51 protein-coding genes, 1 pseudogene and 1 riboswitch (2 of these 53 cut by a window edge) are annotated in these 57,671 nt (G+C 47.9%); of the genes and pseudogenes, 24 read left to right on the forward strand and 28 right to left on the reverse strand.

The window, feature by feature from the left end; genetic code table 11:
* Positions 1 to 1,332, reverse strand: a pseudogene (ascB, locus tag Q1A40_RS10955) (6-phospho-beta-glucosidase) (it extends 86 nt beyond the left edge of the window).
* Here ascB and Q1A40_RS10960 point away from each other — a divergent pair.
* Positions 1,289 to 1,978, forward strand: a complete 690-nt coding sequence (locus Q1A40_RS10960) for a substrate-binding domain-containing protein (protein WP_300000067.1) — start codon at positions 1,289 to 1,291, stop codon at positions 1,976 to 1,978. The pseudogene ascB and the gene Q1A40_RS10960 overlap by 44 nt on opposite strands.
* A gap of 65 nt (positions 1,979 to 2,043) precedes the next feature.
* Here Q1A40_RS10960 and Q1A40_RS10965 read toward each other — a convergent pair whose 3' ends face one another.
* The 3 genes from Q1A40_RS10965 to Q1A40_RS10975 are packed head-to-tail and all read right to left on the reverse strand — an operon-like array spanning position 2,044 to position 4,639.
* The gene (locus Q1A40_RS10965; RefSeq protein ID WP_300000069.1) at positions 2,044 to 2,733 is read right to left on the reverse strand and encodes an HAD family phosphatase; all 690 of its coding nucleotides are present in this window, start codon (positions 2,731 to 2,733) and stop codon (positions 2,044 to 2,046) included.
* Complete coding sequence (locus tag Q1A40_RS10970) at positions 2,730 to 4,421, reverse strand: carbamoyltransferase C-terminal domain-containing protein (protein ID WP_300000071.1); 1,692 nt, start codon at positions 4,419 to 4,421, stop codon at positions 2,730 to 2,732. Before Q1A40_RS10970 ends, Q1A40_RS10965 begins: the two co-directional genes overlap by 4 nt.
* Complete coding sequence (locus Q1A40_RS10975; RefSeq protein WP_300000073.1) at positions 4,415 to 4,639, reverse strand: hypothetical protein; 225 nt, start codon at positions 4,637 to 4,639, stop codon at positions 4,415 to 4,417. The genes Q1A40_RS10970 and Q1A40_RS10975 overlap by 7 nt, the downstream gene beginning before the upstream one ends.
* A gap of 120 nt (positions 4,640 to 4,759) precedes the next feature.
* Here Q1A40_RS10975 and Q1A40_RS10980 point away from each other — a divergent pair, with 120 nt between their 5' ends.
* Complete coding sequence (locus Q1A40_RS10980) at positions 4,760 to 5,641, forward strand: LysR family transcriptional regulator (RefSeq protein WP_300000075.1); 882 nt, start codon at positions 4,760 to 4,762, stop codon at positions 5,639 to 5,641.
* Positions 5,642 to 5,795: 154 nt separating this feature from the next.
* Here Q1A40_RS10980 and ilvN read toward each other — a convergent pair whose 3' ends face one another.
* On the reverse strand, positions 5,796 to 6,287 hold the full coding sequence (gene ilvN / locus Q1A40_RS10985; protein WP_300000195.1) for an acetolactate synthase small subunit: 492 nt from the start codon (positions 6,285 to 6,287) through the stop codon (positions 5,796 to 5,798).
* Complete coding sequence (gene ilvI / locus Q1A40_RS10990; RefSeq protein WP_300000197.1) at positions 6,287 to 8,014, reverse strand: acetolactate synthase 3 large subunit; 1,728 nt, start codon at positions 8,012 to 8,014, stop codon at positions 6,287 to 6,289. The genes ilvN and ilvI overlap by 1 nt, the downstream gene beginning before the upstream one ends.
* A gap of 703 nt (positions 8,015 to 8,717) precedes the next feature.
* On the opposite strand from ilvI, the gene leuL reads away from it, so the two are divergent.
* The 5 genes from leuL to leuD all read left to right on the forward strand — a co-directional run bounded on the left by leuL (position 8,718) and on the right by leuD (position 13,578).
* Positions 8,718 to 8,801, forward strand: coding sequence for a leu operon leader peptide (leuL, locus tag Q1A40_RS23180; RefSeq protein WP_367275743.1), 84 nt, complete (start codon positions 8,718 to 8,720; stop codon positions 8,799 to 8,801).
* Positions 8,802 to 8,889: 88 nt separating this feature from the next.
* Positions 8,890 to 10,467, forward strand: a complete 1,578-nt coding sequence (gene leuA / locus Q1A40_RS10995) for a 2-isopropylmalate synthase (protein ID WP_300000077.1) — start codon at positions 8,890 to 8,892, stop codon at positions 10,465 to 10,467.
* Entirely contained in the window at positions 10,467 to 11,558 is a 1,092-nt protein-coding gene (gene leuB / locus Q1A40_RS11000; RefSeq protein ID WP_300000079.1) for a 3-isopropylmalate dehydrogenase, read from the forward strand. The genes leuA and leuB overlap by 1 nt, the downstream gene beginning before the upstream one ends.
* 2 nt (positions 11,559 to 11,560) lie before the next feature.
* Positions 11,561 to 12,961: a 3-isopropylmalate dehydratase large subunit gene (gene leuC / locus Q1A40_RS11005; protein ID WP_300000080.1), complete on the forward strand. Its 1,401-nt coding sequence runs from the start codon at positions 11,561 to 11,563 to the stop codon at positions 12,959 to 12,961.
* Between the two features lie 11 nt (positions 12,962 to 12,972).
* Positions 12,973 to 13,578: a 3-isopropylmalate dehydratase small subunit gene (gene leuD / locus Q1A40_RS11010; protein ID WP_300000081.1), complete on the forward strand. Its 606-nt coding sequence runs from the start codon at positions 12,973 to 12,975 to the stop codon at positions 13,576 to 13,578.
* Between the two features lie 54 nt (positions 13,579 to 13,632).
* Here leuD and Q1A40_RS11015 read toward each other — a convergent pair whose 3' ends face one another.
* A complete protein-coding gene (locus tag Q1A40_RS11015) occupies positions 13,633 to 14,811 on the reverse strand; it encodes an MFS transporter (protein WP_300000082.1) in 1,179 nt (392 codons plus the stop codon).
* Between the two features lie 113 nt (positions 14,812 to 14,924).
* Entirely contained in the window at positions 14,925 to 15,104 is a 180-nt protein-coding gene (gene sgrT, locus Q1A40_RS11020; protein WP_300000083.1) for a glucose uptake inhibitor SgrT, read from the reverse strand.
* Between the two features lie 87 nt (positions 15,105 to 15,191).
* Between sgrT and sgrR the strand changes: the two genes are divergently transcribed.
* The 4 genes from sgrR to thiQ all read left to right on the forward strand — a co-directional run bounded on the left by sgrR (position 15,192) and on the right by thiQ (position 20,274).
* Positions 15,192 to 16,850 carry an HTH-type transcriptional regulator SgrR gene (sgrR, locus tag Q1A40_RS11025; RefSeq protein ID WP_300000085.1) on the forward strand — a complete coding sequence of 553 codons (1,659 nt, stop codon included), beginning with the start codon at positions 15,192 to 15,194 and terminating at the stop codon, positions 16,848 to 16,850.
* A 35-nt stretch (positions 16,851 to 16,885) separates the two neighbouring features.
* Positions 16,886 to 16,987, forward strand: a riboswitch (TPP riboswitch).
* Between the two features lie 32 nt (positions 16,988 to 17,019).
* Positions 17,020 to 18,003 (forward strand): thiamine ABC transporter substrate binding subunit, encoded by a 984-nt coding sequence (gene thiB / locus Q1A40_RS11030; RefSeq protein ID WP_300000087.1) that lies wholly within the window; start codon positions 17,020 to 17,022, stop codon positions 18,001 to 18,003.
* Positions 17,979 to 19,589, forward strand: coding sequence for a thiamine/thiamine pyrophosphate ABC transporter permease ThiP (gene thiP / locus Q1A40_RS11035; protein ID WP_300000089.1), 1,611 nt, complete (start codon positions 17,979 to 17,981; stop codon positions 19,587 to 19,589). The genes thiB and thiP overlap by 25 nt, the downstream gene beginning before the upstream one ends.
* The gene (gene thiQ / locus Q1A40_RS11040) at positions 19,573 to 20,274 is read left to right on the forward strand and encodes a thiamine ABC transporter ATP-binding protein ThiQ (RefSeq protein WP_300000091.1); all 702 of its coding nucleotides are present in this window, start codon (positions 19,573 to 19,575) and stop codon (positions 20,272 to 20,274) included. Before thiP ends, thiQ begins: the two co-directional genes overlap by 17 nt.
* Before the next feature lie 105 nt (positions 20,275 to 20,379).
* Here the strand turns inward: thiQ and Q1A40_RS11045 are convergent, their stop codons facing one another.
* Together Q1A40_RS11045 and Q1A40_RS11050 are read right to left on the reverse strand one after the other, a co-directional pair.
* On the reverse strand, positions 20,380 to 20,589 hold the full coding sequence (locus tag Q1A40_RS11045) for a YdgH/BhsA/McbA-like domain containing protein (RefSeq protein WP_300000092.1): 210 nt from the start codon (positions 20,587 to 20,589) through the stop codon (positions 20,380 to 20,382).
* Between the two features lie 213 nt (positions 20,590 to 20,802).
* Positions 20,803 to 21,012: a YdgH/BhsA/McbA-like domain containing protein gene (locus Q1A40_RS11050; RefSeq protein ID WP_300000094.1), complete on the reverse strand. Its 210-nt coding sequence runs from the start codon at positions 21,010 to 21,012 to the stop codon at positions 20,803 to 20,805.
* Positions 21,013 to 21,451: 439 nt separating this feature from the next.
* On the opposite strand from Q1A40_RS11050, the gene Q1A40_RS11055 reads away from it, so the two are divergent.
* Positions 21,452 to 21,940, forward strand: a complete 489-nt coding sequence (locus tag Q1A40_RS11055) for a hypothetical protein (RefSeq protein WP_300000096.1) — start codon at positions 21,452 to 21,454, stop codon at positions 21,938 to 21,940.
* 121 nt (positions 21,941 to 22,061) lie between these two features.
* Here the strand turns inward: Q1A40_RS11055 and Q1A40_RS11060 are convergent, their stop codons facing one another.
* Complete coding sequence (locus Q1A40_RS11060; RefSeq protein ID WP_300000098.1) at positions 22,062 to 22,433, reverse strand: lysozyme inhibitor LprI family protein; 372 nt, start codon at positions 22,431 to 22,433, stop codon at positions 22,062 to 22,064.
* 437 nt (positions 22,434 to 22,870) lie between these two features.
* Between Q1A40_RS11060 and Q1A40_RS11065 the strand changes: the two genes are divergently transcribed.
* Positions 22,871 to 23,380: a TIGR00645 family protein gene (locus Q1A40_RS11065; RefSeq protein ID WP_300000100.1), complete on the forward strand. Its 510-nt coding sequence runs from the start codon at positions 22,871 to 22,873 to the stop codon at positions 23,378 to 23,380.
* A 74-nt stretch (positions 23,381 to 23,454) separates the two neighbouring features.
* On the opposite strand, the gene Q1A40_RS11070 is transcribed toward Q1A40_RS11065, so the two are convergent.
* On the reverse strand, positions 23,455 to 23,679 hold the full coding sequence (locus Q1A40_RS11070; RefSeq protein ID WP_300000102.1) for a hypothetical protein: 225 nt from the start codon (positions 23,677 to 23,679) through the stop codon (positions 23,455 to 23,457).
* A gap of 286 nt (positions 23,680 to 23,965) precedes the next feature.
* On the opposite strand from Q1A40_RS11070, the gene polB reads away from it, so the two are divergent.
* From polB to rluA, 3 genes are all read left to right on the forward strand, one after another.
* Positions 23,966 to 26,335 (forward strand): DNA polymerase II, encoded by a 2,370-nt coding sequence (gene polB, locus Q1A40_RS11075; protein ID WP_300000104.1) that lies wholly within the window; start codon positions 23,966 to 23,968, stop codon positions 26,333 to 26,335.
* Between the two features lie 197 nt (positions 26,336 to 26,532).
* Entirely contained in the window at positions 26,533 to 29,439 is a 2,907-nt protein-coding gene (gene rapA, locus Q1A40_RS11080) for an RNA polymerase-associated protein RapA (RefSeq protein ID WP_300000106.1), read from the forward strand.
* Positions 29,440 to 29,523: 84 nt separating this feature from the next.
* Positions 29,524 to 30,183 carry a bifunctional tRNA pseudouridine(32) synthase/23S rRNA pseudouridine(746) synthase RluA gene (rluA, locus tag Q1A40_RS11085; protein WP_300000108.1) on the forward strand — a complete coding sequence of 220 codons (660 nt, stop codon included), beginning with the start codon at positions 29,524 to 29,526 and terminating at the stop codon, positions 30,181 to 30,183.
* A 68-nt stretch (positions 30,184 to 30,251) separates the two neighbouring features.
* Here rluA and djlA read toward each other — a convergent pair whose 3' ends face one another.
* Complete coding sequence (gene djlA, locus Q1A40_RS11090; RefSeq protein WP_300000110.1) at positions 30,252 to 31,064, reverse strand: co-chaperone DjlA; 813 nt, start codon at positions 31,062 to 31,064, stop codon at positions 30,252 to 30,254.
* A gap of 183 nt (positions 31,065 to 31,247) precedes the next feature.
* Here djlA and lptD point away from each other — a divergent pair, with 183 nt between their 5' ends.
* From lptD to apaH, 6 genes are read left to right on the forward strand one after another with little or no spacing between them, the layout of a single operon-like run.
* Positions 31,248 to 33,662, forward strand: coding sequence for an LPS assembly protein LptD (gene lptD, locus Q1A40_RS11095; protein ID WP_300000111.1), 2,415 nt, complete (start codon positions 31,248 to 31,250; stop codon positions 33,660 to 33,662).
* Positions 33,663 to 33,716: 54 nt separating this feature from the next.
* The gene (gene surA / locus Q1A40_RS11100; protein ID WP_300000112.1) at positions 33,717 to 35,009 is read left to right on the forward strand and encodes a peptidylprolyl isomerase SurA; all 1,293 of its coding nucleotides are present in this window, start codon (positions 33,717 to 33,719) and stop codon (positions 35,007 to 35,009) included.
* A complete protein-coding gene (pdxA, locus tag Q1A40_RS11105) occupies positions 35,002 to 35,994 on the forward strand; it encodes a 4-hydroxythreonine-4-phosphate dehydrogenase PdxA (protein WP_300000113.1) in 993 nt (330 codons plus the stop codon). The genes surA and pdxA overlap by 8 nt, the downstream gene beginning before the upstream one ends.
* On the forward strand, positions 35,991 to 36,815 hold the full coding sequence (rsmA, locus tag Q1A40_RS11110) for a 16S rRNA (adenine(1518)-N(6)/adenine(1519)-N(6))-dimethyltransferase RsmA (RefSeq protein ID WP_300000114.1): 825 nt from the start codon (positions 35,991 to 35,993) through the stop codon (positions 36,813 to 36,815). Before pdxA ends, rsmA begins: the two co-directional genes overlap by 4 nt.
* Before the next feature lie 3 nt (positions 36,816 to 36,818).
* Entirely contained in the window at positions 36,819 to 37,196 is a 378-nt protein-coding gene (gene apaG, locus Q1A40_RS11115; protein ID WP_300000115.1) for a Co2+/Mg2+ efflux protein ApaG, read from the forward strand.
* A 4-nt stretch (positions 37,197 to 37,200) separates the two neighbouring features.
* Positions 37,201 to 38,034 (forward strand): bis(5'-nucleosyl)-tetraphosphatase (symmetrical) ApaH, encoded by an 834-nt coding sequence (gene apaH, locus Q1A40_RS11120; RefSeq protein WP_300000117.1) that lies wholly within the window; start codon positions 37,201 to 37,203, stop codon positions 38,032 to 38,034.
* An 84-nt stretch (positions 38,035 to 38,118) separates the two neighbouring features.
* Here the strand turns inward: apaH and folA are convergent, their stop codons facing one another.
* The 10 genes from folA to ribF form a co-directional block, all read right to left on the reverse strand.
* Entirely contained in the window at positions 38,119 to 38,598 is a 480-nt protein-coding gene (folA, locus tag Q1A40_RS11125; RefSeq protein ID WP_300000119.1) for a type 3 dihydrofolate reductase, read from the reverse strand.
* A gap of 316 nt (positions 38,599 to 38,914) precedes the next feature.
* A complete protein-coding gene (gene carB / locus Q1A40_RS11130; protein ID WP_300000122.1) occupies positions 38,915 to 42,139 on the reverse strand; it encodes a carbamoyl-phosphate synthase large subunit in 3,225 nt (1,074 codons plus the stop codon).
* Between the two features lie 15 nt (positions 42,140 to 42,154).
* Positions 42,155 to 43,303, reverse strand: a complete 1,149-nt coding sequence (carA, locus tag Q1A40_RS11135; protein ID WP_300000123.1) for a glutamine-hydrolyzing carbamoyl-phosphate synthase small subunit — start codon at positions 43,301 to 43,303, stop codon at positions 42,155 to 42,157.
* A 465-nt stretch (positions 43,304 to 43,768) separates the two neighbouring features.
* Positions 43,769 to 44,590 (reverse strand): 4-hydroxy-tetrahydrodipicolinate reductase, encoded by an 822-nt coding sequence (dapB, locus tag Q1A40_RS11140; protein WP_300000125.1) that lies wholly within the window; start codon positions 44,588 to 44,590, stop codon positions 43,769 to 43,771.
* A 148-nt stretch (positions 44,591 to 44,738) separates the two neighbouring features.
* Entirely contained in the window at positions 44,739 to 45,656 is a 918-nt protein-coding gene (gene rihC, locus Q1A40_RS11145) for a ribonucleoside hydrolase RihC (RefSeq protein WP_300000126.1), read from the reverse strand.
* A gap of 71 nt (positions 45,657 to 45,727) precedes the next feature.
* Positions 45,728 to 46,678 carry a 4-hydroxy-3-methylbut-2-enyl diphosphate reductase gene (gene ispH / locus Q1A40_RS11150; protein ID WP_300000127.1) on the reverse strand — a complete coding sequence of 317 codons (951 nt, stop codon included), beginning with the start codon at positions 46,676 to 46,678 and terminating at the stop codon, positions 45,728 to 45,730.
* Complete coding sequence (gene fkpB / locus Q1A40_RS11155; RefSeq protein ID WP_300000128.1) at positions 46,679 to 47,128, reverse strand: FKBP-type peptidyl-prolyl cis-trans isomerase; 450 nt, start codon at positions 47,126 to 47,128, stop codon at positions 46,679 to 46,681.
* Between the two features lie 3 nt (positions 47,129 to 47,131).
* The gene (gene lspA, locus Q1A40_RS11160) at positions 47,132 to 47,638 is read right to left on the reverse strand and encodes a signal peptidase II (protein ID WP_300000198.1); all 507 of its coding nucleotides are present in this window, start codon (positions 47,636 to 47,638) and stop codon (positions 47,132 to 47,134) included.
* The gene (ileS, locus tag Q1A40_RS11165; RefSeq protein ID WP_300000129.1) at positions 47,635 to 50,451 is read right to left on the reverse strand and encodes an isoleucine--tRNA ligase; all 2,817 of its coding nucleotides are present in this window, start codon (positions 50,449 to 50,451) and stop codon (positions 47,635 to 47,637) included. The genes lspA and ileS overlap by 4 nt, the downstream gene beginning before the upstream one ends.
* A gap of 32 nt (positions 50,452 to 50,483) precedes the next feature.
* Positions 50,484 to 51,416, reverse strand: coding sequence for a bifunctional riboflavin kinase/FAD synthetase (ribF, locus tag Q1A40_RS11170; RefSeq protein WP_300000130.1), 933 nt, complete (start codon positions 51,414 to 51,416; stop codon positions 50,484 to 50,486).
* 326 nt (positions 51,417 to 51,742) lie between these two features.
* On the opposite strand from ribF, the gene rpsT reads away from it, so the two are divergent.
* The gene (gene rpsT, locus Q1A40_RS11175) at positions 51,743 to 52,006 is read left to right on the forward strand and encodes a 30S ribosomal protein S20 (RefSeq protein ID WP_300000131.1); all 264 of its coding nucleotides are present in this window, start codon (positions 51,743 to 51,745) and stop codon (positions 52,004 to 52,006) included.
* 229 nt (positions 52,007 to 52,235) lie between these two features.
* Entirely contained in the window at positions 52,236 to 52,628 is a 393-nt protein-coding gene (locus Q1A40_RS11180) for a hypothetical protein (protein ID WP_300000132.1), read from the forward strand.
* A 192-nt stretch (positions 52,629 to 52,820) separates the two neighbouring features.
* On the opposite strand, the gene Q1A40_RS11185 is transcribed toward Q1A40_RS11180, so the two are convergent.
* The 5 genes from Q1A40_RS11185 to dnaK all read right to left on the reverse strand — a co-directional run.
* Positions 52,821 to 53,105, reverse strand: coding sequence for a colicin Z C-terminal domain-related protein (locus Q1A40_RS11185; RefSeq protein WP_300000134.1), 285 nt, complete (start codon positions 53,103 to 53,105; stop codon positions 52,821 to 52,823).
* Positions 53,106 to 53,370: 265 nt separating this feature from the next.
* Entirely contained in the window at positions 53,371 to 54,264 is an 894-nt protein-coding gene (nhaR, locus tag Q1A40_RS11190) for a transcriptional activator NhaR (RefSeq protein ID WP_300000135.1), read from the reverse strand.
* Between the two features lie 62 nt (positions 54,265 to 54,326).
* A complete protein-coding gene (gene nhaA, locus Q1A40_RS11195) occupies positions 54,327 to 55,496 on the reverse strand; it encodes a Na+/H+ antiporter NhaA (protein ID WP_300000136.1) in 1,170 nt (389 codons plus the stop codon).
* A 186-nt stretch (positions 55,497 to 55,682) separates the two neighbouring features.
* Positions 55,683 to 56,810: a molecular chaperone DnaJ gene (dnaJ, locus tag Q1A40_RS11200; RefSeq protein ID WP_300000137.1), complete on the reverse strand. Its 1,128-nt coding sequence runs from the start codon at positions 56,808 to 56,810 to the stop codon at positions 55,683 to 55,685.
* Positions 56,811 to 56,896: 86 nt separating this feature from the next.
* Positions 56,897 to 57,671, reverse strand: partial view of a molecular chaperone DnaK gene (dnaK, locus tag Q1A40_RS11205; protein WP_300000138.1) — the 3' portion only. The gene runs 1,139 nt beyond the window's last position; only the last 775 of its 1,914 coding nucleotides appear in the window; its start codon lies beyond the right edge, outside the window; it ends in the stop codon at positions 56,897 to 56,899.

Below are 57,671 nucleotides of genomic sequence, written 5' to 3' on the forward strand. Positions count from 1 at the left end.
CATGATCGTTTCTGTCGACGTAGATAAAGCCATAGCGCTTGCTCATTTCACCGGTAGAGGCCGAAACCAGGTCAATACAGCCCCAGGTGGTATAACCGATAATAGGAACGCCGTCCTTAATCGCCTCGCCCATTTCGCGAATATGGCTGCGCAAATAAGCAATGCGATAGTCATCTTCTACCTGCCCCTGGCTTGTCAGCTCATCTTTTGCACCCAGCCCATTCTCTACCAGGAATAACGGTTTCTGGTAGCGGTCAAAAATGGTGTTCATGGTAATACGCAATCCTTTAGGATCGATGCCCCATCCCCATTCACTGGTTTTGATATGCGGATTAGGCACGGTATTGATAAGGTTTGCCACCGAGACGTTTTCATCATCCATTTTTGCTTTTGCACATCGGGACGCGTAGTAACTGAATGAAACAAAATCAACGGTATTTTTGAGGATCTCTGCATCTTCCGGCTGCTGCTGGATCTGAATGTCGTTATCACTGAAAAAACGCGCGGCATAAGAAGGGTAATAACCACGCGCTTGAACATCAATAAACAGTAAGTTTTCCCGATTCTTCTCAATCGCAGCCCAGACATCTTCCGGATCACAAGAGTAAGGGTAAAAATCACCGCCCGCCAGCATGCAACCCACCTGATTATTCGGGTTAATATCGTGCGCCTTTTTCGTTGCCAGTGCGCTGGCAATCAATTGGTGATGACCTGCCTGATATTTAACTTGCTCTTTATTTTCCCCGTCCTGGAAAATCAAACCGCCACCCGTAAATGGAATATGCAGCAGGATATTTATCTCATTAAAGGTCAGCCAGTATTTCACCAGGCCATTGAATTCAGTGAAACAAGTCGTGGCATAGCGCATAAAAAAGTCGATGACTTTTCTGTTTCTCCATGAACCGTATTTCTCGACCAAATTCATTGGAATATCAAAATGGCACAGCGTGACTAATGGCTCAATATTGTATTTTCGGCATTCATTAAACAGATCTTTATAGAACTGAATCCCTTCTTGATTAGGCTCGGCCTCATCACCGAGTGGGAAAATACGGCTCCAGGCAATAGAAGTACGAAAGACTTTAAACCCCATCTCCGCCAGCAGTGCGATATCCTCTTTATAACGATGATAAAAATCTATCGCCTCATGGCTGGGGTAGAAAACATCGGCATCAATTGTCGGGGCTGCTGATCGCCTAGTTTCACTTGAAGGCGTTCTTTTCCATAAGGAATCACATCGACTGTTGCAATGCCTTTTCCATTTTCACGGTATGCACCCTCAGCCTGATTGGCAGCGATTTCGCTACTGGCGGGTCTGCGCTGTGATGCCATTATTCTCTACTCGCATTATCTAACGACCGAAGATCTTGATGCGCTAATCGAACGTACCACAACACCGATAATGGTCATTAATCGGGAACTAACGTTACACCCTGCCCATACCGTATGCTGCGATCATCGGCATGACGCTTACCGTGTTACAAATCGCTTAATTGCGGCAGGATACCGAAAGATAGCAGTCATATCAGGAAACTTAACCTCACCAACGGCAAAGCAGCGGCAGGCAGGTATCCAGACAGCATTACAAGAAGCACAGCTTAATGAACATGCCACGTATATGGAAGGAAACTGGAGTATAGAAAGTAGCCATCAGGCGATGCAAAATCTCCTCGACGGAAAACCCGATTTAGACGCCGTTATCGCGGCAAATGATGAAATGGCTATCGGCGCTATGCGCTGCCTGGCAGAGGCCGGAAAAAAAATTCCCGAAGATGTCGCGATTATAGGATTTGATGATATTCCCGCTGCCGCCTACCTGGCTCCGACACTTTCCAGCGTCAAAGCGCCGGTAAACGCCATGCTTGAAGTAGCCATTGAACAGATGTTTGCTCAGCTGGAAGGTAAAAAAATAACGCCTGTCCCTCTCTTTCATTCTGAGCTGGCATCAAGAGAATCGATAAAAAGTATACTGTTGTAGCTACTGGCCAGGGAAAGATGACAAGAGAAAAAAATATCAATCAATCCCGAGTATCAAGTAGCAACTCAATTTCTGTCGGTCACAAATTTTATACCGAATGGGCTATCTAAAAACCGCCACTCCGGTTCTTCACTGGTGACAAAAAGCTGACGAAAATCAGCTATAGCAGGCACACCATACTGCTGTTCTGTGCTACCTATAGCAATGCATCTCGCTCCAGCCCCAAGCGCTGCGGCAATACCGTTGCAGGAATCTTCAAAAACCAGAGTCTGTTCTGCACGGCTACCGAATCGGCCGATCGCCGCCAGATAGGGTTCGGGATCGGGCTTGCCTTTGGTGACATCATCCCGGGATATAATGTGTGCAAACATATCCAGTCGATACCTACGGAGGATATTGTCGATTTTTTTCGGCCAACTGTTGGTTACAAGACCTATATTGACACTATGCCGATTTAACGCCTCCAGGAAAGTTGTTACACCTGGAATCAGGGTATAGTCGGCCTTCTCCTCCCATTGATCGACCAGATGATGAATAATTTTACGCTGCTGAGTATTTTCCCTGGGAAACAACATCGCCAGTGTAAATTCCGGTGATGCACCGATAATAAAACGCTTTGCCATTTCATCACTGATGATATAACCATATTTCTGCGCCGCCATCCTCCATGCTTCAATAATTATTGAATCAGAATCAATAATGACGCCATCGAAATCAAATAATAATGTTGTAAAATTCTCTGTACTGGTATTCATGCTGTATTTTTCCTCGTTATGGCATATTTGTCATTCAGTATCACCACATCCACGATCCCTTGACGTAATACAGAAAGCGCCTGTAGTGGTGAATTAATAATAGGTTCTTCATGTCGATTGAAAGATGTATTAACCAGACAGGGTTGCCCTGTCAGTTCATACCAGCAATTAATTAATCGGAACATAAAAGGATCTTTATCATTTCGGACAACCTGAGGGCGAGCCGTATTATCAATATGAACCACAGCAGGGCATCGCTCTTTCATTATAGGTTTACAAACATATGTTATGGTCATATATTCAGCGGCAATATCTTCGGACGTCCAGTTTTTAAAACATATACCGGCCAGATTTTCTGTTGTTACAGGGCCAAAAGGCATAAATTCGGTGCGCTGAAGTTTATTATTGAGCCAGCGATTAATATCCGCATTATGGGCATGATAAATAATACTACGATTACATAATGCCCGAGAACCAAACTCCATTGGTCCCCGGACAACGCCAATAATAGTATTAGCCCGCAAAAGATGAAGCATATGCTCCGTCATATCTTCCGGAATTTCACAGTGCAGGTCTGATGAAACATCAATAAGACTCTGCACATAAGCATCGCTAAATTGTGGCCCAAGAGACATCCCTGTTAACCGGCAACGCGCTTTCTGTTCTCTCCATGCAGCCGTTACCGCAGCAGCCAAGGGCAACCCCTCATCCCCCATGCAGGGAAGAATAAAAACACCTTCAATACCCGGTAATTCTCGTATTCTTTGATTTAACCGAACATTACCAAACAACCCTCCAGCCAGACAAATATGCCTGATTTTATGATTTTTGATATAAGGTTGGATAAGTTTACAGATGATATTTTCCGTATGGTATTGTGCCGCCGCAGCAATATCTTGTGGTGTGTATTTTCGTATTTCTTCCAATAGTTTTTCAGAATATCCCTGATAGGAGGGCAAATAATAGTCACCACAATTGGCAACCAGTCGATGGCCATGAACATCGATCATTTTACGCATTAATGGCAGCGCTTTCTGCGACGAGCCATGGGCAGCCAAGCCTGCCACTTTACCTTCATGACGGTTAGGGGTAAATCCCAGCAGATGTGTTATTCTGCCGTAGAAATATCCCAGACTGTCAATGGTCGTTTCGCGATGCAAAACAGATTCATTACCATCAACAATATGGCGAACAGTAAAGGAAAGAAAATCACCTCGTCCATCGCTGGTGACAACCAAAGCATTATTCCATGGAGAGCATAGCCAGGCTCCCCAAGCATGAGTATCATGGTGATCGATATACCTGACACGTGTATCCAGATTATTTGAAAATATATACTGATCAAACTCTGCACGTTTTTCACGATCATTATTTAATTCATCAGCTACCCTCTTTCGCAGTATTTCAACATTATCAAAGTTACGCACACATTCAGCGATAACCCTTTCAACATAAAGATTCAGGCTATAGTCTTCGTTAAATCCTGCTTTCCAGCCATAAGCAACAATATCAATATCATTCAGTGTGATATTATTTTCTCTAAGCACAAAATCAATCGACTGTTGCGGCCAGACCTTATGGCATTTTACGCGAGTAAAACGTTCTTCATGTACTGCCGAAAGGATTCTGGTATCTTTAACCAGACACGCGCCCGCGGTATCATTATTCGTCACGCCAAGAATCAACATAAAATAACCCTCGATGATAATTCACCGGTATAGTATTTGGTTAATTTCTGATACTTCTCTAACGCCTCCTGACTGGTGGCGGCAACAATATGAATACGTGAAATATAAAACTGCTGCCTGAGCATCTCGCATATCATCTTTTCGGCACAGGGTTCTTCCAGCGACTGCGGCGTTACCGTCTTTTCTTTCAAAAGAAAAATAAAATATTTTTTCTGCATATATTTTCTGCCTCTGGGAAATCTGGATATCATGTTTTTGTTTCAGGAAGTAAAATGATTAGAAAACAAAGTCCAATGAAAATATAATCAATAAAATTTTGTCATTGATAACGGAGTGGAATGGATATCCGCCAGTTACGCGCTTTCGTCATGCTTGCTGAATGCGGCAGCTACCGCGAGGCTGCACAAAGACTGTTCATCACCCAGCCAGCTCTGACCAAACAAATTCAGGCTCTGGAAAATGAGCTGGGTGTCACGCTGTTCGCCCGGGGACGTAATGGCGCAAAAATCACCCATACAGCCAGACTCTTGCTGGACAGAACTCGCCAGCTTATCTGCCAGACTCACGAGTATCGTGAATATGCCCTCAGTGTTGCCCGAGGATCAAAAGGTCATCTGGCGATTGGGTTTGGAATTTCAGGGATTAAACAAGCACCCGAATGGGTGACCAAATTCCGTCACCATCATCCCGAGATTGAAATTAGTCTGGAAGATATGCCCTCCAGACAGCAGAAGGAGGAACTGTTGAACGGTCGGCTTCAACTGGCATTCATACGTCTGCCGGTAGACCCGCCATTAACTGGGCATTCATTAAAAACAGAGTCTCTGGCCTTGGCAGCAAAGAAAACGATGTTAGTATCCGCCCGGCTCGCTGAAGAAGGAAATAACTTACTGGCGACATTACCACTCTTATTGCTTACACCAAGCAGAGGGACAGGGCTTGATCGTCAGATCTCTCGTTTTCTGCAATTTCACCACGTCATACCGAATATTGTTCAAAGGGCGGGAGATATTCAGACACTGATGGCACTAGTAGCAGCTAACGCTGGTGTCGCGATAGTCCCCCGAAGTGCTGAGTGGTTTGCCGGGAATGATATAGAACTGACGCCATTAAACGGCCCTTATTCCGACTGGGATGTCGGGTTGGCTTGGAATTCGTCTCTGGAAGATCCTGTGCGGGAGTTATTTATTCAGATGGTCAGGAAGCTCCTTGCTTCCTGAGCGGCGGTAGTCGCGTCAAAATGCATGTAGAAGCTCTGTCAGTAGGCTCGCTCAGCAAGTCTGCGTCACGACCCGATATCGACTCAAAATAGTTCGAGTTACCGCAGCTTATTTGATAAAACCGCAGGCAACCCGAATTATTCAAGTCACAGCCTTAACGCATGATTTTGTCGCCACGCGAAACGCCGACGATACCTGAGCGGGCGACTTCAACTATCTTCGCCACATCACGAATAGTATCAAGAAACGCGTTCAGCTTATCGCTGGTGCCTGCCAGTTGTACGGTATAAAGCGTTGGCGTAACGTCCACGATTTGTCCGCGGAATATTTCGGCTGTACGCTTCACCTCTTCGCGTCCGTAGCCACTGGCCTGAACCTTGACCAGCATAATTTCCCGCTCAACAAAAGCACCCTGCCCTAACTCACTGACACGCAATACATCAACCAGTTTATGCAGCTGCTTTTCAATCTGTTCCAGTGCCTTTTCATCACCGACCGTTTGAATGGTCATGCGTGAAAGGGTTGGATCGTCAGTTGGCGCCACCGTCAGACTTTCAATGTTATAACCACGTTGTGAGAACAGGCCGATAACCCGGGATAACGCACCGGATTCGTTTTCCAGTAACACAGATAATACACGGCGCATCATGAGGTTCTCTCCGTTTTGCTTAACCACATTTCATCCATGCTGCCACCGCGGATCTGCATCGGATAAACGTGTTCAGTGCCATCAACTTTCACATCCACAAATACCAGACGACCGCTGCGCACAATTTCCAGCGCTTCAGCCAGTTTGCTTTCCAGCTCTTCTGGTTTGGTGATGTTAATTCCGACATGTCCGTAAGCTTCTGCCACAGCAACAAAGTTCGGTAATGACTCCATATAAGACTGAGAGTGACGGCCAGAATAGATCATATCCTGCCATTGTTTCACCATACCGAGATAGCGGTTATTCAGATTCAATACCAGCACCGCGACACCGTATTGCAATGCGGTCGACAGTTCCTGAATATTCATCTGAATACTACCGTCACCTGTTACACACACCACAGTTTCGTCCGGCAGGGCCATTTTAACACCCAGCGCCGCCGGCAAACCAAAGCCCATCGTCCCCAGACCACCTGAGTTTATCCAGCGACGGGGTTTATCAAACGGATAGTACAGCGCAGCAAACATCTGGTGTTGGCCGACATCAGAAGTGACGTAAGCCTCACCCTTAGTCAGCCGATAAAGCGTTTCTATCGCCGCTTGTGGTTTAATTTCACTGCTGGTGGTATCAAATGCCAGACAGTTACGCGCCCGCCAGTGTTCAATACGCTGCCACCAGTCGTTAAGTTCATCAACAGGCTGTGGTGTCGAGTCTTGCCCCAGCAATTCCAGCATTTGATTCAGAGCTTGTTTCGCATCACCGACGATCGGAATATCTGCCGCCACGGTTTTAGAGATAGACGTCGGATCGATATCGATATGTATCACTGTCGCTTCAGGACAATATTTGGCTAAATTATTGGTGGTACGATCGTCAAAGCGCACACCCACCGCGAAGATGACATCAGAGTTATGCATCACCATATTCGCTTCATAGGTACCGTGCATACCGAGCATACCCAGCGCCTGTTTATGGGTCGCCGGAAATGCCCCCAGCCCCATCAGCGAAGAAACCACTGGAATATTGAGTTTTTCAGCAAGAGCCAGTAATTCACCCTCGCAGGCAGAATTAATGGCTCCGCCTCCCACATACATCACCGGTTTTTTTGCGGATAACAAAGTATGAATGGCGCGCTTGATCTGTCCTTTATGACCCTGAGTCGTCGGGTTATAAGAACGCATACTGACCGACTCAGGCCAGATATACGGGAACTTATTCGCCGGATTCATGATGTCTTTGGGTAAATCAACAACCACAGGCCCCGGGCGGCCGCTACTGGCTAGCCAGAAGGCTTTTTTAATGACCGCAGGAACATCTTCAACCTGCTTAACCAAGAAGCTGTGTTTTACGATAGGGCGAGAAATACCCACCATATCGCATTCCTGGAAGGCATCGTATCCAATCAGAGAGGTTGCGACCTGGCCGGACAATACCACCATCGGAATGGAGTCCATATAGGCGGTAGCAATACCTGTAATAGCGTTAGTTGCACCTGGACCTGAGGTGACCAGTACCACACCGGTTTCCCCGGTAGCACGTGCCAGACCATCAGCCATATGCACAGCGGCTTGTTCATGGCGGACAAGCACATGATCAATTCCGCCCATGGTATGAAGCGCATCATAAATATCGAGTACTGCGCCTCCCGGATAGCCGAATACTTGCTTTACGCCCTGATCGATTAACGATCTGACGACCATTTCGGCTCCTGACAACATCTCCATTGGTTTGCCTCCAGGCTCACGTTGATGACTGTACGTAGAATAATGTTCTACGTTGTCGTTGCCACCCATTGTGTATGACATGTTCATTTTATACCCGCCATACTTCAAATTACCTGTAGGCATTCGAATTATTTTGGCTATATTAATCGTAGTCCGACTAACATAACCGCTCAGGCCAGGTCAGGCAAACACAGCACAGGACAGACAACAGATGGTCATTTGCCCTGCTCGCTATAAAACTGTCTCAATACAGAATTATCTGCCAATTGTTTTCACGCTGTTAAATTAATATCTCAGCAAGTGAATAAATCAAAGCGGATTGACCACTTATTCACTGGAAGTATAAACAATCCTGACAGAAAAAATAAAATGCGACAGCAGAAAATGCCGAATTAGCGTCCTGAAGGAGCAAGTCTGATTCACTACAATAACCTCGCATCTGCCGTTTTTTTCCCCACGATGTTATCCAGGAAGCGTTCTTTCTCAGGGGCTGATTTTATTCCCCATAAATCAAAACGACCACTGGCTCAGAAAAGCATCGAATTAATCACTGGCTTATTATTTCTCTAACTAGCCGTTTTGTAGTGTATTTCACCGTAACGCCCCCTTATATACCCCTGGTCATTATTCAATTGAGAGTTGACATAACCCTGCAAATCAAGTACCAATTAACGTAACTTAAGAATTACTTGGGGCTTGAATGATGATTCGCACTGTCCGCCTACTCGGTCTACTACTAAACGCATCTCATTTGCGCGGTAGACTGGTGGGCAGCAATCAGCATTGATTTAAGCCAACAGACAAAAAAACCCGCGCCAAACGCGGGTTTTTTTATGCCCGCGGATAAGGCAACCAGACAGAAAAAGGACGACACCATGAGCGAGCAAGTCATTATTTTTGATACCACCTTACGTGACGGGGAACAGGCCTTACAGGCGAGTTTGAGCGTAAAGGAAAAATTGCAAATCGCTATGGCGCTGGAACGTATGGGCGTAGATGTGATGGAGGTGGGTTTCCCGGTCTCTTCTCCTGGCGATTTTGAGTCAGTCCAGACCATTGCCAAAAACATCAAAAATAGCCGCGTTTGCGCCCTGGCGCGCTGTGTTGAAAAGGATATCGATGTTGCCGCTGAATCATTGAAAGTCGCAGAAGCTTTCCGTATTCATACCTTTATCGCCTCTTCGCCGATGCATATCGCCACCAAGTTGCGCAGCACGCTGGATGAAGTTATCGAGCGCGCAGTCTATATGGTCAAACGCGCCCGTAACTACACTGACGATGTTGAATTCTCTTGTGAGGATGCGGGCCGTACTCCCATTGCTGACTTAGCACGTATGGTCGAAGCCGCTATTGATGCCGGTGCGACGACCATCAACATTCCCGATACCGTTGGCTACACCATGCCGTTTGAATTTGCCAGCCTGATAACCGGCTTGTATGAGCGTGTGCCTAATATCGATAAAGCCATTATATCGGTTCACACCCATGATGACTTAGGCCTGGCGGTGGGCAATGCGATTGCTGCTGTTCATGCTGGCGCCCGTCAGGTTGAAGGGACATTGAACGGAATTGGTGAGCGCGCAGGTAACTGTTCACTGGAAGAAGTGATTATGGCCATCAAAGTACGCAAGGACATTATGAACTTGCATACGAATATTAATCACCAGGAAATCTGGCGTACCAGCCAGGCGGTCAGCCAGATTTGTAATATGCCAATCCCTGCGAACAAAGCGGTAGTGGGCACAGGGGCATTTGCGCATTCATCCGGTATTCACCAGGATGGCGTGCTGAAAAATCGTGAAAACTACGAAATAATGACCCCTGAGTCTATTGGCCTGAATCAGATACAATTGAACCTGACCTCTCGTTCAGGTCGTGCGGCAGTGAAACACCGTATGGATGAAATGGGTTATAAAGAAAACGACTATAATCTGGATAATCTGTACACCGCCTTCTTGAAACTGGCAGATAAAAAAGGTCAGGTTTTTGACTACGACCTGGAAGCTCTGGCCTTTATCAATAAACAGCAGGAAGAGCCTGAACATTTCCGTCTGGATTACTTCAGCGTACAGTCAGCCTCTAATGATAATGCCATGGCTTCAGTCAGACTGGTTTGTGGAGAAAAAGTGGTCAGTGAAGCAGCAAATGGTAATGGTCCGGTTGATGCCGTGTATCAGGCGATTAATCGGATAACTGATTACAACATTGAGCTGGCGAAATATACCTTAAAAGCCAAAGGCCATGGTGAGAACGCTCTCGGTCAGGTAGATATTGTCGCTACCTATAATGGCCGTAATTTCCATGGTATCGGACTGGCAACCGACATTGTCGAATCATCCGCTCAGGCAATGATCAATGTTCTTAACAATATCTGGCGCGCCAGAAAAGTAGAACAAGAATTACAACGCAAAGCTCAACAACAGAATACAGAACAAAATCAGGAAACAGTGTAATGTCTAAAAACTATCAAATTGCCGTTTTACCGGGTGACGGTATTGGTCCGGAAGTAATGGCCCAAGCCCTGAAAGTACTGGATGCTGTCCGTCAGCGTTTCTCACTGAGTATTACCACCAGTACTTATGATGTGGGCGGTGCGGCAATCGATCTGCACGGTACTCCACTGCCAGCAGCTACCGTAATCGGATGTGAAGAAGCTGATGCCGTCTTATTTGGTTCCGTCGGCGGTCCAAAATGGGAACATTTGCCTCCTGCCGAGCAACCTGAGCGCGGCGCACTGTTGCCATTGCGTAAACATTTTAAACTGTTCAGTAACTTGCGTCCGGCTCGCTTGTACCAGGGTCTGGAAGCATTCTGCCCGCTGCGCGCAGATATCGCCGCAAATGGCTTTGATATTTTATGCGTTCGTGAACTGACCGGCGGTATCTACTTCGGTCAGCCAAAAGGACGTGAGGGTAGCGGCGCGCAAGAAAAAGCGTTTGATACCGAAGTCTATCATCGCTTTGAAATCGAGCGTATTGCCCGTATCGCTTTTGAATCTGCGCGTAAACGCCGCAACAAAGTCACCTCAATTGATAAAGCCAACGTGCTGCAAACTTCGCTGCTGTGGCGTGAAGTGGTTAATGAGATTGCTAAAGAGTACCCGGACGTTGCGCTGTCTCATATGTATATCGACAATGCCACCATGCAGTTGATTAAAGACCCTTCACAGTTCGATGTATTACTGTGCTCTAACCTGTTCGGTGATATTTTGTCTGACGAATGCGCCATGATAACCGGCTCTATGGGCATGCTGCCTTCAGCAAGCCTGAATGAAGAAGGCTTTGGCCTGTATGAGCCTGCTGGCGGTTCAGCGCCTGATATTGCAGGCAAAAATATTGCTAACCCAATCGCACAGATCCTGTCTCTGGCACTGCTGCTGCGCTACAGCCTTGAGGCTGAAGATGCTGCTCTGGCTATCGAAGCCGCAATCAATCGTGCCCTGGAAGAAGGTCACCGTACCGGTGATTTAGCCCGTGAGGGGAATGCAATCAGTACCAGTGAAATGGGCGATATCATTGCGCGTTATATCGCTGAAGGAAAGTAATTATGGCTAAGACCTTATATCAGAAATTATACGATGCTCACGTGGTGTACGAAGCACCAGAAGAGACACCGCTGTTGTATATCGACAGACACCTGGTGCATGAAGTGACCTCCCCGCAGGCATTTGATGGCCTGCGTGCCCATGGCCGCCAAGTACGTCAGCCATCAAAAACCTTCGCTACCATGGATCATAATGTCTCCACACAGACCAAAGACATTAATGCTTCTGGTGAAATGGCACGTATCCAGATGCAGGAGCTTATCAAAAACTGTAAAGCCTTTGGTGTCGAGCTGTATGACCTGAATCACCCTTTCCAAGGGATCGTGCATGTTATGGGGCCAGAGCAAGGTATTACTTTGCCGGGTATGACAATTGTCTGCGGAGACTCCCACACCGCCACCCACGGTGCTTTTGGCGCACTGGCTTTTGGTATCGGTACCTCTGAAGTTGAGCATGTGCTGGCAACCCAGACTCTGAAGCAGGGGCGTGCCAAAACCATGAAAATTGAAGTTAATGGGGTTGCTGCTCCTGGCATTACTGCCAAAGATATCGTACTGGCGATCATCGGTAAAACCGGCAGCGCTGGCGGCACTGGATATGTGGTGGAATTCAGCGGTGACGCGATTCGTGCATTAAGCATGGAAGGCCGCATGACAGTCTGTAATATGGCAATTGAAATGGGTGCCAAGGCAGGTTTAGTGGCGCCGGATGAAACCACCTTTGATTACGTCAAAGGTCGTCTGCACGCACCTAAGGGTGCGGACTGGGATGAAGCCGTTGCCTACTGGAAAACCTTCAGAAGTGACGATGATGCCCAGTTTGATAGCATCGTCACCTTAAATGCCGCAGAAATTGCACCGCAGGTCACTTGGGGAACTAACCCAGGCCAGGTGATTTCGGTTACCGACCTTATCCCTAATCCTGCAGCCTTCAGCGATCCTGTTGAACGTGCCTCTGCAGAAAAAGCGCTGGCCTATATGGGTCTGACGCCTGGCGTCCCGCTGACTGATGTCGCGATTGATAAAGTCTTTATTGGTTCCTGCACCAACTCACGTATTGAAGACTTACGTGCCGCAGCAGAAATTGCCAAAGGCCGCAAAGTCGCTCCTGGCGTACTGGCGATGGTGGTACCTGGCTCCGGTCCGGTCAAAGCTCAGGCTGAAGAAGAAGGTCTGGATAAGATCTTCATTGAGGCCGGTTTTGAATGGCGCTTGCCTGGCTGCTCCATGTGTCTGGCCATGAACAATGATCGCCTGAATCCTGGCGAACGTTGTGCATCTACCAGTAACCGTAATTTTGAAGGACGTCAGGGCCGCGGTGGACGCACCCACCTGGTGAGCCCGGCAATGGCTGCCGCAGCTGCGGTTTCTGGTCATTTCGCTGATATCCGTACATTGAAATAAGAGGCACTACCATGGCAGAGAAATTTATCCAACATACCGGCCTGGTCGTTCCGTTAGACTTAGCGAACGTCGATACTGACGCCATTATACCGAAGCAGTTTTTACAGAAAGTGACCCGTACCGGTTTTGGTGCTCACCTGTTTAATGACTGGCGTTTCCTGGACGATGCCGGCCAGCAGCCGGACCCGAATTTTGTACTGAACTTTCCTCAGTATAAAGGGGCGTCGATTCTGTTAGCGCGCGAAAACTTTGGCTGTGGTTCGTCTCGTGAACACGCACCATGGGCATTAACGGACTACGGTTTTAAAGTGGTGATTGCACCTAGCTTTGCCGATATTTTCTACGGCAATGCCTTTAATAATCAGTTACTGCCTGTGACATTGAATGATGCGGATATCGACAACCTGTTCAAACGGGTTGCACAGAATCAGGGCATGAGTTTTGTCGTGGATCTGGAGGCTGGTACCGTTCAGGCGGGCGACCAGACTTATCATTTCACTATCGACGCATTCCGTCGTCACTGTATGCTTAACGGCCTGGACAGTATTGGCCTGACGCTGCAGCACGAAACTGAAATTTCCCGTTACGAGCAGCAATTACCGGCATTTATGCAGTAATTGCCCACTACAGGTTGCCCGAATCTTTCAGGCAACCTGATTTATTAACAAACCCTAGATATCTTTTACCCGGCCAATCAAATACAGTGCAATAATCGATAACAGCGCTATCCCCCAATAGACGACAGAATGACCGAAGTTTTGCGCCAGAGCCCCCTGTAATATCCCCGCCAGAATCACGCCGGTTGAAATACTATTAGTAAATAACGTGGTCGCTGAGCCCGCCTTCCCCGGCATCAAGTCCTGGAACCACAGCATACCTATTCCGGCAATAATTCCGATAAACACCGCATTAAATAGCTGCAATATCAGTAACGCAGTAACGCTATGGAACAAAATCAGCCCCACATAAAACATGACTCCCGCAGAGACCGCCAGCATCATAATTTTTCGTTTACCAAAACGTTTCACGTAATGACCTGCAAGGATCATTATCGGAATTTCCAGTGCCGCAGCACTGCCCATTAACCAACCGGCCCAGTCATCCGAAAGCCCCAGATCCTGGCTTATCCAGAGCGGCATATCGATGATATACATGGTATTGCAGGTCCACATCAGCATCGAGGCGATAAACAGCATACGGACATGACTGTCTTTCCAGCCACTGACTTCAGTGATGGCCACACTCGCAGGCGCCACGTTTCGCGAAACAGAGGGCAGTGCAAAGATAATCACTAAAAGCGAAATAATAAACATTGCCGCCGCACAAAGAAACATGACGGTAAAGCCATATTTCAGCGCCAGCATAAAGGAAAGCGGAGGTCCAATAACCCAGGCCAGAGAAAGCTGGGCACGCATAACAGAGCTGAACATCACCACTTCCGTGGCCGAGCGGTCAGCGTATTCACGCGCCAGCGCAAACAGTTGTGGCATTGCCGTATTGGCCAGCGCGGCAAACAGTACGCCAAGGGTAATGAGCGTCAGGTAGTGACGGTTAAAGGCAAATAATATGCAGTTAGCGATGGCCATCAGACAGCACAACATAATCAGTTTTCGTCTGTCCCCCCTCGCATCGGAACGCTTAGCCAGAAGCAGGCTGACAATAATACCGACCACCGCATTGACGGTATAAAACAGTCCGACCCAGAGCGGTTGAACTTCAACTTCACGCGTCAGAAAGAGACTCAGTGTTGGAGCCTGCAAAGCGCCAGCAATCCCCATCATAAAAGCCACTACCATAAAAGCGGCATACACGGGATTCATGCGACGGATGAAGGTTAAAAGCCAAAACATAAGGTTCCTTAGAAGCGAGAGAGGCGATAATTCAGGGTGCTTATTGTGTAAATTACTCACGAAAAAAGCCAGCAGTAAACTACTGCTGGCAGATGCAATGCATCAAAACTCAGTCACACTTGAGTCGGCAAGTCGTGGCTTTCATCGGTTCTGGAATTCACATCCCACTGCATCAAGTTTTCGAGCATCTCGAGTTTTTGCTCTGCTGTCAGGCGAGCAAGCCCTTCAGCACAATCCTTTTGGGTTGCTGCAAAATACTGTTGATAAAATTGCGCAGTCAATAACCGTTTCATCGTCCCCTCCTCACTTCATCGGGATCCATTATTGGCGTAATATGAGGAAAGATAAATTGATGAGTTTTCCAGAGGAGTTCCTCTTTTATGGCATCGTCCCGTTTACAGCAGCACTTTATTCGTTTGTGGCAAACCTGTAAGGGTATGACGCAAGAAACGACCCTTGAGGAACTGGCAGAGAAACTTAACTGCTCGCGCCGTCATATGCGAACCTTGCTGAACGGGATGCAAGCTAAAGGCTGGCTTGACTGGAAAACGGAAGTCGGACGCGGCAAGCGTTCACAGCTCAAGTTCCTTTACAGCGCGCAGGCACTGCAACAGGAACGTACACAGGACCTACTGGAGCAGGACAGTATTGAGCAATTAGTACAGATTATCGGAGATAAGGATACGGTACGGCAAATGCTGGTCTCTCACCTTGGACGGAGTTTTCGCCAAGGAAGACATATTTTGCGGGTGCTTTATTATCGCCCTCTGCTGAATCTTCTACCCGGAACGGCACTGCGACGCTCAGAAACCCATATAGTGCGGCAAATATTTAGCGGCCTGACCAGCATAAATGAGGAAAATGGGGAACTCACTGCCGATATTGCCCATCACTGGCAAAAAATTTCAACCTTGCACTGGCGTTTTTATATTCGCCCAGGCATTCATTTTCATCACGGCCGCGAGATGGAGATGTCAGATATCATCAGTTCACTGCAGCGTATTAATACTTTGCCACTGTTCAGCCATATTATTTATATCGATTCCCCGACCGCCTGGACACTGGATATTCATCTGAGCGGTGAGGACCAATGGCTACCCTGGTTACTGGGCAGTGTTAACGCGATGATCCTGCCGCAAGAGTGGCCGACAATAGACAATTTCGCCCGCCAGCCTATCGGCAGTGGCCCCTATGCCGTAGCGCTCAATAACAAGAACCAGTTAAAAATTCATGCTTTTGATGATTATTTTGGTTTTCGGGCATTAATCGACGAGGTTAACTTTTGGGTTCTGCCGGAAATCGGCGAGGACTCAACCTGTGCCTTGCATCTTCAGGGTATGCCTGACAGCGAAAAAGCGATTGAAAGTCGTCTTGAAGAAGGCTGCTACTACCTGTTATTTGATAAACGTTCGCCAAAGGCCGCCGATCCGGCATTACGCCAGTGGGTGAGTTATATTCTCTCGCCGATAAATTTACTCTATCGGGCAGCGCAGGCGAATCAACAGCACTGGTTCCCGGCTTACGGTATGTTACCAAGCTGGCATCATACTCCCCAAAAACCGATCCCACCAAAGCCCGCAGGGCTGACCAGCCTGCTCCTGACCTGGCATGACTCTCACTCAGAACATCAGGCGATCAGCCGTATTATGGCAACCTTACTGGCCGAACAGGGTGTACAACTGATTGAACAGATTATTACTTACGATGAGTGGTTTGAAGGCGATAAGTTGAGCGATCTCTGGTTGAACAGCGTTAACTATACCCTCCCCCTCGACTATTCGCTGTTTGCCAAGATATATGAAGTACCGTTACTACAGAAATGCCTGTCCGTTGACTGGCAGAAAGATGCCGAATGCTGGCGTAACAACACGTTAGCGCTTAATCAGTGGTATCAGAAACGGGCTGATAAAATGGAAATTCTTCCGCTGATCCACCACTGGCTGCGTATTGAGGGTCAGCGTAGTATGCGAGGTATGAGAGTGAATACCTTGGGTTGGTTTGATTTTAAATCCGCCTGGTTTGCGCCGCCCGATCCTTAACACTTCCGTAATACAATAGAAATCAGTAGAATACTGCCAGCTCAACGGGGTGCCAGGACAGATTGTCCGCGCTGAGAAAATACCCGTCGAACCTGATCCGGATAACGCCGGCGAAGGGATTTGAGACTGTTCACTCAATTCCTTTGCCTCATTTAAATTGAGGTGCAAAGTGTTCAAAAAGTTACTCCCACTGCTGGCAATCGTTGCCATTCCTGCTTTCGCTAAACCGACATTAACCGTTTATACCTATGACTCCTTTGCTGCCGACTGGGGGCCTGGACCTGCGATAAAAAAAGCCTTTGAGGCACAGTGCGACTGTGAGCTCAACTTTGTCGCACTGGAAGATGCAGTTTCACTGCTTAATCGTCTGCGAATGGAAGGTAAAAACAGTAAAGCCGATGTTATTCTTGGCCTGGATAACAATCTGGTGGATGCCGCCTCGCAAACTAAACTGTTTGCCCCGTCCAATGTGGATATCAGTGGACTGACGATTCCGGGCGGCTGGGACAACAGCACGTTTATTCCTTACGATTACGGCTATTTTGCTTTTGTCTATGATAAAAACAAACTGAAAAATCCGCCAAAAAGTCTGAAAGAACTGGTAGAAAGTGACGAAAAATGGAAAGTCATTTATCAGGATCCGCGTACCAGCACCCCAGGATTGGGCCTGTTACTGTGGATGCAGAAAGTATATGGCGATAATGCACCACAAGCCTGGCAGAATTTGGCGAAAAAAACCGTCACCGTCACCAAGGGCTGGAGTGAAGCTTATGGCCTGTTCCTGAAAGGTGAAGCAGATTTGGTGATGAGCTACACCACTTCTCCGGCTTACCACATTATTGAAGAGAAGAAAGATAACTACGCCGCCGCAAATTTCAGTGACGGGCACTATCTGCAAGTCGAAGTTGCCGGTCAGCTTGCCAGCAGCAAACAGCCTGAACTGGCACAACAATTTCTGCGTTTTATGATTTCACCTGACTTCCAGGATAAAATTGCCACCGGCAACTGGATGTATCCGGTCACCAATGTGCCCTTACCGGCAGGCTTTGATCAGCTGGTCAAACCTGAATCAACGCTGGAATTTAGCCCACAACGCGTTGCCACAGAACGTGCGAACTGGATTAGCCAATGGCAACGCGCCGTCAGCCACTAATCCCAGGCTGGCTCTGTCCCGGACTCTTGGCTGCCACACTGGTGGTAGCCATTGCTCTGGCAGCGTTTCTGGCACTGTGGTTTAACGCCCCACATACCGACGTTCTGGCGATGGTGCAAGACAGCTACTTATGGCACGTCTTGCGCTTCTCGTTCTGGCAGGCATTTTTGTCTGCGCTATTTTCAGTTATCCCGGCGATTTTCCTCGCCCGTGCCCTGTACCGACGCCGCTTTCCAGGTCGCATGGCTTTACTGCGGCTGTGCGCTATGACGCTGGTATTACCGGTACTGGTCGCGGTGTTTGGTATTTTAACCATCTATGGTCGTGAAGGCTGGCTGGCAAGTTTCTCGAACTGGCTCGGTATTGAGTGGACTTTTTCGCCTTATGGCTTGCAAGGCATTTTGCTGGCACACGTCTTTTTTAATCTGCCGATGGCAACCCGACTACTGCTACAGGTGCTGGAAAATATTCCCTCAGAACAACGTCAACTGGCTGCTCAGCTGAATATTCAGGGCTGGAATTTCTTTCGTTTTATTGAATGGCCTTGGTTACGGCGGCAAATTTTACCGGTCGGCTCGCTGATTTTTATGCTCTGTTTCGCCAGCTTCGCGACAGTATTATCGCTGGGAGGTGGGCCGCAAGCAACCACCATTGAACTGGCTATTTATCAGGCCTTGAGTTATGACTATCAGCCCGGCCAGGCCGCATTGCTGGCTCTGGTACAGATGGTCTGCTGCCTCGGACTAGTATTACTGAGTCAGCGTTTCAGCAAGGCGATTTCGGTCGGTGTCAGCCAGGGAAGCGGCTGGCGAGATCCTCAGGATACAAGGTTTGCAAAATTCAGTGACGCTCTTCTGATAATCCTGGCGCTACTATTACTGCTCCCCCCGCTGCTGGCAGTGATGATTGACGGGATCAACAGCACCCTGAGTTCACTGCTTTACCAACCCATTCTATGGCAGGCTTTATCCACATCACTACGCATTGCCCTTGCCGCGGGATTAATCAGTGTTTGTCTGACATTAATGCTGCTCTGGAGCTCACGCGAGCTTCGCCTGCGCCAGCGTTTTTTTGCCGGACAGGCTCTCGAAATCAGCGGCATGCTGATCCTCGCGATGCCGGGCATTGTCCTCGCAACCGGCTTTTTTTTACTACTGAACAGCACCGTGGGTTTACCTCAGTCTGCTGATGGCGTAGTGATTTTTACCAATGCGCTGATGGCGATTCCCTATGCGATAAAAGTGCTGGATAATCCGATGCGTGATATTGCCGATCGTTATGGCAGGCTCTGCCAGTCGCTGGATATCCAGGGAATCAATCGCCTGAGATTTATTGAGTTGCGTGCGCTAAAGGTCCCCATCGCCCAGGCTCTGGCATTTGCCTGCGTGCTCTCCATTGGTGATTTTGGTGCCGTAGCCTTATTCGGGAATGAAGATTTTCGTACCCTGCCATTTTTGTTGTACCAGCAAATCGGTTCCTATCGTAGCAACGATGGTGCCGCTACCGCACTAATTCTGTTATTACTGTGTTTTTTACTTTTTACGTTGATTGAGAGAATCCCCGGACGCCATGATAACTCTGACTGATGTCACCTGGCTGTATCATCATCTGCCGATGCGTTTCTCTTTTGAAGCTGTGCGTGGAGAGCGGATAGCCATTCTTGGGCCGAGTGGTGCCGGAAAAAGCACTTTATTAAATCTGGTTGCCGGCTTTCTGCCCCCCGCCCAAGGGACTATCACCCTGAACGGACAAGAGCATACCTTTACTCCTCCCTCAGTACGCCCCGTCTCAATGCTGTTTCAGGAAAATAATCTGTTCAGCCATCTGACGGTAAAACAGAATATTGCCCTGGGTATTCATCCGGGAATGAAAATGAATGCCGAACAGCAAAGTCGCCTGTTACAGATTGCCGAAAAAATGGGGATCCAGACGATGCTGGAGAGACTGCCCGTTCAGCTTTCCGGAGGCCAGCGTCAGCGTGTCGCTCTGGCCCGCTGCCTTGTCCGCCAGCAACCAATTCTGCTACTGGATGAACCCTTCTCTGCCCTCGACCCGGCTCTGCGCCAGGAAATGTTATTTCTGCTGGACACCTTATGTCAGGAGCAACAACTGACGCTGCTAATGGTATCTCACAGCACTGAAGATGCCGCTCGCATTGCCGAACGCAGTCTGGTGATCGCCGATGGACGAATTGTCTGGGATGGAAAGACCGAGATGCTACTACGCGGAGAAACAGAAGCGGCAACCCTTCTGGGAATCGCTCTCGATTAACGGAATTGTATTACCACTGTGCCGCCCACAAAGAGCAACGTTATAAGCAGTAAAAGCCTCATTAAGAGGCTTTTACTGTCTGGATCGTTCAATAGAACGACGGTGTTATTTGCTCAAGTTTGCGGTCATATGAACACGGTTATTGACGACAGCGCTGGTGATAGAGTAGTTCGCACCTTGCTCAGCAGCTTTGGCGGCAACTTTCGCTTCTGCACTGTCGATTGTCGATGCAGTCACGCTAATACTTTGTGCAAAAGCACCTGCAGACATCAGAGAAAGAGCAGCAACAGCAACTAAAGTTTTGATGGTTTTCATGGTCGTATTCCTTGGGTGGCATTATTCATTAAACGGCGTTATCGGCCTGATGTGATAAATAATAGCGGGCTGTACCGTTGAATGAAATCAGAACTATTTGCTCATTTCATTCAAAAAAATAGAATGATAAATACTGCAGCGCCATAAACTGAAAAAGCCTCATCATGAGGCTTTTTATTTATCGATATACTGATGTTCTTTCTGAGGCTCTGCTTATTTGCTCAGGTTTGCGGTCATATGCACACGGTTATTGACGATAGCGCTGGTGATAGAGTAGTTCGCGCCTTGCTCAGCGGCTTTGGCAGCGATTTTCGCTTCTGCGCTATCGATTGTGGATGAAGTCACGCTGATACTTTGTGCAAAGGCACCTGCAGACATCAGAGAAAGCGCGGCAACAGCAACTAAAGTTTTGATATTTTTCATGGTCTTATTCCTTCATTTACAGGTGGAAAGCGTGCTCGCTTTCGATGGAATAATGATAACCATAGTTACTATTAGCAAATTAACAATAAGTGCTTTTTATGTGACATACATCACATAAAGACACTATCTGGTTGATTGTACAGATAAGAAAATAATATGAAAACCCAGGAATTTTACAGAGTACGGGCGTTATTGAAATTCGTGCATTCCGGCAGCTTGAAGGACCAATACAGGATAAGAGCTACGTCTGAACCCACTGTCAGTTGACTTTAACCCTCTATTTTTCAGCGTTTTTCATATGCTGAATGGATGATTCATTCCCTATAATCCCGCTTCAACTATGCCAAAAATAATTCGGGTTGAATGCAGTCAGAGCACAGACACCTTGAAACATGGCGGGTAAAAACAGTTAACACATTGCAAAACACAGGAAGTGGTCATGTTCGAACCTTTAAGACTATCAATACCTCACCTTGTACAATTCGACATTTATGCCTTGATATATCCCCCACAGCATCAAATCCATGGCTACCAGGTGACTTGCTCAAGTAAGCAACATATTCATCCGGTAAAACGTGATAAAGCAAAGGCCAGCATGACGGCGAAAGAGCGTTCAGATTTATGGAAACGTTTTAAAAATATCGATATGGAGGAATACCAAAAGCAAGTCAAAGCAATGCAGATACTCGATTCAAACCCGCCTAATGTTCGATTTCCAAGAGTCGACAATGACATTCCGTTGTTGCATTCAATATCTGTCGATCACGATATCCCACGCCCACATTCTAGTTCTGATGATTATGATATTCCACGGCCACATCCCATTCCTGTTGCCAGTAATATCACACAGCGGCATTCACTATTTCCTGATTACGATATTCCACGGCCACACCCCATTCCTGTTGCCAGAAATATCAAATCGGTTTAATCAGCAGGCATAATCCGCGCTAATCCCCCTCTCTGAGTGAATGATACCCACTCATCCAGCCCCCAATACCAGCAAGGGGCTGGGTTTATGGTCTTACCGTCATGACATAAACGATTCAGGTTCAGTCTTTACTCAGCAGGGCATTGGTACAACCGGATGCCTTGCACTCTCTTTCAATCTGGCTAAGAGTAGCAATTCTGCTTTTCATTTTATCATTCACACAGACCACACCGATGGAGCCATCTGATGAGCAATCGTTATCACGCTCACGGATCCATTTGATCTGTGCTTTCTTAACCAAAGCAGACTGCTCCTTGGTTAATGCCTTCATGGTCTTGCTATATTGCTGGTTGAGATTCTGGTCGAGCTGAATCATCTCTGATGCAGCACAATAGGTTCTGTCGTACGCATTAATTGGATTATCACAGCTCATCGCCAGCACCGGCGTGCTAGCAAATAAACATAACGCACCTGCCAATAGAATTTTTTTCATTTTTATCCCTGTTATTTTTTATTGAATACCAGGAAAAATTATACCATCGATTTATCATAACGTGCTGATAACGGCAGAACACCCATCAAAATAACCATTAAAATTCAATTTGTTATACACATAAAATAATTCGGGCAGCTTCTATGCACAAAACTTTGACAAACAAGAAGCATAGACAGACTCTGTGATTCTGCAGCGCTTACAGCGGCAATATCCAGACAGCTTGATATACCATCAGTTTGTCAGAATGCGCTGACAATCGCAGTCTCTACAGGTGAATCAGCCCGCTTCCCTTACCCAAAAATACAATCATTTACAGTAGACACTTTGTTTTTTCGACAGGCTGTTTTATGTACAGTTTTCGTTGATAATTGATTAACACTCGGCGATTTTTTTGGTTATTATCTGCCGATAATCTGCCCTTTATGTCGTGAGTTATGGAACGTTTTATAGAAAATCTGATGTACTCTTCCCGCTGGTTACTGGCACCTGTTTACCTCGGTTTATCCCTTGGGTTACTGGCTCTGGCCATCAAATTTTTCCAGGAGGTTTTCCATCTTCTGCCGAATATTCTGAGCATTGCCGAAGCGGATCTGGTTTTAGTGCTGCTCTCGCTGATTGATATGACCCTGGTCGGTGGGCTGCTGGTAATGGTGATGCTGTCTGGCTATGAAAACTTTGTCTCTACTTTGGATATTAATGAAGGAAGAGAAAAACTGAGCTGGCTGGGAAAAATGGATGCAGGTTCACTGAAGAACAAAGTGGCAGCCTCTATTGTTGCTATTTCATCTATCCATCTGCTTCGGGTGTTTATGGACGCGCGTAATGTCCCGGACAATAAGCTGATGTGGTATGTCATCATCCATTTGACCTTTGTGCTGTCCGCTCTGGTAATGGGCTATCTGGACAGGATGTCCCGGCTGGAAAAAAAAGCAGCGGCTTCTTAGCGGTTTTCATCCACAGGTATACCTCAGGGAGCGTAGCGGCTCCCTCACCGAATAGATGACCAAGGCCTTGGCGATTATTCTTCGATGCCAATTTTACTCAGCACCTCTTTCTCATGCTGGCTCTTAACACGACTTTGCCTGTTCAGAACGGCACGCGCATCTGCTCTGTCTTGTTGATAGCACATATCACGGGTGATTCCTTTATTCTGGCAACGCTCAAGTCGTTCACTTTCCGATTCAAACAACGACGAACATCCTGAGAGTAAAAAGAAGCCTGAAATTAAAAAAGCTCTGATCATAATTTTCTTCCTTTTCAATTATCGAAATACATCAACCTTGATTTATTCCGCCCATATCCCCGCCTGTTATACTGCAAGTTACCTGTACGTTGGCTGCGTGCTGCTCGAATTATCTTGGGTATGGAATGGGAGCCATTTGACGACTAAGAAGCAGATTTTATCCGAATATCGCTGAGTTTGAATGCTTTTACGAGAGCCCCAATGACACAGTCAAAAATTAAAGCGAAAAATATAAATAAATAATTTAGGGTATAATCAGACAAGTTATCCCTTCTGAGAGTCTACTGTGACCAATACACGTCAGGGCTTTTTGCTCACCCGGCACTGGCGAGATACCCCGCAAGGTACCGAGGTATTTTTCTGGCTGGCAACCGACGAAGGGCCGGTTAAAGTGACCCTACCCGTTCAGGAATCTGTCGCGTTTATTCCTGAAAATCAGCGGACTGAAGCCCTGCGTGTTCTGGCGGATGAGCGCGGCTTTCGTTTGAATCCTCTGACCCTGCGTGACTTTCAACGTCAGCCCGTACTGGGACTGTACTGCCCCTCACACCGTCAGTTAATGCGACTGGAAAAAAAACTGCGTGATGAAGGTATCCGCGTCTATGAAGCGGATATCCGCCCTCCCGAACGCTATCTTATGGAACGTTTTATTACCGCTCCTGTCTGGTTTACAGGCCACCAGCACGGTCAACACTACCAGGAGACGCGGCTGAAACCTGCACCTGACTACCGCCCACCGCTAAAATGGGTTTCTCTGGATATTGAAACCAATCGTCATGGTGAGTTGTACTGTATTGGCTTGCAAGGCTGCGGTCAGCGTCAGGTCTATATGTTAGGGGGAGAAAATGAGCATACCACCGCTCCTCCAGAACTGGACTTCCAGCTGGAATATGTTGCCAGCCGCCCACTCCTGCTACAAAAACTGAATACGTGGTTTGCCCTGCATGATCCCGATATCGTGATTGGCTGGAACGTCATTCAGTTCGATTTCCGCGTGTTGCAACAGATGGCAGAGCGTTACCGCGTACCACTCCGCCTTGGGCGTGAACAGAGCGAAATCGAATGGCGCGAGCATGGCTTTAAAAAAGGGGTGTTTTTTGCACAACTGGCTGGCCGTGTGATCATTGACGGTATTGAGGCCCTCAGGTCCGCTTTCTGGAACTTCTCCTCTTTCTCACTTGAAGCCGTTTCTCGCGAACTCCTTGGGGAAGGGAAAGCAATTGATACCCCCTGGGACAGAATGAATGAGATAGACAGGCTATTTGAGGAAGATAAACCTGCTCTGGCCACTTATAACCTCAAAGACTGTGAATTAGTCACGCGTATTTTTCATAAAACTGAGCTCATGCCGTTCTTACTGGAACGCTCCAGCGTTAATGGTTTACCGCTGGATAAACACGGCGGTTCGGTTGCCGCTTTTGGTCATCTCTATATTCCGCGTATGCATCGGGCTGGCTTTGTCGCCCCCAATCTGGGCGAGGTCCCTGTTCAGGGAAGTCCTGGCGGCTATGTTATGGATTCCCGTCCAGGGCTTTATGACTCGGTATTAGTGCTGGACTATAAAAGTCTTTATCCTTCAATTATCCGCACCTTTTTGATTGACCCCGTTGGGTTAGTAGAAGGTATGGCTTCCCCCGATGACCAGCACTCGGTCGCAGGGTTCCTTGATGCCCGCTTCTCACGTAAAACTCACTGCCTGCCTGATATTGTCGCCAAGATCTGGGAGGGGCGTGATGAAGCCAAACGCCAGGGTAATAAGCCGCTTTCACAGGCGCTAAAAATCATTATGAATGCTTTCTATGGCGTACTGGGAACAGATGCCTGCCGTTTCTTCGATCCTCGTCTGGCGTCATCAATAACGCTGAGGGGACATGAAATCATGCTCCAGACTAAGGCGCTAATAGAAGCCCAGGGATACGACGTTATTTACGGTGATACTGACTCAATTTTTGTCTGGTTGAAACAAGCCAAAGATGAAGCAACGGCAAAACAGACAGGTCTGCAGTTAGTCGCCCATGTAAATCAGTGGTGGCAGACCCACCTCTGGCAGACTCAGCAGTTGACCTGCGCCCTGGAGCTGGAATATGAAACCCATTATTGTCGCTTTTTGATGCCGACCATTCGCGGTACTGACCAAGGCAGTAAAAAACGTTATGCCGGTATGGTTCAGGAAAAAGATAACCAGCGTATGGTGTTTAAAGGACTGGAAACAGTGCGTACCGACTGGACAGCTTTAGCACAAGAGTTTCAGAAAGAACTGTATTTACGTATTTTCCGCAATGAGCCCTATCAAGACTATATACGAGAAACCATTGCTCGTTTACTGGCCGGGGAACTGGATTCTCAGCTGGTTTATCGTAAACGCCTGCGACGACCATTACATGAATATATTAAAAATGTTCCGCCTCATGTACGTGCGGCAAGACTTGCTGATGAATATAACCAGCAACAGGGTCGTCCGCTGCAATATCAAAATAAAGGCACCATCCATTACGTTATGACGCTCAATGGTCCACAGCCGGTTGATTACCAGACAGCCCAGCTTGACTATGAAAGTTACCTGACGCGTCAATTACAACCGGTAGCAGAAGGAATTTTACCCTTTATTAACGATGATTTTGCTACAATAATGACAGGACAATTAGGGCTGTTTTAAAAAGAGTGGTCACGGATAAAGCAGTCGGTGTCTCTGTTAATCTAATGATGAGCAGTAGGTGACGAATGCGCTGCCATCCAGTACCATATCGCCCTTTCTTCGAATCCATAATCTAAATTTTCAACAACTGCCTGACTCAGGCGGTCGTTGTGTGTTTGCCAGAATTTATACGTCACTGAAAAAAGAGCCGAAAACTTATGCCTTTTACACTTGGTCAGCGTTGGATCAGCGATACCGAAAGCGAACTGGGACTGGGAACTGTAGTTGCGCTGGATACGCGCATGGTCACTCTCTTATACCCTGCAACGGGTGAAAATCGTCTGTATGCCAGAAATGACTCACCGATTACCCGTGTGATGTTCAATCCGGGCGATGTCATTACCAGCCATGAAGGCTGGCAGCTAAAAGTGAATGAAGTCACCGAAGAGAAGGGATTACTCATCTATACCGGCCTTCGTCTTGATACAGCGGAAGAGCAGGTTACCTTGCGCGAAGTGTTTCTCGACAGCAAGCTGGTCTTCAGTAAACCACAAGATCGTCTGTTCGCCGGACAAATTGACAGGATGGATCGCTTTGCTCTGCGTTTTCGCTCTCGTAAATATCAGAGCGAGCAATCGCGTCAGGTCTGGAGTGGTCTGCGCGGTATGCGCACTAACCTTATCCCCCATCAGCTAAATATCGCACGTGATGTAGGCCGCCGCCATGCACCTCGTGTTTTACTGGCCGATGAAGTGGGTCTGGGCAAAACCATTGAAGCCGGGATGATTATCCACCAGCAATTGCTGGCGGGTAGTATTGAACGCGTGCTGATTATTGTCCCAGAGACACTTCAGCATCAATGGCTGGTAGAAATGTTACGCCGCTTTAACCTGCGCTTTGCGCTGTTTGATGACGAGCGTTATGTTCAGGCTCAGCATGACAGTGACAATCCTTTTGAGACCGAACAGTTAATTATCTGCTCGCTCGACTTTGTTCGTCGTAATAAACAACGTCTTGAGCATCTGTGTGAAGCTGAATGGGACTTAATGGTTGTCGATGAAGCTCACCATTTAGTCTGGAACGAAGAAACACCCAGCCGGGAATATATGGCGGTGGAACAGCTGGCGGAAAATATTCCGGGGGTCCTGCTACTTACTGCAACGCCTGAGCAATTAGGAATGGAAAGCCATTTCGCCCGTCTGCGCTTGCTTGACCCGGACCGCTTCCATGATTTTGCTCAGTTCGTTGAAGAGCAACAGCACTATCGCCCCATCGCCGATGCTGTTGCCCTGCTACTTGAAGGTAACCGTCTGAATGATGAGCAACTGAACGTAATCAGCGAATTACTGAGCGTCCAGGATGTTGAACCTTTGCTACAGGTGGCTAACAGTGATAAAGAAGGTAGCGAAGCAGCACGTAAAGAATTGATTTCTATGCTGATGGACCGCCACGGCACCAGCCGCGTACTATTCCGTAATACCCGCGGCGGTGTTAAAGGCTTCCCGAAACGTGAGCTGCATACCATCCGTCTGCCACTGCCAGGGCAATATCAAACAGCAATCAAAGTTTCTGGCATTATGTCTGCCCGTAAATCGGTAGAGGAACGTGCCCGTGACATGCTCTACCCTGAACAGATTTATCAGGAGTTTGAAGGTGATACCGGGACTTGGTGGAACTTTGATCCGCGTGTTGAATGGCTGATGGGTTATCTGACCAGCCATCGTTCCCAAAAAGTTCTGGTTATTTGCGCCAAAGCCACCACCGCACTCCAGCTGGAGCAAGTTCTGCGTGAGCGGGAAGGTATCAGAGCCGCGGTATTCCATGAAGGCATGTCGATAATTGAACGCGACCGCGCCGCAGCCTGGTTTGCTGAAGAAGATACCGGAGCACAAGTTCTGCTCTGTTCAGAAATTGGCTCCGAAGGTCGTAACTTCCAGTTTGCCAGTCAACTGGTGATGTTTGACTTGCCCTTCAACCCGGACTTGTTAGAACAGCGCATAGGCCGTCTGGATCGTATAGGCCAGGAGCATGATATTCAGATCCATGTTCCTTTCCTGGAAAAAACAGCACAGTCCGTACTGGTTGAGTGGTATCACGCCGGTCTTGATGCCTTTGAGCATACCTGTCCGACTGGCCGAACTATCTATGACAGCGTCTATCCTCAACTTGTTGAGTATCTTGCTGCGCCAGAAAATACCGAAGGCTTTGATGAGTTGATAGCCCAATGCCGTGAACAGCATACTGCGCTGAAGATCCAGCTGGAGCAAGGCCGCGATCGTCTGCTGGAGATCCATTCCAACGGCGGTGAAGAAGCCCAAAAACTTGCAGAAGCAATTGCTGAGCAAGATAACGACACCCAGCTAGTCACCTTCGCCTTAAACCTGTTTGATATCGTCGGTATCAACCAGGATGACCGCGGCGATAATATGGTGGTTCTGACACCTTCGGATCATATGCTGGTTCCTGACTTCCCGGGTCTTCCGGAAGACGGCTGCACCATTACCTTTGAACGTGATATCGCCCTGTCCCGTGAAGACGCACAGTTTGTGACCTGGGAACACCCAATCATCCGTAATGGCCTTGATCTTATTCTTTCGGGTGATACCGGAAGCTGTGCACTATCACTATTGAAAAACAAGGCGTTGCCAGTCGGAACCTTATTACTCGAGCTTATCTATGTTGTTGAAGCGAAAGCGCCTAAGCAATTACAGCTGAACCGCTTCCTGCCACCCACTCCGATACGTATGCTGCTCGACAAAAATGGCACTAACCTCGCGGCACAGGTTGAATTTGAAAGCTTTAACCGTCAACTAAGCGCCGTTAATCGTCATACTGGCAGCAAGCTGGTAAATGCCGTTCAGTCTGATGTTCATGCTATTTTGCAGCAGGCAGAAAGCAAAGTAGCTGAAGCCGCACAGGTGATTATTGATGCCGCGCGTAGTGAAGCGAATGAAAGATTAACCGCCGAACTGTCTCGTCTTGAGGCATTACGCGCAGTGAACCCGAACATTCGTGATGATGAGTTAACTGCCATTGAAACCAATCGCCAGCAAGTGATGGTCGCGCTGGGTGAGGCTAACTGGCGTCTGGATGCTCTGCGTCTGATCGTAGTTACACATCAGTAAAGCGGTCTGTTCTTCTCTCCAGTCTCTGGGAAACCAGGGGCTGGAGAAGCAACCGCCGCAATGTAACAGGAAGGATTTAAGTCAATGTTAATGGAGCCGTACTGCCCGCCGACAGAACCTTGGTTGCACATTCTCTATCAGGATACACATATCCTGGTGGTGAATAAGCCAAGCGGGCTGTTATCGGTCCCCGGGCGTCTTACCGAGCATAAAGACAGTATAATGACCCGCATTCAGCGCGATTTTCCGCAGGCTGAGTCGGTTCACCGTCTGGATATGGCTACCAGCGGTGTGATGGTTGTCGCACTGAATAAAGCCGCTGAACGTGAGCTAAAGCGTCAGTTCCGTGAACGCGAGCCGCAAAAGCAATATATAGCCCGTATCTGGGGTCATCCCCAACAAGAAGAAGGGCTGATTGACTTACCGCTGATTTGTGACTGGCCAAATCGTCCGAAACAGAAGGTATGTTATGAAACCGGTAAGTCGGCACAAACCGAATATCAGGTACTGGAATACTTCCCGGATAACACCGCACGTATTTTGTTAAAACCGATAACCGGACGGTCGCATCAGCTACGGGTCCATCTGCAAGCCCTGGGACACCCGATTTTAGGGGACAGATTCTATGCCACCCCAGAAGCTCTGGCGTTGGCACCTCGTTTACAGTTACATGCGGGTAGTCTGACTATTACACATCCTGGCTACGGTAATAGCATGACCTTTAAAGCTCCGGCTAGTTTTTAGAGAGAAAAGACTGTCATGCTGCATTTTAACGACTGGAAGGAAAACATCGCGTTTTCCCTCCAGGCAGGTTACTTAAAGCCCTTGGTTGTCTTGATAAGATCGTATGCTGCCTGAATCTCCTGCGCTTTCTGCTTCGCCATCTGCATCATTTCCGGCGGCAACCCTTTAGCAACCAGTTTATCCGGATGGTGTTCACCCATCAGTTTACGATAAGCTCGCTTGATAGTCGTTGGCTCGTCACTGCTCTTCACCCCCAGCACATTGCAAGCATCATCCAACGTTGGACCTCGTTGTTGGCCAAAGCCACCACCTTGTGATTGCTGATACTGACCACCGCTAAACTGTTGTCCACCTTGCATCATGCGCAGGAACTGTTCGAACTGTACGCGTGAAATACCGAGCTCTTCAGCAATAACGAACAATACTTCGCGCTCATTCGGATGCAGTGAACCATCGGCAAATGCAGCCTGAATCTGAATTTCCAGAAACATCCTAACTAAATCAAAACGCCCCATGCAAATGCCGCGAAGTTCGCGCATTTTTTCACGTAATGGATAGTCATTCTCTTTACCTACACGGAATGCTCGCTGGGCAGCAGCCCGGCCTTCACCATGAAGTTGCATTCTGTCCATTAAAGCCGAAGCCAGATGAATATCAGCTTCTGTGACCCGCCCTTTCGCTTTGGTCAGATGCCCCATCACTTCAAAGGTCGTGTTAAAAAACACAGCCTGACGCTGCTGCTGGCTCATAAACCCTGAACGCTGACGATCCCGGGCTTTATCTACCATATGACCAACAAGAAAGCCTAATACAATGGCCCAGAAGCCACCGCCTGAGAATATTCCCAAGATAACACCGAGTACTTTACCCCAATACCGCATAAACTCCCCAAATCGTCATGCTGTGATTCCGAATTTGCTTTATCATACCTGTCATTGATGGCAGTTGCCTAATGACATACTGCCGAACATGCAGGATTAACACTAGCGCTGTGATGATGAGTGCGCTAGTCTCTGACCGTTTGCCTTCGCTAGACCCTGATGACGGAACAACGAATTAAACGTATGAAAAACCGTATACCTACTTTGCTGGCCACTTTGATTGGTTCAGCTCTCTATAGCCAGCAAGGTATGGCTGCCGATCTCGCTTCGCAGTGTATGCTGGGCGTCCCAAGCTACAACCGTACTTTGGTTGAAGGGGACACCACGAATCTCCCTGTCACCATTGAAGCTGACAGTGTTACTGGCGATTATCCAAATAACGCTGTTTTTAGCGGTAATGTACAGATCCAACAAGGCAATAGCCTGGTACAGGCCGATGAAGTTCAGCTGAATCAAAAACAGCTGGCAGGACAGCCAGAACCTGTTCGTACCGTCGATGCCATAGGCAATGTACGTTACGATGATAACCAGATCATTCTCAAAGGCCCAAAAGCCTGGTCTAATTTAAATACCAAAGATACTAACGTTTGGGAAGGTGACTATCAGCTCGTTGGCCGTCAGGGTCGCGGTAATGCTGATGTGATGAAACAGCGTGGTGAAAACCGCTATACCATCCTTGAAAATGGTTCATTTACTTCCTGTCTGCCAGGTTCAAATACCTGGAGTGTCGTCGGCAGCGAAGTGATTCAGGACCGTGAAGAACAGGTTGCTGAAATTTGGAATGCTCGTTTTAAACTCGGTTCAATTCCGGTCTTTTATAGCCCTTATCTCCAACTACCCATTGGCGATAAACGTCGTTCAGGCTTTTTAATTCCTAATGCGAAGTACAGCTCAACAAACTACTTCGAATTTTCACTGCCCTACTACTGGAATATCGCACCTAACTTTGATGCCACCATTACCCCTCATTACCTGCATAAGCGGGGAGGTGTACAATGGCAAAATGAGTTCCGTTATCTCAGCCAGGCTGGACGTGGCTTAATTGAGTTCGACTATCTTCCGAGCGACGATCAGTACAGTCATGAGAGCAATACCAACTCGGGTAGCAGAGATAAACGCTGGTTATTCTATTGGAAACACAGTGGTGTTGTAGACAAGCTCTGGCGTTTCAATGTTGACTACACCAAAGTCAGCGATTCACGCTATTTTAATGACTTCTCTTCACAATACGGTTCCAGTACTGATGGTTACGCCACGCAAAAATTCAGCGCAGGTTATGCCAGCCAGAACTTCACAGCCACGCTGTCAGCCAAACAATTCCAAGTCTTTGCTAACCAGATAGGCAACACCACCAGCTCGTATCGTGCAGAGCCTCAGTTAGACGTCAATTACTATAAAAATGATGTCGGTCCGTTCGATACCCATATTTATGGTCAGGCGGTAAAATTCACCAACGTGAATAGCAACATGCCTGAGGCGACACGCTTACATCTGGAGCCAACGGTAAACTTACCGCTGTCTAACGGTTGGGCTAGCCTGAATACTGAAGCCAAGCTGATGATGACACACTATCAGCAAGATAACTTAGCAAGCTATCGTAACTATACCAATCAGCTTTATCAGAATAATCCATCTAACTCGAACTATCAGGAGTTAAATGAAAGCGCCAGACGCCTGTCGTCAACAGTCACCCGGACTATGCCGCAGTTCAAAGCTGACGGAAAACTGATTTTTGATCGCAATATGGAAAATACAGCCGGCTGGACGCAGACATTAGAGCCACGGGTTCAATATTTATATGTGCCCTATCATAATCAGAGCGATATCAATAACTACGACTCGGCGTTACTGCAATCTGACTATAACGGGCTGTTCCATGACCGGACCTATGGCGGCCTGGACAGGATTGCTTCTGCCAATCAGGTTACCACGGGTGTCACTTCTCGCGTCTATGATGATGCTTCGATTGAACGTTTTAACGTTTCCGTGGGTCAAATCTACTATTTCAATCAATCCCGAACAGGTGATGATAATATCAACTGGGAAAAAGATAAGAAAAGTGGTTCGATGATCTGGGCGGGCGATACTTACTGGCGTATGACAGACCGTTGGGGTCTGCGTGGTGGTTTAGAGTATGATGCACGTCTGGCCAACCTCGCGACCGGTAATATGGCGATAGAGTATCGTCGTGATGCCGACAGGCTGGCACAGCTGACCTATCGTTATGCCAGCCCTGAATATATTCAGGCAACACTGCCTTCGTTCTCTAATGCCAGGCAGTATAAAGAAGGCATTGCACAAATTGGTACCGTTGCTAGCTGGCCATTCGCGGACCGCTGGGCGGTAGTCGGAGCGTATTACTACGATACCAATACCCGACAAACTGCCAATACAATGCTCGGTGTACAGTATAGCTCTTGCTGTTATGCCATTCGTATTGGCGCCGAACGTAAAATCAACGGTTGGCAAAATAATCAAAGTCAGTACGATAATGTATTCGGCTTTAACATTGAGTTACGTGGCCTGAGTTCTAATTACGGTCTGGGTACTCAGCAAATGCTGCGTTCTAACATTCTACCGTACCAAAGCTCGCTGTAATTCGCTTTGACTGAAAACGTAATCCGCTTTGCGGCTAAGTAAAATGGAAAAAGTATGAAGAACTGGAGAACCCTGTTTCTCAGCATTGCCCTGGTGACCAATACAACCTTCGCTGCACCGCAGGTTGTCGATAAAGTTGCTGCAGTAGTCAATAACGGCGTTGTGCTGGAAAGTGATGTCAATGGACTGATGCAGTCAGTGAAAATGAACGCACAGGAAGCGCGTCAGCAGCTTCCCGACGATGCCACGTTACGCCATCAGATCCTTGAACGTCTGATTATGGACGAGCTGGTTCTGCAGATGGCCAAAAAAATGGGCATGACAGTGACTGACGAAGAACTGGGTCAGGCTGTCGCCAATATTGCCCAGCAAAATCATATGACTGTCGATCAGCTTCGCAGTCGCCTGGCTCAGGATGGTATCAACTTCAACAGCTATTTGAGCCAAATTCGTAAAGAAATGACGATTTCGGAAGTCCGTAATAACGAAGTTCGTCGTCGTATCACGATTCTGCCGCAAGAAGTGGATTCTCTGGCACAACAAATCGGTAATCAAAACGACAGTAGCACTGAGCTGAATTTAAGTCATATTTTGATTCCACTGCCAGAAAATCCAAGTTCAGCGCAGGTGGATGAGGCTGAAAAACAGGCGGGATCTGTTGCAGACCAAGCTCACAATGGTACCGATTTCGCTAAACTTGCCATCACCTATTCAGCCGATCAGCAAGCACTGAACGGCGGCCAGATGGGCTGGGGACGTATTCAAGAATTGCCTTCTCTCTTTGCCCAGGCATTAAGTACGGCAAAAAAAGGCGATATTATTGGCCCTATCCGTTCAGGCGTTGGTTTTCACATTCTGAAAGTGAATGATTTACGCGGTCAGACACAGAATATCTCTGTGACAGAGCTGAAAGCGCGTCATATTTTACTGAAGCCTTCACCTGTTCTGACTGATGCTCAGGCCCGCCAGAAACTGGAGCAGATTGCTGCCGATATTAAGACCGGTAGCACAACCTTCGCCGATGCGGCTAAAGCATTTTCTGACGATCCGGGTTCTGCTAATCAGGGTGGCGATCTCGGCTGGGCAACTCCAGATATTTATGATCCGGCCTTCCGCGATGCATTACTGAAACTGAACAAAGGCCAAATCAGCGCCCCAGTGCACTCCTCTTTTGGCTGGCATTTGATTGAGTTACAAGATACTCGTAACGTCGACAGAACCGATGCGGCACAGAAAGATCAGGCCTATCGTATGCTGATGAACCGTAAAATGTCCGAAGAAGGACAAAGCTGGATGCAAGAACAGCGGGCTGGCGCTTACGTGAAAATTATCGGTGCGAATGACTAATACTATTTCACGCGTGGTTATCACTCCCGGCGAACCCGCCGGGATTGGTCCTGACTTGGTAATCGCCTTAGCGCAACGCGACTGGCCGGTTGAGTTAGTGGTCTGTGCCAGCACAGAACTCCTGCTTGAACGTGCTGCCCTGTTAGGTCTCCCTCTCAGTTTAACGCCGCTGGCAATGGATAAACCAGCCACCGCTCAGCGCGCAGGTAGTCTCACAATATTGCCCGTTGAACTACGCGAGCCCGTTATTGCCGGCCAGCTGAATACGGCAAACAGCGCCTATGTGGTCGAAACGCTCGCCCGTGCCTGTGATGGCTGTCTTAACGGTGAATTTGCTGCCTTAATTACCGGTCCGGTACATAAAGGCATCATTAACGACGCAGAGATCCCCTTTATCGGTCATACCGAGTTCTTTGAAGAACGTTCTCAGAGCGAAAAAGTCGTGATGATGCTGGCAACAGAAGAGTTACGCGTGGCTTTAGTGACCACACATCTGCCGCTCAAAGCGATTTCTGACGCCATCACGCCGGATTTACTACGTCAGATTATCACCATCCTGTATCATGACTTGCAAACCAAGTTTGGTATTGCCGAGCCGCATATTCTGGTCTGTGGCCTGAATCCGCATGCTGGTGAAGGCGGGCATATGGGCACCGAAGAGATAGACACGATCATTCCGGTGTTAAATACACTACGCCAGCAGGGAATGAATCTTTCAGGTCCGCTCCCGGCAGATACCTTATTTCAGCCTAAATATCTCGATAACGCCGATGCTGTACTGGCGATGTATCACGATCAGGGTTTGCCAGTATTGAAATATCAAGGCTTTGGTCGAGCGGTAAATATTACCCTGGGCTTACCTTTTATCCGTACTTCTGTTGACCACGGCACAGCCCTTGAACTGGCGGGTCTTGGCAAAGCAGAGGTCGGCAGTTTTATTACGGCGCTTAACCTCGCCATTACAATGATTACTAATAGTCGATGAATACTCGAGTTCACCAGGGCCATCTTGCCCGCAAACGTTTTGGACAAAACTTCCTTAATGATCGTTTTGTTATCGATAGTATTGTCTCTGCAATAAATCCACGTCCCGGACAAGCGATGGTTGAAATTGGTCCGGGCCTCGGGGCATTAACTGAACCCGTTGGCGAACGTATGGATAAACTGACCGTGATCGAGCTCGATCGCGACTTGGCTGCACGCCTGCAAACTCATCCTTTCCTTGCGCCTAAACTAACAATTTATCAGCAAGATGCAATGACGATGGACTTTGCCGAATTACGTGAAAAAACCGGCCAGCCACTCCGTGTTTTCGGTAACCTGCCGTATAACATTTCCACTCCTTTGATGTTCCATCTCTTCAGCTATACTGATGCTATTGCAGATATGCATTTTATGCTGCAAAAAGAGGTGGTCAACCGTCTGGTTGCCGGTCCAAACAGTAAAGCCTATGGTCGCCTTTCCGTTATGGCCCAGTATTACTGTAATGTCATTCCTGTGCTGGAAGTGCCTCCAACGGCATTTACACCCGCACCGAAAGTTGACTCAGCCGTCGTCCGTCTGGTTCCGCATGCAACCTTACCGCATCCGGTCAAAGAGTTACGCGCACTCAGTCGGGTAACGACAGAAGCGTTTAATAAGCGTCGTAAAACTATCCGTAACAGCCTTGGTCATCTGTTTAGTGCTGAGGTACTGGAAGAGTTAGGTATCGATGCCACACTGCGCGCAGAAAATATCACTGTTGCACAGTATTGCCTGCTGGCAAACTACCTTTCTGACAATCCGCCAAAACAGCTGGAGAGTTAACCCATGCTAAATTCGCCCCGTGTATGTGTTCAGGTTCAAAGCGTGTATATCGAAGCTCAATCCTCACCAGAGCAGGAACGCTTCGTCTTTTCCTATACCGTCACTATTCGTAATCTGGGGCGAACTGCAGTGCAACTTCTCGGCCGTTACTGGTTAATTACTAATGGTAATGGCCGTGAAACTCAGGTTCAGGGCGAAGGTGTGGTGGGCGTTCAGCCACTCATTGAACCCGGTAACGAGTACCAGTATACCAGTGGCGCGATTATTGAAACGCCACTGGGCACCATGGAAGGGCATTATCAGATGATTGATTCCGAAGGTAACGATTTCCGCGTTGCCATTCCGGTCTTTCGTTTAGCCATACCTTCATTTATCCACTGATATCATGTCTACCTATCTTATTGGCGATGTTCATGGTTGCTTTCATGAACTGACAGCATTACTAAAACAGGTCGAATTCTCACCTGAAAAAGATACCCTGTGGCTGACGGGGGACTTGGTTTCCCGTGGTCCCGATTCACTGGCGGTGCTGCGCTATGTTCGCAGTCTGGGTCAGTGTGTGCGCATGGTTCTGGGAAACCACGATCTTCATCTGCTGGCGGTCTATGCAGGTATTAGCCGCAATAAACCCAAAGATAAACTCACGCCTTTGCTCGAAGCTGAAGATGCTGATGACTTAATTAACTGGCTACGTCGCCAGCCATTACTGCAGGTTGATGAAGATAAAAAACTGATCATGGCCCATGCGGGCATTACGCCGCAATGGACCCTCGAAACAGCCCAGGTTTGTGCCCGGGATGTTGAAGCTCTGTTAGCCAGTGACAGTTATCCTTTATTCCTTGACGCCATGTACGGTGATTTACCGAATAGCTGGTCTTCGCAGCTTAGCGGTCTGGCACGTCTGCGCTTCATTACCAATGCCTTTACACGGATGCGTTACTGCTTTCCCAACGGACAGCTGGATATGTCAGTGAAAGAAGCGCCAGAAAACGTTCCTGCACCGCTTAAACCCTGGTTTGATATTCAAGGCTTACTTCCCCCTGACTACTCCGTTGCTTTTGGACACTGGGCATCGCTGGAAGGAAAAGGAGCACCGTCTGGAGTGTATGCTCTGGACACGGGTTGCTGCTGGGGAGGAGATTTGACCTGCTTACGCTGGGAGGATAAGACCTGGTTCACTCAACCACAAATGAAACCCGTTCGAACAGACGTGAGTTAGCGGAAGTTTTCAGTGACACCCGTGTCTTTCAGGCAAGACCAATACAAGGTGGGGGATGAATGCAAATGCTCACCCCCAATATAACTAACGGCGCTCTAAGACCTCAAAACAGTAGCCATGCGAATTACTGTCATCAGCATCATGGAACTCGCTGAAGGTTGACTGCCACTCATCAGGAGAGTAGTCAGGGAAATGGGTATCGCCTTCTACTTCAGCATCGATATGCGTCAGATACAAACGTTGTGCCAGCGGTAAAAACTGCTCATAAATACTGCCGCCGCCAATCACCATAATCTCTTCAGCATCACCGCAAGCAGCAATAGCCTCTTCAACCGAAGAAACCCATTCAACACGCGAGTCATCGCCAGGTTTACTGCTGATCACAATATTTTTGCGGTCAGGCAATGGACGCCCAATCGACTCCCACGTTAATCGACCCATGATAACGGGTTTATTCAAGGTGGTACGTTTAAACCATGCCAAATCGGCCGGTATATTCCATGGCATAGCGTTTTCCATGCCAATAACACGATCTACTGCCAGTGCAGCAATCAGACTGATCATTTCGGTTATCCAAGTCCTGAGGGGAAAATTTTCGCCACTATACGGAAAGCGTAATACTTCGTCGATAGGGCCAGACGACACAATGAAAATTTTTTTATTAATTGCCCTATAACCCCCCCTTACCTTAACGGTAATAGATTAAAAAAAACACATCAAATTTACATTTAATTTTAATGACCACAATTTTATTGCATATAACACAAAATCTAAATTCCATTTCCCCAATAAAAAAACCCACCGAATGAAGTGGGCTTTAAGCGCTCTACAAACTCATCAGGCAGAAACAGCCCGGATACCCCAGGCCGTATCTTACCGATTACTGATTGATCAGGGCGTGCATTTCCTGGACTGAAATGACCTTTTCCGTCGCGTCAGCATTCAGTGCCATCGTGGTTGCAAAACCGCCATTCAGCGTAGTGTCATAATGCACTTTATATTGCAGGGCACTGCGGCGGATCAGTTTTGAATCTTCAATCGCCTGGCGACCTGCTGTGGTATTGATGATGTAGGTATACTCTCCATTCTTAATTCTGTCCTGAATGTGCGGACGGCCTTCATGCACCTTATTCACCAGACGTGGATTAATACCGGACTCACCCAGCACCACAGCAGTACCGTGAGTTGCATCCAGGTCAAAGCCCTGCTTCAACAATTTAGCCGCCAAGTCCACCACACGCTCTTTATCTCCTTCACGTACTGAAAGCAGCGCACGGCCTGGTTTACGCATCGTGGAATGGCTACCCAGCATCGCTTTAGCAAAGGCTTCAGCGAAGGTACGGCCAACCCCCATCACTTCACCGGTAGAGCGCATTTCAGGCCCTAATAGTGGATCCACGCCCGGGAATTTATTAAACGGCAGCACCACTTCTTTCACTGAATAGTACGGAGGGATAATTTCTTTCGTGACGCCCTGCTCTACCAGCGTTTTCCCTACCATGACACGCGCGGCGACTTTCGCCAGTGCCGTTCCGGTTGCTTTAGAAACAAAAGGTACGGTACGCGCGGCACGCGGGTTCACCTCAATCAGATACACTTCGTTATCTTTGACGGCAAACTGGACGTTCATCAGACCGCGAACCTGCAACTCAAATGCCAGCTTCTGTACCTGCTGACGCATGGTATTCTGAATATCCTGGTTCAGAGTATAGGCAGGTAATGAACAAGCGGAGTCACCGGAGTGTACGCCGGCTTGCTCAATATGTTCCATAATGCCGCCGATCAGTACCGTTTCACCGTCACAAATCGCATCTACATCGACCTCAACTGCATCATCCAGGAAGCGGTCAAGCAATACCGGGGCATCATTGGAAACGCTAACCGCAGCATGGAAATAGCGACGTAAGTCAGCTTCATCGTAGACGATTTCCATTCCGCGTCCGCCCAGAACATAGGAAGGACGTACCACTAATGGATAGCCAATTTGCGTTGCCTTTTCTACCGCCTGATCGATAGTGGTTACCGTTGCATTCGCCGGTTGTTTTAACTTCAGACGGTCAACTGCATGCTGGAAACGCTCGCGGTCTTCAGCGCGGTCGATAGCATCCGGACTGGTACCAATAATAGGAACACCTGCGGCCTCCAGAGCACGAGCCAGTTTCAGTGGTGTCTGACCACCGTACTGGACAATCACCCCTTTTGGTTTTTCGATGCGCACAATTTCCAGCACATCTTCAAAGGTGACTGGCTCAAAATAGAGTCTGTCAGAGATGTCGTAGTCAGTTGAAACCGTTTCAGGGTTACAGTTAACCATGATGGTTTCGTAACCATCTTCACGCAGTGCCAGAGAAGCATGAACACAGCAATAGTCGAACTCAATACCCTGACCGATACGGTTAGGTCCGCCGCCCAGTACCATAATTTTGTCTTTATCATGGTTAGGATTCGCTTCGCACTCTTCTTCATAAGTGGAGTACATATAGGCAGTATCGGTGGCAAACTCTGCCGCACAGGTATCAACCCGCTTATAAACCGGATGCAGGTTATACTGCTCACGCAGCTTACGAATTTCTTGCTCACGTACACCAGCGAGTTTAGCCAGACGTGCATCAGCAAAACCTTTGCGCTTCAACATACGCAGAAAATCAGCGTTCAGACCCGTGATTCCCACTTCTGCAACCTGCTCTTCCAGGCGGATCAACTCTTCGATTTGTACCAGGAACCAGCGATCGATATTGGTCAGGTTGAATACACCGTCTACCGACAGCCCCGCCCGGAACGCATCGGCGATATACCAGATACGCTCAGCACCGGCATCTTTCAGTTCGCGGCGGATCTTGGTTAAAGCTTCCGGATCGTCAAGATTCACTTTAGGATCAAAACCGGACGCACCGACTTCCAGACCACGTAATGCCTTCTGCAGAGATTCCTGCTGAGTACGGCCAATCGCCATCACTTCACCGACAGATTTCATCTGGGTGGTCAGACGATCGTTTGATCCGACAAATTTCTCGAAGTTAAAGCGTGGAATTTTGGTAACAACATAGTCGATGGAAGGCTCAAAGGAAGCCGGAGTGCGTCCCCCGGTAATATCATTCATCAGCTCATCAAGGGTGTAACCTACTGCCAGTTTGGCGGCTACTTTGGCAATCGGGAAACCGGTGGCTTTAGAAGCCAGGGCTGAAGAACGAGACACACGCGGGTTCATCTCGATAATAATCAGACGACCATTTTTTGGATTCACGGCAAACTGTACGTTTGAACCACCGGTCTCAACGCCGATTTCACGCAATACCGCCATCGAGGCGTTACGCATGATTTGATATTCTTTATCTGTCAGCGTCTGGGCAGGAGCAACGGTGATGGAGTCACCAGTATGAATTCCCATTGGGTCAAAGTTTTCGATAGAACAAACGATGATGCAGTTATCGTTCTTATCGCGAACCACTTCCATCTCATACTCTTTCCAGCCAATCAGCGACTCATCGATAAGCAGCTCGTTGGTAGGCGAAAGATCCAGACCACGTTCACAGATCTCTTCAAATTCTTCACGGTTATAAGCAATACCGCCGCCGCTGCCGCCCATAGTAAAGGAAGGGCGAATGATGCACGGATAACCTAAGTCTGCGGCAATCGCCAAGGCTTCTTCCATATTATGAGCGATGCCAGAACGCGCGGTATCGAGACCAATTTTTTTCATCGCAATATCGAAACGGCGACGATCTTCTGCTTTATCAATAGCATCAGCGGTGGCACCAATCATGGTAACACCAAACTCTTTCAGCACACCCTGACGTTCCAGTTCCAGCGCACAGTTCAGCGCGGTCTGGCCACCCATGGTTGGCAGGACAGCATCCGGGCGTTCTTTTTCAATAATCTTGCGCACAACTTCCCAGTGGATGGGCTCGATATAGGTAGCATCGGCCATTTCCGGGTCAGTCATGATGGTCGCAGGATTAGAGTTGACCAGAATAACGCGATAACCTTCTTCACGCAGAGCTTTGCAAGCCTGGGCTCCTGAGTAGTCGAACTCACAAGCCTGGCCGATAACAATTGGCCCGGCACCGAGGATCAGGATGCTTTTTATATCTGTACGTTTTGGCATTTTTTAAGCTCCTGATTATTTGGCTGTAGCACGGTAGTGCTTAATCAAATCAATAAAGTGGTCAAACAGCGGCGCGGCATCGTGCGGGCCCGGGCTTGCCTCAGGGTGTCCCTGGAAGCTGAAGGCCGCTTTATCAGTACGATGAATACCTTGCAGAGTGCCATCAAACAGCGATTTGTGCGTCACGCGCAGATTTGCCGGAAGGGTCGTTTCATCAACCGCAAAACCGTGGTTCTGTGCCGTTATCATCACGCAGTCACGGTCGAGATCTTTAACCGGATGGTTGCCGCCGTGGTGACCAAATTTCATCTTCACGGTTTTGGCTCCGCTTGCCAGTGCCAGTAACTGGTGACCCAGACAGATACCAAATACTGGAATATCGGTTTCCAGCAGGCTGGAAATCGCGCTGATAGCATAGTCACAAGGCGCCGGGTCACCCGGTCCGTTAGAGAGGAATACGCCGTCCGGCTCCAGTTTCATGACTTCTTCAGCAGAAGTCTGTGCCGGAACCACTGTCAGACGACAGCCTCTGTCCACCAGCATCCGCAGGATATTGCGTTTTACGCCGTAGTCGTAAGCAACAACATGATAGGGGAGTTTATTTTCAGGCGTTGCTTCTGGCAGACCGTCAGCCAGAGTCCAGCTACCTTGCTGCCAGCTATAAGCTTCTTGTGTTGTGACTTCTTTCGCCAAGTCCATACCGTTAAGACCCGGAAAGGCTTGAGCTTTTTCTAAAGCTTGTCCGGCATCCAGATTATCACCCACGATAATGCAGCCATTCTGAGCGCCCTTCTCACGTAGCAAACGTGTCAGCTTACGGGTATCGATATCCGCTATTGCGACAATATTGTGACGTTTAAGATAAGAAGAGAGGTCTTCGGTATTGCGGAAGTTACTGGCAATCAGTGGCAGGTCGCGAATTATCAGGCCTTGTGCATGAACCTGGGAAGATTCGGCATCGGCTTCGTTAGTGCCGACATTTCCAATATGGGGATAAGTAAGAGTGACAATTTGGCGGGAGTAGGAAGGATCAGTGAGGATTTCTTGATAACCGGTCATAGAGGTGTTGAAAACGACTTCCCCCACTGCCGTACCCGATGCCCCAATGGCCCGACCGTGGAATTGGGTTCCGTCTTCCAGAACCAATAGCGCTGACTTAATCAAAACGTCCTCCAAGAATAATCATTCATTTTATCCGCATATTAATTCAAAACAGAGGTAAGAATCAATTGCTAAAAAACGTCTGCCCGCAGGATTTTTGGCAAACGGCGGCATTCTAGAGATAAGACAGTTAAAAGTCTACTCTGTCGCACACTTTTCATAGATATTTGCCATTTTGATAAACAAAACTTTCATTAACGGTCAAAACACTCAGACAACTCAGGCAGATAATCGATTGCTAGCAATCCTGAAAGGGTAAAAAAAATAGTGTGATTAAAAAACAACCATTCATGAGATGTTTCGCAAGAAAACAGTTAATAGCAACACAAAAAAAAGTCACTTATATGGACTTGGGATGAGAATAACAACAAAGTCGATAAAATAAATACAAAAAAAATGAGCGATACAATATCGCCCATTAAATCAATTAATTAAAAATTAATTTCAATGCATTGTGAATAATAAAAATTAAATATTATCTAAGCCAAGGACATCCTTGATATCAAAAAGTCCCACTTTCTTATCTTTCAGCCATAATGCTGAGCGAACAGCGCCATTTGCAAAAGTCATGCGATTTGAAGCCTTATGAGTGATTTCAATACGCTCACCCAGATCGGCAAACATCGCCGTATGCTCGCCAATAATGTCTCCGGCACGGATGGTTGCAAAACCAATGGTGCCTGGCACGCGCTCACCGGTATCGCCTTCACGAGCATAAACAGCACAATCTTTCAGATTTTTACCTAACGTTTTTGCGATGGTCTCGCCCATTGCCAGGGCTGTACCTGATGGAGCATCGACTTTATAGCGATGATGGGCTTCAATGATTTCAATATCAGTATCTTCGCCGATCACTTTGGCTGCATTTTCCAGCAGCTTCATCATCACATTGACACCGACACTAAAATTGGCAGCGAAAACGATGGGTATCTCTTTTGCTGCATCAGCTATCGCCTGTTTACCCCCATCATCGAAACCGGTAGTGCCAATCACCATGCCTTTACCGTGCTGACGGCAAAAGGCCAGATGAGTGAGCGTACCTTCCGGGCGAGTAAAATCAATAAGCACATCAAAGTCATCAACAACGGCATCGAGGCTGTCATGAATCACCGTATTAACGGTGCCCGTCCCCGCGAGTTCGCCCGCATCGCTACCGACCAGGGAAGATCCCGGACGTTCAAGTGCGGCACCCAGTACAACACCCTCCCGCTGTAGTGTTGCTTGAATCAGCTGACGTCCCATACGTCCGCCTGCTCCCGCGATAGCCACTCGAATTTGTGTATCTTGCATATCTGTACTCTTTTTAAAATGGGTAAAGAAAATATCTGTTCAGGGTAACCAGACCTGTGTCGGGCTACCAGCCGAAAACAGTGATAATTAGAATTTACTATCAGGCGTGGTTTAATATCAATCTCGCTTAAACCCGTACAGTCCTTTCTCAGGGTGCCAGTGCCAGTGCCTCAGTAACCCATTGCTGAAAACCGATGACATCAATTTCTAAAGCAACCTGAGCATTGGCAGGCCTTCCTAGCCGCTGCTCAATATCGACGACTGTGGTACCGCTGGTGTACTCCCCTTGTGTTTCAACAGCGACAAAGCACGCCTGGGTACGGAACAATTCAGGTTTAACTAAAAAGGCGATAGCAGTTAGATCATGCATCCGCAACCCTGTTTCCATACTGCCACTGCGATAGTGACTAAAAATAGCGTGCAGCATCTCTCCGGTACGGTTGAGCCCAGGCAGAGTGGCCAGGTACTCAGGCGTCAGCATCGCATGGTTAGTGACATCCAGTCCGCACATCACAATATCCAGCCCGCTATTAAACACATGTGCCGCTGCTTCAGGATCAACCGCAATATTAAATTCGGCATTCGGTGTGAGGTTTCCTCTTCCTGACGATCCGCCCATCATCACAATGCGCTTAATCCGTGGTTTACATTCAGGATATTGAGCCAGCAGCATCGCAATATTGGTTAAAGGGCCGATAGTGACAAGCGTAATGGGCTCTTCACTGGCAAGCAGGCAGTCATAGATAGCCAGAAAGGCAGGTTTATCTATTGCACATTGTTCTGACGACGCAAAGGGATAGCCTGCCATGCCAGACTCACCATGGACATTAGAGGCATCCCGTGCAGGACGTAACAAGGGGGCTGCAGCACCGCGCGCAACGGGAACTGACTGCTGCCAGAATGTCATTAATTGCAGCGCGTTACGCGTGGTTTTCTCCACCGAAACATTACCGGATACGGTACTTATCAGTTTCACCTCAAGCTGCGGAGAAAAAAGTGCTGCGGCGATAGCCACCGCATCGTCGATACCCGGATCGGTATCAATAATTACAGGAAGCCTGTTCATACTGTTCTCCAAAAAAAATGCCAGCTGATTCACATCAACTGGCATCGTCTCATAATTTGTCGTTCGCCACGCTAATCGACTTCACGAACATCGACACGCAATTCACGCGGAACTTCAAAAACAATATTTTCTTCACGCCCACTTAACTCACGAGCTTCTTCCCCGCCAAGCGAACGCAAGCGGGTAATCACGTTTTGCACCAGGATATCCGGCGCGGAAGCTCCTGCGGTAACGCCGACACAGCGGGCATTCTTCAGCCACTCTTCCTGAATATCTGTTGCATCATCAATTAAATAGGCGGCTTTGCCCATGCGCTGGGCCAGTTCGGCCAAACGGTTAGAGTTTGACGAATTTTTCGAACCAACCACCAGTACCACGTCTGCTTCACTCGCCAACGAACGTACCGCTTCCTGGCGGTTAGTGGTGGCATAGCAAATATCATCTTTACGTGGTCCGGTGATTTCCGGGAATCGCTCACGTAAAGCATCGATCACATCTGAGGTATCATCGACCGATAAGGTTGTCTGAGTCATAAAGGAGAGGTTGCTGGCATCTTTAACATCAAGCGTCCAGACATCATCAGGCGACTCGACCAGATACATGCCCCCTTTCGGGTTACTGTATTGCCCCATCGTGCCTTCAACTTCAGGGTGTCCGGCATGGCCGATAAGAATCGACTCTTCACCACGGCGACTGGCGCGAGCCACTTCCATATGCACTTTGGTTACCAGCGGACAGGTGGCATCGAATACCGTCAGTTCACGAGATTTCGCTTCATTACGTACTGCCTGAGAAACACCATGGGCCGAAAAAATCAAGATAGCACCATCCGGTACTTCACTGATTTGCTCAATAAAAATGGCCCCTCGTTCACGCAAGCTATCAACAACGTAGCGGTTATGTACCACTTCGTGACGCACATAAATCGGTGCACCATAAAGCTGCAGTGCATTCTCAACAATGCTGATAGCGCGGTCGACCCCAGCACAAAAACCTCTGGGATTAGCCAACAGGATCTGCATTTACGCCTCCAGTACCGGATCGACTTCCAGTACTTCAATGTCAAAGTGAATAGTCTGCCCGGCCAGAGGGTGATTAAAATCAACGGTGATAGAATCACCGTTGACTTCACGAACCACTCCCGGCATTTCGCTACCATCCATGGCAGTAAACAACATGATAGCCCCAGGTACAGGCTCACCTGCCGCCGCAAACTCACGGCGAGAAAAATACTGGATCATGTCCGGGCTAGGGATACCAAATGCGGCTTCAGGTGCGAGGAAGAAAGACTTCTTCTCCCCTGCCGTTAATCCTAACAGTTCGGCTTCAAGACCTGGAGACAGGCTGGTGTCTCCCAGGCGAAACAGTGCTGGCTTGCCGCTATTACGCGTAGACTCAGCAGTCGATCCATCTTCCAGTTTAAGAATAAAATGAACCAGAACTGCGCTATTTTGTTGTACAGAGTCAGCCATGAATTACCTTTTTTCCTGTGCGGATTTTTTAGAAGGGATAATAAACCCCTCTAAAATGATAAGTGCCGCACCAATACAGATGGCCGTATCGGCAAGATTGAAAGTGGCAAAATGCCAGTCACCGACATAGAAATCTATCATATCGACCACAAAGCCGTGCCAGAGTCGGTCGAATAAATTGCCCAGAGCCCCACCAATAATCAATGCATAAGCAATGTTATTAAGCTTATCAGTCGCTTTTGCACGGTACATCATCACTGCCAGCACCACGCAGATACCAACAGCAATAACGGCGAAGAACCAGCGCTGCCAGCCCTCTTTATCTGCCAGGAAACTAAAGGCAGCGCCATAGTTACGGGCATAGTGCAAATTGAGTGACGGGAACAGTGGTAAGGTTTCCCCCAGCATAAAATGCTGGAGGACCAGAAACTTACTGCCCAAGTCAATAGCAAGTACAGCGACTGCCAGCCAGAGCCAGCGCAACCCGGTAGAGAGTATAGGTTTCATCAGGCAAACTTACGTTGTTCGCCAGCACCGGCGACGTTAGTAACACAGCGACCACAGACTTCTGCGTGCTCCGCATTCTGACCAATATCGGTGGTGTAATGCCAGCAACGCGGACATTTCTCCCCTTCGGCTTTACGCAGCGACACTTTCAGACCTTTCAGTACGTCACTCTGCTGTGCATCTCCTCCAGCCGCTGCATAGTCAGCAACAACTGCTTCAGAGGTCAGTAAGACAAAACGCAGCTCAGCGCCCAGGCTGTTCAGTTTCGCAGTCAGCTCACTGTCAGCATACAGCGTGACTGCCGCTTCCAGGGAACCGCCGAGAACTTTATCAGCACGCGCCTGTTCAATCACTTTGTTCACTTCACCGCGCACAGTCAGCAAGGTATCCCAGAAGTCATTACCCATTTTTTCATCTTCTTCCAGACCAAACAGGCCTTCATACCATTCCTCGGTGAAGACATACTGGGAATGCTCACCCGGCAGATAGTTCCAGATCTCATCTGCCGTGAAGGACATGATAGGTGCCATCCAACGAACCAGAGCCTGGGCAATATGATACAACGCGGTCTGACAGCTACGGCGTGCCACGCTGTCTGCCTTCGCGGTGTACTGACGGTCTTTTATGATATCAAGGTAGAATGAACCCATTTCAACCGAGCAGAAACGCATCATACGCTGTACGACTTCATGGAAATCATAGCTCTCATAAGAGGCCAGGATATCGGCTTGAGCAACTTGCGCACAACCCACTGCCCAGCGATCCAGCACCACCATATCTTCTGGTTTAACGCTGTCGGTAGCCGGGTTAAAGCCATTCAGGTTTGCCAGCAGGAAACGCGCAGTGTTACGGATACGACGGTAAGCATCAGCGGAACGCTTAAGGATCTCGTCAGACACCGCGATTTCACCGGTATAGTCGGTAGAAGCAACCCAGAGACGTAAAATATCCGCCCCTAATTTATTCATCACATCTTGTGGTGCAATAGTATTACCGATGGATTTGGACATTTTGCGTCCCTGGCCATCAACGGTAAAGCCGTGAGTCAGTACTTGGCGATAAGGCGCTTTGCCTTTCATCGCGGTTGAAATCATCAGCGACGACATAAACCAGCCGCGGTGTTGATCTGAACCTTCCAGATACATATCGGCAGCATTACCGGCGAATTCAGGGCGCACATCAACCACAGAAGAGCTGGTTGATCCGGAATCAAACCAGACATCCAGGGTGTCAGGCACTTTGACATAGTCAGCGGCTTCATCACCCAGCAGGTCACGAGGATCAAGATCCCACCATGCCTGAATACCATCTTGCTCAACGCGCTTCGCCACTTCTTCCATCAGTTCCAGCGCACGCGGGTGCAGCTCTTCGGTATCTTTATGGACAAACAGCGACATAGGAACGCCCCAGGTACGCTGACGCGAGATACACCAGTCCGGACGGTTCGCAACCATGGATTCAATACGCGCCTGGCCCCAGTCGGGGATCCACTGAACGCTTTTGATCTCTTTCAGTGACTGCTCGCGCAACCCTTTCTGATCCATGCTGATAAACCACTGTGGCGTCGCACGGAAAATGATCGGGGTTTTGTGACGCCAGCAGTGTGGATAGCTGTGACGCAGTTTTTCAATATGCAGTAACTTGCCGTTATCTTGCAGCAGGCTCACAATCAGGTCATTGGCCTTAAACACCATGACACCGTCAAGGCCCGGGAAGGTTCCTGGCAGATAGCAGCCGTTCGGCCCGACAGGGTTTGCGATTTCCAGGCCGTATTTCTGGGAAATAACATAGTCATCCGGACCGTGGCCACCGGCGGTATGCACTGCACCGGTACCCGCATCCAGCGTAACGTGAGAGGCCAGGATAGCAGGTACGTCGAAATCCATAAACGGATGTTTAAAACGCATTAAATCCAGCGTTTCACCCTTAACAGTGCCCAGCACCTGGTAATCGGTGATTGCTGCACGTTTCATCACGCTGTCTACCAGCTCTTTGGCCAGAATTAAGGCCTGACCTTCAATCTGCACCAGCGCATAGTCAAAATCGGCCGCCAGTGAGATAGCGCGGTTGGCCGGCAATGTCCACGGCGTAGTCGTCCAGATAAGCAAAGATACCGGACCATTAACCTGAGAAACGCCAAATTTCGCCGCTACACCTTGCGGATCAACGGCATTGAAAGTCACATCAATCGATGGTGAGGTTCTGTCGTCATATTCCACTTCCGCTTCAGCCAGCGAAGAGCCGCAGTCAACGCACCAGTGAACTGGTTTAGCCCCTTTATGCAGATGGCCATTACCGATGATTTTACCCAGTGCACGGATGATATTGGCTTCCGTTTTGAAGTCCATGGTCAGGTAAGGGTGCGCCCAGTCACCCAGAACACCTAAACGAATAAAGTCTGCACGCTGGCCATCAACCTGCTCAGCGGCATATTTACGACAAGCTGCACGGAATTCTGCTGCGGTGACTTTTTCACCCGGTTTACCGATAAGTTGTTCAACTTTCAGTTCAATAGGCAGACCGTGGCAGTCCCAGCCTGGAATATAAGGCGAGTCAAAACCTGACAGACCTTTTGATTTAACAATAATGTCTTTCAGAATCTTGTTAACTGAGTGACCAATATGAATGCTACCGTTCGCATAAGGAGGGCCATCATGCAAAATAAAGGTTTTTTTGCCTTTTTTGGCCTGGCGAATGATGTTGTACAGGTCATCACCATTCCAGCGAGCCAGCATACCTGGCTCACGTTTGGCCAGGCCGCCACGCATTGGGAAACCTGTTTCCGGCAAATTCAAGGTAGATTTAAAGTCACTCATTAGATTCTCAGTTCCGTGTTTCGGTTAGCCGTTCAGGCGTTTGACCCAAAAAATTCGCGAGCTGTCGCTACATCTCTGGCAATTTGTACCTTAAGTTCATCAAGAGAAGCAAATCGCTGTTCATGACGTATTTTTTTACGTAACACCACATCTATATGGCGTCCGTACAGATCCATTGCAACGTCCAGTAAATGGACTTCCAATTGCTTACGTATACCCGACACCGTTGGGCGAGTACCAATATTAGCCACGCCGATAAACGGTTTATCGCCAAGCCCCATCACTTCGACCGCATAAACCCCTTTAACTGGGGAGACCTGACGTTTTAACGGCAGATTGGCGGTCGGGAAGCCAATAGTGCGCCCCAGGGCATCACCATGAACTACGCGTCCGGAAATACTAAACGGATGGCCGAGCAAGTTTTCAGCTTGCTCAAAATCATCATCCGCCAGTGCCTGACGCACGGCGGTACTGCTAATACGAACGCCCTGCGAGCAAAAGGTATCAGCACTGGTAAGGTCGAAGCCGAATTCTTCACTCGCCTTCTGTAATAACAAGAAATCCCCCAGACGACCAGCGCCAAAGCGGAAATCATCCCCCACAGCCAGGTATTTCACCCCAAGGCGTGTCACCAGCAGGTCATTGATAAAATTTTGAGCGGTGAGTGCGGCAAATCGCCTGTCAAAGCGCACACATAACACGGCATCGACACCAGACTCTGCCAGATAACGTAGTTTTTCGCGCAAACTGGTCAGGCGAGCAGGCGCGTGGTCTGAAGAGAACAATTCAAGCGGTTGAGGTTCAAAAATCATCACCATCACCGGCAGGTTGCGCGCACGACCTTCTTCGCACAAGCCCTTTAGCAGCGCCTGATGACCACGGTGCATCCCATCGAAATTTCCGATAGTAAGAACGCATCCGTGATGATTCTGGCGCAGATTATGTATACCGCGTATCAGCTTCATGCCTGGCTCAAAACAGTGGGAATCGGCGGATTATACCAACTACCGGGGATAAGGTTAACCTACGATTGTTGCCTTTATCGTAAAGGTTTCACTAATTTATCCGTTGCGGTAAAGATATTTACCGCTGATTCAGCTTTTCGGGTGTAATTTTGATGCGAAAGACTGTATTCGCAAGCCCGATGCTGATAGAATTCGCGCCATCATAACGCAAGACACGCCGTAACTTTAACGACGTTTATTTGCACAAATCCATTGACAAAAGAAGGCTAACGGGGCATATTCCTCGGCCTTTGAATTGTCTACAAGAAATATTTGGGAGTAGGACCTTGGCTAATATCAAATCAGCTAAGAAACGTGCTGTACAGTCTGAAAAGGCTCGTAAGCACAACGCTAGCCGTCGCTCTATGATGCGTACTTTCATCAAGAAAGTATACGCAGCGATTGCAACTGGCGATAAAGCTGCTGCACAAAACGCATTTAACGAAATGCAACCAATCGTGGATCGTCAGGCTAGCAAAGGTCTGATCCACAAAAACAAAGCTGCGCGCCATAAGGCTAACCTGACTGCGCAAATCAACAAACTGGCTTAATCCCCCGTCTGTTGTTGCTTTGAAAGAAACCGGCTTCGGCCGGTTTTTTTATGCCTGAGAGATTGACCTTCTCACCGCAACCAGATCCTGGAAATACAGGCCTCATTCTTTGCTAAAAACAGGACAGCTCTTTACCTGATTTCTGACAGTTAAAGCTGATAGGATGAACAATCACCTTGGATAGCCAGGGATACAGGTTGGTTTAATAGCAACCTTCAGGGAGAAAATCATGTTAAAAAAAACAGCTATTATTTCTTCTTTATTCTTTTTTCTATCAGGCTGTAACACCGCAGGCAATACCCGGCTGACAAGTCCCATTACCCCGCTGACCTACCAGACGGGAAGCTCAGTATTTGTCTTAAAAAAAGACTGTGTCACTGAGGTATCAAGTCGTAATCAGGGTCATAACGTTTTTTTTAATATAAAAAAAAGCCCTGATTGCTCAATGCAATTTGAAGATTTTTTTAGACGTAATGTGGGTAAATATGTTGATATTCGTTTTAATGATGTCGCTATTATGAATAAAACCAAAATAATTACTCCGCTGACATTTGAAAATGGCTTTTCTCAATATGTGGTTCTTAGAGCGAATACTGATAAGATAATAAAATACTACAAATGATAAGGAATGAACCTGTGCGTTCCTTTTATTCGACCATGAATATAAAAACCGCAACGCACAGGTTATTTTATTAGAAATTGACTCTAATATTTTGTCCTATAGAATGACTTTTAAAGCGAATTCTGTCTATACCCTAAATAATTCAAGTTGCTTGTAGGCGCAGAGTCAATCCTGGCGATGAGCATAGATAAACTATGTGATTCGCCAGGATTGACGAAGGTAACGCCCAAGCAACTTGAAGTATGACGGGTATATACCTGCACCGTCATTATCGGTGATTTGATACGATCCTGGGCCTAATGTATTCACCCGTTTCATTTGAGTGCTAGTAGCATACTCTATTTCCACATCAAAAGACGATGGTGCCTGCGAATCCGTATCAAAACTGACGGTGTAACGGTCCATACCTGAGTGACCTCGAAGGTTCACCCACGGTCCCCAAGTTAGTGGTGGTGCCCAGGCTTGTGCTGATGGCATAATTCGTTCCTTATTAGTTAAGTCGCAGTCCGTAGCGACAAACTCAATACGCCACAAAAAATGATATATTTATATAGCCGAAATAGTATTCAGGAGTTTTCTCACATTATTATTTCTTCAAAAAAAGAGACTTTTTAAAAGCCAAACTACCTGTTGTATAACGGACAGATAAGGGAATTAAAGAAAATCAGATACATCAACACACTCTTAAAAAATACTTTTTGAGTTCAGAGCATTTTATTATTTATGATATTTCTCCATGAAATTATCTGCTATGAAAAAGCGTAGCGTAGTCATGATTACAGATCCGTTGCACTGCCGAATGCTGGATCATTCGCTCAGCAAAAATCGCATGGTACTCTTCCATCACGTTTTCAAGACGTCCTAATTCAACCGTATTCTCGTTATTACCACTATTCGATATATAACTTGTTGGTGCAACAAAAATAGCGGAATGCATTTCCCCAAAGGCCTTCATCAGCGCCGCATCATCAAACTCACCTAATACTTCAACCTGTAATCCTTGTGTCTGGATCCAGTTAAGCAGTTTGCGCCCGAGCATTGAACGCCGACCGGGGATCAATAACCGACGATGTTCCAGACAGGCAGGAAATGGCGCTTCCGGTAGTGGTTTCTTACACCAAAAACTGATACCACACTCGCCTATCTTGACCGAAAAGAGTCCCTCTTGTTGCGTCGAATCGATGGGGCAGTCTGAAATAATCATATCCAGTTTATGCTGGCTAAGCTGTTCGAGCAGCATTTCATGGGTCGATTCATAACAGCGCAGATGGATTTGCTCATCTTCAACCACAGCCACATTTAAAATCTCGCTAATTAACCGTTTTGAAAGCGCATCGGCTACACCCACTTCAAACAATGTGCCAGACTCTTTGCGATAGTTCACAATATCCAGCATTTCCTGGCTCAGGGTAAACATACGGTCAGCATAGCGAAAAACTAATTGCCCCAGTTCAGAAGGTACAAGTCCGCGTCCCTGCCGACGAAACAATTTTCCCTGTAAGCGTGCTTCGAGAATTTTAATCTGCCCCGTAAGGGTTTGTGGCGCAAGATGCAGTACTTCAGCAGCACCTGCGACCGATCCTTCTTTGCAGATATGCCAGAAATAATACAGGTGATTGTAATTAATTAACGACATTCGCCACGCCTCTTAATAGCAGCACCGTTATCGGATACTTGACCCGATAACGGTGGCGAAGATTATCCGAGAAGTTTAAAGCGCGCTTTTAGCATATTGTAGCCGATGACAGCTGACAGCAATGACCCCAGCAGAATACCCAGTTTAGCCAGCGTGATCATCTCAGCATGCATTTCATCGAAGGCTAATGACGTAATAAAAATCGACATCGTAAAGCCAATTCCGCACAGCACACCAATAGCCATAATATCGCTGAATCTTGTGCCTACAGGTAAGGATGCTAACTTAAGTTTCAGTGCCAGCCAGCAGAATAAGCTGATCCCCAGCGGCTTACCGATTAACAGTCCGGCCATGATACCAAGCGGCAAATAGGAAGTCAGTGATCCCAGAGAAACACCTGACAGCACCACGCCAGCATTGGCAAAGGCAAACAGCGGCAGGATCAGAAAAGCGACCCAGGGATGCAGGACATGTTCCAGTTCTTGTGAAGGTGAGCGTCCATTATGCTCTTTTAGCGGAATAAAGAAGCCCAGAATGACCCCTGCCAGCGTGGCATGTACGCCTGACTTTAATACCGCTGTCCATAAGATGACGCCAACCAGGATATAGAGACCGGTTCGTCGTACATTGAAAATATTCAGCAAGGCCAGTATCGCAATCGCTGCAGCGGCGACGCCAAGGGAGAGCATGGAAAGTGAGCTGGTATAAAACAGGGCAATGATGATAATCGCTCCGAGATCATCAATAATCGCCAGTGCCATCAGAAAAACCTTCAAGGCAACCGGGACCCGGTTTCCCAGCAAGGCCAGAATCCCTAAGGCAAAAGCAATATCTGTTGCAGTAGGGATAGCCCAGCCTGTGCGAGTTATCGGATCGGCGGCGTTAAACGCCAGATAGATTAACGCAGGTACGACCATGCCTCCCAGTGCGGCAATAACCGGGAAGGCAGCCTGACGACGTGTAGCCAGAGATCCCTGTACCATCTCACGCTTAACTTCCAGACCCACCATCAGGAAAAATATCGCCATTAAGGCATCATTCACCCACAATAAAACGTTTTTACTGATATCCAGCGATCCGATACGGACCTCTACCGGAGTTTCCAAAAATGTCTGGTAGGCTGGGCCAGTCAGATGAAAATTAGCTAAAAACATGGCGAAGATAGCGGCAATAATCAAACAAATACCGCCAGCCGCATCATTCTGGAAAAAGCGTTGTAGAGTTTTCGTCATTTTTTTACTCGATTATCCAACTCATTCATTAGAGGTAAGAAGCTTATTAGCTTGATAGCATAGCGAAAATAACAAATCGCTAAAAGCAGGTTATATTGCAATAATAACTCGTAATAACCGAGCTATTATTGCAGACAGAAAAAAACCTGAGCCACTTACGCAGCTCAGGTTTTTAATAGCAGGTGATTAACGCGTCAAGTCTTCAAAAAACTTCTTCACGCCATCAAAGAAACTCTTTGAACGTGGGCTGTTATGTTCCCCCGCCGGTCCGCCAAAACTTTCTTCAAGTTCACGCAGCAATTTCTTCTGCTTATCGTTCAGATTAACAGGGGTTTCAATATATACCCGGCACATTAAGTCGCCCTGGGCACCACCGCGTACCGATTTCACCCCTTTGCCACGCATTCTGAACAATTTGCCCGTTTGCGTTTCTGCCGGAATTTTCAGTTTCACACGGCCATCCAGTGTCGGAACTTCGATTTCTCCACCCAATGCCGCCATAGCAAAATTAATCGGTACTTCACAGTGCAGGTCGCTGCCGTCACGCTCGAAAATGGCGTGCTGTTTGACCTGAACCTGAACATATAAATCGCCGGCTGGTGCACCGTTCTCGCCCACTTCACCTTCTCCAGTCAGACGGATACGGTCACCGGTATCAACCCCTGCCGGGATCTTCACAGATAGCGTTTTGTTCTTCTCTACTCGTCCATGCCCATGACAGGTGTTGCAAGGATCTTTAATGATAGTCCCACGGCCCTGACAATGCGGACAGGCCTGTTGTACCGTAAAGAAGCCTTGGCGCATATGTACCTGACCCTGCCCGTGACAGGTTGGACAAGTTTGCGGTTTAGAGCCGGATTTCGCCCCACTTCCGTGGCAAACTTCGCACTCTTCAAGTGTCGGGATACGGATCTCTTTGGTGACGCCACGAACCGCTTCTTCTAACGTTAGCTCCATGTTGTAGCGCAAATCGGCACCACGCGAGGAGCGTTGACGGCGACCACCACCAAAGATGTCACCGAAAACGTCACCAAAGATATCGCCGAAATCAGCACCCTGACCGAAACCGCCGCCCCCCATACCACCCTGCTCGAATGCTGCATGGCCATATTGATCATAAGCCGAACGCTTTTGATCGTCGGTAAGAATTTCATAAGCTTCTTTCACTTCACGAAATTTTTCTTCCGCCTCTTTATCATCCGGATTACGATCCGGGTGATACTTCATAGCCAGACGCTTATACGCCTTTTTAATTTCACGCTCTTCCGCCGATTTAGGAACACCTAAAATCTCGTAGTAATCTCTCTTAGCCATCTCTTATTTTAGTCCTAAATATGCATAAACGGGCGTGGAGGATAAACCTCAACGCCCGTGTCAGGAACTAACCGCTCAGTGGGCGATTATTTTTTGTCTTTAACTTCTTCAAACTCAGCATCAACAACATCGTCGTCTTTACCAGCTTTACCTGCGTCAGAGCCACCTGCTTGCTGTTCAGCATGCTGCTGCTGAGCCAGTTCCATCAGCTTGGCAGAAACTTGTGCCAACTCCTGGATTTTCGCTTCGATGTCTGCTTTATCTTCACCTTTCAGAGAAGTTTCCAGCGCGCTCAGAGCCGCTTCGATAGCAGTTTTGTCGTCAGCAGGCAGTTTGTCACCGGCCTCTTCGACTTGCTTACGGGTGCTGTGCAGTAAGTGATCGCCCTGGTTACGCGTCTGTACCAGCTCTTCAAACTTACGGTCAGCTTCCGCATTCGCTTCCGCGTCACGTACCATTTTTTCGATTTCTTCTTCGTTCAGACCAGAAGAAGCTTTAATGGTAATTTTCTGCTCTTTTCCGCTGTTTTTGTCTTTCGCAGAAACATGCAGAATACCATCAGCATCGATATCGAAGGTAACTTCGATTTGTGGCATGCCGCGTGGTGCTGCCTGAATCCCGTCAAGGTTAAACTGGCCCAGAGATTTGTTATCTGAAGCACGTTTACGCTCACCCTGGATAACATGAATAGTTACCGCAGCCTGGTTATCTTCTGCTGTAGAGAACACCTGGCTATGTTTAGTTGGGATAGTGGTGTTTTTATTAATCAGCGCAGTCATCACTCCGCCCATGGTTTCGATACCCAGAGACAGCGGGGTAACGTCCAGCAGCAGTACGTCTTTAACTTCACCGGTTAATACG

Source organism: uncultured Cedecea sp., from assembly GCF_947498825.1.
Classification (GTDB): domain Bacteria; phylum Pseudomonadota; class Gammaproteobacteria; order Enterobacterales; family Enterobacteriaceae; genus JGM124.

Coding starts and splice junctions, on each gene's coding strand:
- rsmA (WP_300000114.1), top strand. CDS start 35,991: ATGAATACTCGAGTTCACCAGGGCCATCTTGCCCGCAAACGTTTTGGA.
- Q1A40_RS11045 (WP_300000092.1), bottom strand. CDS start 20,589: ATGAAAACCATCAAAACTTTAGTTGCTGTTGCTGCTCTTTCTCTGATG.
- nhaR (WP_300000135.1), bottom strand. CDS start 54,264: ATGTCGTTAATTAATTACAATCACCTGTATTATTTCTGGCATATCTGC.
- Q1A40_RS10975 (WP_300000073.1), bottom strand. CDS start 4,639: ATGCAGAAAAAATATTTTATTTTTCTTTTGAAAGAAAAGACGGTAACG.
- rapA (WP_300000106.1), top strand. CDS start 26,533: ATGCCTTTTACACTTGGTCAGCGTTGGATCAGCGATACCGAAAGCGAA.
- rihC (WP_300000126.1), bottom strand. CDS start 45,656: ATGAACAGGCTTCCTGTAATTATTGATACCGATCCGGGTATCGACGAT.
- apaG (WP_300000115.1), top strand. CDS start 36,819: ATGCTAAATTCGCCCCGTGTATGTGTTCAGGTTCAAAGCGTGTATATC.
- Q1A40_RS11180 (WP_300000132.1), top strand. CDS start 52,236: ATGTTAAAAAAAACAGCTATTATTTCTTCTTTATTCTTTTTTCTATCA.
- Q1A40_RS11185 (WP_300000134.1), bottom strand. CDS start 53,105: ATGCCATCAGCACAAGCCTGGGCACCACCACTAACTTGGGGACCGTGG.
- surA (WP_300000112.1), top strand. CDS start 33,717: ATGAAGAACTGGAGAACCCTGTTTCTCAGCATTGCCCTGGTGACCAAT.
- Q1A40_RS11065 (WP_300000100.1), top strand. CDS start 22,871: ATGGAACGTTTTATAGAAAATCTGATGTACTCTTCCCGCTGGTTACTG.
- apaH (WP_300000117.1), top strand. CDS start 37,201: ATGTCTACCTATCTTATTGGCGATGTTCATGGTTGCTTTCATGAACTG.
- Q1A40_RS11070 (WP_300000102.1), bottom strand. CDS start 23,679: ATGATCAGAGCTTTTTTAATTTCAGGCTTCTTTTTACTCTCAGGATGT.
- dnaJ (WP_300000137.1), bottom strand. CDS start 56,810: ATGGCTAAGAGAGATTACTACGAGATTTTAGGTGTTCCTAAATCGGCG.
- Q1A40_RS10980 (WP_300000075.1), top strand. CDS start 4,760: ATGGATATCCGCCAGTTACGCGCTTTCGTCATGCTTGCTGAATGCGGC.
- ilvN (WP_300000195.1), bottom strand. CDS start 6,287: ATGCGCCGTGTATTATCTGTGTTACTGGAAAACGAATCCGGTGCGTTA.
- thiQ (WP_300000091.1), top strand. CDS start 19,573: ATGATAACTCTGACTGATGTCACCTGGCTGTATCATCATCTGCCGATG.
- Q1A40_RS11060 (WP_300000098.1), bottom strand. CDS start 22,433: ATGAAAAAAATTCTATTGGCAGGTGCGTTATGTTTATTTGCTAGCACG.
- leuA (WP_300000077.1), top strand. CDS start 8,890: ATGAGCGAGCAAGTCATTATTTTTGATACCACCTTACGTGACGGGGAA.
- leuC (WP_300000080.1), top strand. CDS start 11,561: ATGGCTAAGACCTTATATCAGAAATTATACGATGCTCACGTGGTGTAC.
- djlA (WP_300000110.1), bottom strand. CDS start 31,064: ATGCGGTATTGGGGTAAAGTACTCGGTGTTATCTTGGGAATATTCTCA.
- carB (WP_300000122.1), bottom strand. CDS start 42,139: ATGCCAAAACGTACAGATATAAAAAGCATCCTGATCCTCGGTGCCGGG.
- lptD (WP_300000111.1), top strand. CDS start 31,248: ATGAAAAACCGTATACCTACTTTGCTGGCCACTTTGATTGGTTCAGCT.
- sgrT (WP_300000083.1), bottom strand. CDS start 15,104: ATGAAACGGTTATTGACTGCGCAATTTTATCAACAGTATTTTGCAGCA.
- folA (WP_300000119.1), bottom strand. CDS start 38,598: ATGATCAGTCTGATTGCTGCACTGGCAGTAGATCGTGTTATTGGCATG.
- Q1A40_RS11015 (WP_300000082.1), bottom strand. CDS start 14,811: ATGTTTTGGCTTTTAACCTTCATCCGTCGCATGAATCCCGTGTATGCC.
- leuB (WP_300000079.1), top strand. CDS start 10,467: ATGTCTAAAAACTATCAAATTGCCGTTTTACCGGGTGACGGTATTGGT.
- ilvI (WP_300000197.1), bottom strand. CDS start 8,014: ATGGAGATGTTGTCAGGAGCCGAAATGGTCGTCAGATCGTTAATCGAT.
- pdxA (WP_300000113.1), top strand. CDS start 35,002: ATGACTAATACTATTTCACGCGTGGTTATCACTCCCGGCGAACCCGCC.
- dapB (WP_300000125.1), bottom strand. CDS start 44,590: ATGCAAGATACACAAATTCGAGTGGCTATCGCGGGAGCAGGCGGACGT.
- ispH (WP_300000127.1), bottom strand. CDS start 46,678: ATGCAGATCCTGTTGGCTAATCCCAGAGGTTTTTGTGCTGGGGTCGAC.
- fkpB (WP_300000128.1), bottom strand. CDS start 47,128: ATGGCTGACTCTGTACAACAAAATAGCGCAGTTCTGGTTCATTTTATT.
- rluA (WP_300000108.1), top strand. CDS start 29,524: ATGTTAATGGAGCCGTACTGCCCGCCGACAGAACCTTGGTTGCACATT.
- Q1A40_RS10965 (WP_300000069.1), bottom strand. CDS start 2,733: ATGAATACCAGTACAGAGAATTTTACAACATTATTATTTGATTTCGAT.
- leuD (WP_300000081.1), top strand. CDS start 12,973: ATGGCAGAGAAATTTATCCAACATACCGGCCTGGTCGTTCCGTTAGAC.
- sgrR (WP_300000085.1), top strand. CDS start 15,192: ATGGCATCGTCCCGTTTACAGCAGCACTTTATTCGTTTGTGGCAAACC.
- Q1A40_RS10970 (WP_300000071.1), bottom strand. CDS start 4,421: ATGTTGATTCTTGGCGTGACGAATAATGATACCGCGGGCGCGTGTCTG.
- ileS (WP_300000129.1), bottom strand. CDS start 50,451: ATGAGTGACTTTAAATCTACCTTGAATTTGCCGGAAACAGGTTTCCCA.
- thiP (WP_300000089.1), top strand. CDS start 17,979: ATGGCAACGCGCCGTCAGCCACTAATCCCAGGCTGGCTCTGTCCCGGA.
- leuL (WP_367275743.1), top strand. CDS start 8,718: ATGATTCGCACTGTCCGCCTACTCGGTCTACTACTAAACGCATCTCAT.
- ribF (WP_300000130.1), bottom strand. CDS start 51,416: ATGAAGCTGATACGCGGTATACATAATCTGCGCCAGAATCATCACGGA.
- Q1A40_RS11050 (WP_300000094.1), bottom strand. CDS start 21,012: ATGAAAAATATCAAAACTTTAGTTGCTGTTGCCGCGCTTTCTCTGATG.
- nhaA (WP_300000136.1), bottom strand. CDS start 55,496: ATGACGAAAACTCTACAACGCTTTTTCCAGAATGATGCGGCTGGCGGT.
- Q1A40_RS11055 (WP_300000096.1), top strand. CDS start 21,452: ATGTTCGAACCTTTAAGACTATCAATACCTCACCTTGTACAATTCGAC.